This is a genomic window from Microbacterium sp. MDV22-iso44, from assembly GCF_058629135.1.
Genome location: NZ_JBZVWS010000002.1, coordinates 337567 through 390974, shown reverse-complemented (window position 1 = coordinate 390974; position 53408 = coordinate 337567). Strand labels below are relative to the sequence as shown.

At 70.4% G+C, this 53408-nt stretch carries 60 protein-coding genes and 3 tRNA genes (2 of these 63 only partly in view); 41 read left to right on the top strand and 22 right to left on the bottom strand.

Annotated elements, in window-relative coordinates; translation table 11 throughout:
* Together AC4NN1_RS08650 and AC4NN1_RS08645 are read right to left on the bottom strand one after the other, a co-directional pair.
* Positions 1-549, bottom strand: the 5' portion of a protein-coding gene (locus AC4NN1_RS08650) for a YhgE/Pip family protein (RefSeq protein WP_491955041.1). The gene continues 1755 nt to the left of window position 1, outside the view; the window shows 549 of its 2304 coding nt (coding positions 1-549); it begins with the start codon at positions 547-549; its stop codon lies off the left edge, out of view.
* A complete protein-coding gene (locus tag AC4NN1_RS08645; RefSeq protein WP_020098051.1) occupies positions 546-3431 on the bottom strand; it encodes an MMPL family transporter in 2886 nt (961 codons plus the stop codon). The genes AC4NN1_RS08650 and AC4NN1_RS08645 overlap by 4 nt, the downstream gene beginning before the upstream one ends.
* Positions 3432-3538: 107 nt before the next feature.
* On the opposite strand from AC4NN1_RS08645, the gene AC4NN1_RS08640 reads away from it, so the two are divergent.
* Entirely contained in the window at positions 3539-4129 is a 591-nt protein-coding gene (locus AC4NN1_RS08640; protein WP_018186861.1) for a TetR/AcrR family transcriptional regulator, read from the top strand.
* Positions 4130-4149: 20 nt separating this feature from the next.
* Here the strand turns inward: AC4NN1_RS08640 and AC4NN1_RS08635 are convergent, their stop codons facing one another.
* Entirely contained in the window at positions 4150-5136 is a 987-nt protein-coding gene (locus AC4NN1_RS08635) for an o-succinylbenzoate synthase (RefSeq protein WP_020098052.1), read from the bottom strand.
* Positions 5137-5191: 55 nt separating this feature from the next.
* Positions 5192-6004 carry a DUF1206 domain-containing protein gene (locus AC4NN1_RS08630; RefSeq protein ID WP_020098053.1) on the bottom strand — a complete coding sequence of 271 codons (813 nt, stop codon included), beginning with the start codon at positions 6002-6004 and terminating at the stop codon, positions 5192-5194.
* Positions 6005-6080: 76 nt separating this feature from the next.
* Here AC4NN1_RS08630 and AC4NN1_RS08625 point away from each other — a divergent pair, with 76 nt between their 5' ends.
* The 5 genes from AC4NN1_RS08625 to AC4NN1_RS08605 all read left to right on the top strand — a co-directional run bounded on the left by AC4NN1_RS08625 (position 6081) and on the right by AC4NN1_RS08605 (position 10172).
* Entirely contained in the window at positions 6081-7094 is a 1014-nt protein-coding gene (locus AC4NN1_RS08625) for a LacI family DNA-binding transcriptional regulator (RefSeq protein WP_020098054.1), read from the top strand.
* A gap of 213 nt (positions 7095-7307) precedes the next feature.
* Positions 7308-8819: an arabinosylfuranosidase ArfA gene (arfA, locus tag AC4NN1_RS08620; protein ID WP_020098055.1), complete on the top strand. Its 1512-nt coding sequence runs from the start codon at positions 7308-7310 to the stop codon at positions 8817-8819.
* A 69-nt stretch (positions 8820-8888) separates the two neighbouring features.
* Positions 8889-9326, top strand: coding sequence for a hypothetical protein (locus AC4NN1_RS08615; protein WP_491955040.1), 438 nt, complete (start codon positions 8889-8891; stop codon positions 9324-9326).
* Positions 9323-9892 (top strand): hypothetical protein, encoded by a 570-nt coding sequence (locus tag AC4NN1_RS08610; RefSeq protein WP_491955039.1) that lies wholly within the window; start codon positions 9323-9325, stop codon positions 9890-9892. Before AC4NN1_RS08615 ends, AC4NN1_RS08610 begins: the two co-directional genes overlap by 4 nt.
* Before the next feature lie 25 nt (positions 9893-9917).
* Entirely contained in the window at positions 9918-10172 is a 255-nt protein-coding gene (locus AC4NN1_RS08605; RefSeq protein ID WP_020098058.1) for a hypothetical protein, read from the top strand.
* Positions 10173-10174: 2 nt separating this feature from the next.
* Here the strand turns inward: AC4NN1_RS08605 and AC4NN1_RS08600 are convergent, their stop codons facing one another.
* Positions 10175-11068 carry a zinc-ribbon domain-containing protein gene (locus AC4NN1_RS08600; RefSeq protein WP_491955038.1) on the bottom strand — a complete coding sequence of 298 codons (894 nt, stop codon included), beginning with the start codon at positions 11066-11068 and terminating at the stop codon, positions 10175-10177.
* Positions 11069-11475: 407 nt separating this feature from the next.
* On the opposite strand from AC4NN1_RS08600, the gene AC4NN1_RS08595 reads away from it, so the two are divergent.
* On the top strand, positions 11476-11880 hold the full coding sequence (locus AC4NN1_RS08595) for a hypothetical protein (protein WP_491955037.1): 405 nt from the start codon (positions 11476-11478) through the stop codon (positions 11878-11880).
* A 6-nt stretch (positions 11881-11886) separates the two neighbouring features.
* On the opposite strand, the gene AC4NN1_RS08590 is transcribed toward AC4NN1_RS08595, so the two are convergent.
* Positions 11887-12300 carry a hypothetical protein gene (locus tag AC4NN1_RS08590; protein WP_018186871.1) on the bottom strand — a complete coding sequence of 138 codons (414 nt, stop codon included), beginning with the start codon at positions 12298-12300 and terminating at the stop codon, positions 11887-11889.
* Between the two features lie 95 nt (positions 12301-12395).
* Here AC4NN1_RS08590 and AC4NN1_RS08585 point away from each other — a divergent pair, with 95 nt between their 5' ends.
* From AC4NN1_RS08585 to AC4NN1_RS08575, 3 genes are read left to right on the top strand one after another with little or no spacing between them, the layout of a single operon-like run.
* Positions 12396-13298: a 1,4-dihydroxy-2-naphthoyl-CoA synthase gene (locus AC4NN1_RS08585; RefSeq protein ID WP_018186872.1), complete on the top strand. Its 903-nt coding sequence runs from the start codon at positions 12396-12398 to the stop codon at positions 13296-13298.
* Between the two features lie 9 nt (positions 13299-13307).
* Positions 13308-14483, top strand: coding sequence for an AMP-binding protein (locus AC4NN1_RS08580; protein WP_020098062.1), 1176 nt, complete (start codon positions 13308-13310; stop codon positions 14481-14483).
* Positions 14484-14494: 11 nt separating this feature from the next.
* A complete protein-coding gene (locus AC4NN1_RS08575; RefSeq protein WP_020098063.1) occupies positions 14495-15475 on the top strand; it encodes a 1,4-dihydroxy-2-naphthoate polyprenyltransferase in 981 nt (326 codons plus the stop codon).
* A gap of 3 nt (positions 15476-15478) precedes the next feature.
* On the opposite strand, the gene AC4NN1_RS08570 is transcribed toward AC4NN1_RS08575, so the two are convergent.
* Positions 15479-15796 (bottom strand): DUF4229 domain-containing protein, encoded by a 318-nt coding sequence (locus tag AC4NN1_RS08570; protein WP_311869202.1) that lies wholly within the window; start codon positions 15794-15796, stop codon positions 15479-15481.
* Positions 15797-15880: 84 nt separating this feature from the next.
* Here AC4NN1_RS08570 and AC4NN1_RS08565 point away from each other — a divergent pair, with 84 nt between their 5' ends.
* The 3 genes from AC4NN1_RS08565 to AC4NN1_RS08555 are packed head-to-tail and all read left to right on the top strand — an operon-like array spanning position 15881 to position 18982.
* Entirely contained in the window at positions 15881-16276 is a 396-nt protein-coding gene (locus tag AC4NN1_RS08565) for a PLD nuclease N-terminal domain-containing protein (protein WP_018186876.1), read from the top strand.
* Between the two features lies 1 nt (position 16277).
* A complete protein-coding gene (gene menD, locus AC4NN1_RS08560) occupies positions 16278-18071 on the top strand; it encodes a 2-succinyl-5-enolpyruvyl-6-hydroxy-3-cyclohexene-1-carboxylic-acid synthase (RefSeq protein WP_491955036.1) in 1794 nt (597 codons plus the stop codon).
* Between the two features lie 56 nt (positions 18072-18127).
* Complete coding sequence (locus AC4NN1_RS08555) at positions 18128-18982, top strand: PPK2 family polyphosphate kinase (RefSeq protein ID WP_491955035.1); 855 nt, start codon at positions 18128-18130, stop codon at positions 18980-18982.
* Positions 18983-18988: 6 nt separating this feature from the next.
* On the opposite strand, the gene AC4NN1_RS08550 is transcribed toward AC4NN1_RS08555, so the two are convergent.
* Entirely contained in the window at positions 18989-19753 is a 765-nt protein-coding gene (locus AC4NN1_RS08550; RefSeq protein WP_491955034.1) for an alpha/beta fold hydrolase, read from the bottom strand.
* Positions 19754-19879: 126 nt separating this feature from the next.
* Here AC4NN1_RS08550 and AC4NN1_RS08545 point away from each other — a divergent pair, with 126 nt between their 5' ends.
* The 4 genes from AC4NN1_RS08545 (at position 19880) to AC4NN1_RS08530 (ending at position 22045) form a co-directional block, all read left to right on the top strand.
* The gene (locus AC4NN1_RS08545) at positions 19880-20152 is read left to right on the top strand and encodes a hypothetical protein (protein WP_336126160.1); all 273 of its coding nucleotides are present in this window, start codon (positions 19880-19882) and stop codon (positions 20150-20152) included.
* 20 nt (positions 20153-20172) lie between these two features.
* Entirely contained in the window at positions 20173-20463 is a 291-nt protein-coding gene (locus AC4NN1_RS08540; RefSeq protein WP_336126162.1) for a DUF1905 domain-containing protein, read from the top strand.
* Between the two features lie 89 nt (positions 20464-20552).
* Positions 20553-21344: an alpha/beta fold hydrolase gene (locus AC4NN1_RS08535; protein WP_491955033.1), complete on the top strand. Its 792-nt coding sequence runs from the start codon at positions 20553-20555 to the stop codon at positions 21342-21344.
* Positions 21341-22045 carry an esterase/lipase family protein gene (locus AC4NN1_RS08530; protein ID WP_491955032.1) on the top strand — a complete coding sequence of 235 codons (705 nt, stop codon included), beginning with the start codon at positions 21341-21343 and terminating at the stop codon, positions 22043-22045. The genes AC4NN1_RS08535 and AC4NN1_RS08530 overlap by 4 nt, the downstream gene beginning before the upstream one ends.
* Here AC4NN1_RS08530 and AC4NN1_RS08525 read toward each other — a convergent pair.
* Both AC4NN1_RS08525 and AC4NN1_RS08520 read right to left on the bottom strand, forming a co-directional pair.
* Positions 22030-22308 carry a hypothetical protein gene (locus AC4NN1_RS08525; protein ID WP_491955031.1) on the bottom strand — a complete coding sequence of 93 codons (279 nt, stop codon included), beginning with the start codon at positions 22306-22308 and terminating at the stop codon, positions 22030-22032. The genes AC4NN1_RS08530 and AC4NN1_RS08525 overlap by 16 nt on opposite strands.
* A 2-nt stretch (positions 22309-22310) precedes the next feature.
* Entirely contained in the window at positions 22311-22760 is a 450-nt protein-coding gene (locus AC4NN1_RS08520) for an HIT family protein (protein ID WP_491955030.1), read from the bottom strand.
* Between the two features lie 72 nt (positions 22761-22832).
* Between AC4NN1_RS08520 and AC4NN1_RS08515 the strand changes: the two genes are divergently transcribed.
* On the top strand, positions 22833-23537 hold the full coding sequence (locus AC4NN1_RS08515; protein ID WP_311859068.1) for a CatA-like O-acetyltransferase: 705 nt from the start codon (positions 22833-22835) through the stop codon (positions 23535-23537).
* On the opposite strand, the gene AC4NN1_RS08510 is transcribed toward AC4NN1_RS08515, so the two are convergent.
* Positions 23484-24416, bottom strand: a complete 933-nt coding sequence (locus tag AC4NN1_RS08510) for an EamA family transporter (RefSeq protein WP_336126173.1) — start codon at positions 24414-24416, stop codon at positions 23484-23486. The two genes, AC4NN1_RS08515 and AC4NN1_RS08510, sit on opposite strands and share 54 nt — an antisense overlap.
* A 40-nt stretch (positions 24417-24456) precedes the next feature.
* Here AC4NN1_RS08510 and AC4NN1_RS08505 point away from each other — a divergent pair, with 40 nt between their 5' ends.
* Entirely contained in the window at positions 24457-24936 is a 480-nt protein-coding gene (locus AC4NN1_RS08505) for a MarR family winged helix-turn-helix transcriptional regulator (RefSeq protein WP_336126175.1), read from the top strand.
* Between the two features lie 12 nt (positions 24937-24948).
* On the opposite strand, the gene AC4NN1_RS08500 is transcribed toward AC4NN1_RS08505, so the two are convergent.
* Entirely contained in the window at positions 24949-26199 is a 1251-nt protein-coding gene (locus AC4NN1_RS08500; RefSeq protein WP_491955029.1) for an isochorismate synthase, read from the bottom strand.
* Positions 26200-26292: 93 nt separating this feature from the next.
* Between AC4NN1_RS08500 and AC4NN1_RS08495 the strand changes: the two genes are divergently transcribed.
* From AC4NN1_RS08495 to AC4NN1_RS08480, 4 genes are all read left to right on the top strand, one after another.
* On the top strand, positions 26293-27039 hold the full coding sequence (locus tag AC4NN1_RS08495; RefSeq protein ID WP_491955028.1) for a demethylmenaquinone methyltransferase: 747 nt from the start codon (positions 26293-26295) through the stop codon (positions 27037-27039).
* Between the two features lie 23 nt (positions 27040-27062).
* Positions 27063-28124 (top strand): polyprenyl synthetase family protein, encoded by a 1062-nt coding sequence (locus tag AC4NN1_RS08490; RefSeq protein WP_018186891.1) that lies wholly within the window; start codon positions 27063-27065, stop codon positions 28122-28124.
* A 61-nt stretch (positions 28125-28185) separates the two neighbouring features.
* Positions 28186-29559 (top strand): FAD-dependent oxidoreductase, encoded by a 1374-nt coding sequence (locus AC4NN1_RS08485; protein ID WP_311869234.1) that lies wholly within the window; start codon positions 28186-28188, stop codon positions 29557-29559.
* A 7-nt stretch (positions 29560-29566) separates the two neighbouring features.
* The gene (locus tag AC4NN1_RS08480) at positions 29567-30592 is read left to right on the top strand and encodes an alpha/beta hydrolase (RefSeq protein WP_491955027.1); all 1026 of its coding nucleotides are present in this window, start codon (positions 29567-29569) and stop codon (positions 30590-30592) included.
* Positions 30593-30604: 12 nt separating this feature from the next.
* Here the strand turns inward: AC4NN1_RS08480 and AC4NN1_RS08475 are convergent, their stop codons facing one another.
* On the bottom strand, positions 30605-31201 hold the full coding sequence (locus tag AC4NN1_RS08475) for a TetR/AcrR family transcriptional regulator (RefSeq protein ID WP_018186894.1): 597 nt from the start codon (positions 31199-31201) through the stop codon (positions 30605-30607).
* A 111-nt stretch (positions 31202-31312) separates the two neighbouring features.
* Between AC4NN1_RS08475 and AC4NN1_RS08470 the strand changes: the two genes are divergently transcribed.
* Together AC4NN1_RS08470 and AC4NN1_RS08465 are read left to right on the top strand one after the other, a co-directional pair.
* Complete coding sequence (locus AC4NN1_RS08470) at positions 31313-32137, top strand: sugar phosphate isomerase/epimerase family protein (protein WP_018186895.1); 825 nt, start codon at positions 31313-31315, stop codon at positions 32135-32137.
* Positions 32134-33261, top strand: a complete 1128-nt coding sequence (locus AC4NN1_RS08465) for a Gfo/Idh/MocA family protein (protein WP_336126183.1) — start codon at positions 32134-32136, stop codon at positions 33259-33261. The genes AC4NN1_RS08470 and AC4NN1_RS08465 overlap by 4 nt, the downstream gene beginning before the upstream one ends.
* Positions 33262-33318: 57 nt before the next feature.
* Here AC4NN1_RS08465 and AC4NN1_RS08460 read toward each other — a convergent pair whose 3' ends face one another.
* The 3 genes from AC4NN1_RS08460 to AC4NN1_RS08450 all read right to left on the bottom strand — a co-directional run bounded on the left by AC4NN1_RS08460 (position 33319) and on the right by AC4NN1_RS08450 (position 34604).
* On the bottom strand, positions 33319-33768 hold the full coding sequence (locus AC4NN1_RS08460; protein ID WP_491955026.1) for a BLUF domain-containing protein: 450 nt from the start codon (positions 33766-33768) through the stop codon (positions 33319-33321).
* A complete protein-coding gene (locus AC4NN1_RS08455) occupies positions 33765-34016 on the bottom strand; it encodes a hypothetical protein (RefSeq protein WP_020098084.1) in 252 nt (83 codons plus the stop codon). The genes AC4NN1_RS08460 and AC4NN1_RS08455 overlap by 4 nt, the downstream gene beginning before the upstream one ends.
* 96 nt (positions 34017-34112) lie before the next feature.
* The gene (locus AC4NN1_RS08450; RefSeq protein WP_491955025.1) at positions 34113-34604 is read right to left on the bottom strand and encodes a YajQ family cyclic di-GMP-binding protein; all 492 of its coding nucleotides are present in this window, start codon (positions 34602-34604) and stop codon (positions 34113-34115) included.
* A 93-nt stretch (positions 34605-34697) separates the two neighbouring features.
* Between AC4NN1_RS08450 and AC4NN1_RS08445 the strand changes: the two genes are divergently transcribed.
* The 5 genes from AC4NN1_RS08445 (at position 34698) to AC4NN1_RS08425 (ending at position 37736) form a co-directional block, all read left to right on the top strand.
* Positions 34698-35543 (top strand): LysM peptidoglycan-binding domain-containing protein, encoded by an 846-nt coding sequence (locus AC4NN1_RS08445; RefSeq protein WP_491955024.1) that lies wholly within the window; start codon positions 34698-34700, stop codon positions 35541-35543.
* Entirely contained in the window at positions 35540-35878 is a 339-nt protein-coding gene (locus AC4NN1_RS08440; protein ID WP_491955023.1) for a hypothetical protein, read from the top strand. The genes AC4NN1_RS08445 and AC4NN1_RS08440 overlap by 4 nt, the downstream gene beginning before the upstream one ends.
* 43 nt (positions 35879-35921) lie before the next feature.
* Positions 35922-36410: an FBP domain-containing protein gene (locus AC4NN1_RS08435; protein ID WP_018186904.1), complete on the top strand. Its 489-nt coding sequence runs from the start codon at positions 35922-35924 to the stop codon at positions 36408-36410.
* An 87-nt stretch (positions 36411-36497) separates the two neighbouring features.
* Positions 36498-36582 (top strand) — tRNA-Tyr (locus AC4NN1_RS08430).
* Between the two features lie 146 nt (positions 36583-36728).
* Positions 36729-37736 (top strand): hypothetical protein, encoded by a 1008-nt coding sequence (locus AC4NN1_RS08425; protein WP_336126192.1) that lies wholly within the window; start codon positions 36729-36731, stop codon positions 37734-37736.
* Positions 37737-37749: 13 nt separating this feature from the next.
* On the opposite strand, the gene AC4NN1_RS08420 is transcribed toward AC4NN1_RS08425, so the two are convergent.
* Positions 37750-39315: a phytoene desaturase family protein gene (locus AC4NN1_RS08420; protein WP_491955022.1), complete on the bottom strand. Its 1566-nt coding sequence runs from the start codon at positions 39313-39315 to the stop codon at positions 37750-37752.
* Between the two features lie 31 nt (positions 39316-39346).
* On the opposite strand from AC4NN1_RS08420, the gene AC4NN1_RS08415 reads away from it, so the two are divergent.
* The 4 genes from AC4NN1_RS08415 to AC4NN1_RS08400 all read left to right on the top strand — a co-directional run bounded on the left by AC4NN1_RS08415 (position 39347) and on the right by AC4NN1_RS08400 (position 41936).
* Positions 39347-40135: an inositol monophosphatase family protein gene (locus AC4NN1_RS08415; protein ID WP_020098089.1), complete on the top strand. Its 789-nt coding sequence runs from the start codon at positions 39347-39349 to the stop codon at positions 40133-40135.
* A 199-nt stretch (positions 40136-40334) separates the two neighbouring features.
* Positions 40335-41702 carry a M23 family metallopeptidase gene (locus tag AC4NN1_RS08410; protein ID WP_491955021.1) on the top strand — a complete coding sequence of 456 codons (1368 nt, stop codon included), beginning with the start codon at positions 40335-40337 and terminating at the stop codon, positions 41700-41702.
* A gap of 64 nt (positions 41703-41766) precedes the next feature.
* Positions 41767-41838 (top strand) — tRNA-Thr (locus AC4NN1_RS08405).
* Between the two features lie 24 nt (positions 41839-41862).
* Positions 41863-41936 (top strand) — tRNA-Met (locus AC4NN1_RS08400).
* Positions 41937-41987: 51 nt separating this feature from the next.
* On the opposite strand, the gene AC4NN1_RS08395 is transcribed toward AC4NN1_RS08400, so the two are convergent.
* Positions 41988-42497, bottom strand: a complete 510-nt coding sequence (locus AC4NN1_RS08395) for a hypothetical protein (protein ID WP_491955020.1) — start codon at positions 42495-42497, stop codon at positions 41988-41990.
* A gap of 174 nt (positions 42498-42671) precedes the next feature.
* The gene (locus AC4NN1_RS08390; protein WP_018186909.1) at positions 42672-42926 is read right to left on the bottom strand and encodes a hypothetical protein; all 255 of its coding nucleotides are present in this window, start codon (positions 42924-42926) and stop codon (positions 42672-42674) included.
* On the opposite strand from AC4NN1_RS08390, the gene AC4NN1_RS08385 reads away from it, so the two are divergent.
* Positions 42925-43515 carry a metallophosphoesterase family protein gene (locus tag AC4NN1_RS08385; protein ID WP_491955019.1) on the top strand — a complete coding sequence of 197 codons (591 nt, stop codon included), beginning with the start codon at positions 42925-42927 and terminating at the stop codon, positions 43513-43515. The genes AC4NN1_RS08390 and AC4NN1_RS08385 overlap by 2 nt on opposite strands.
* A 67-nt stretch (positions 43516-43582) precedes the next feature.
* Positions 43583-45199 (top strand): DHA2 family efflux MFS transporter permease subunit, encoded by a 1617-nt coding sequence (locus AC4NN1_RS08380; RefSeq protein WP_491955018.1) that lies wholly within the window; start codon positions 43583-43585, stop codon positions 45197-45199.
* A gap of 129 nt (positions 45200-45328) precedes the next feature.
* Here the strand turns inward: AC4NN1_RS08380 and AC4NN1_RS08375 are convergent, their stop codons facing one another.
* Positions 45329-46054: an endonuclease domain-containing protein gene (locus tag AC4NN1_RS08375; protein WP_491955017.1), complete on the bottom strand. Its 726-nt coding sequence runs from the start codon at positions 46052-46054 to the stop codon at positions 45329-45331.
* Between the two features lie 441 nt (positions 46055-46495).
* Here AC4NN1_RS08375 and AC4NN1_RS08370 point away from each other — a divergent pair, with 441 nt between their 5' ends.
* Positions 46496-47791: a M18 family aminopeptidase gene (locus AC4NN1_RS08370; RefSeq protein WP_491955016.1), complete on the top strand. Its 1296-nt coding sequence runs from the start codon at positions 46496-46498 to the stop codon at positions 47789-47791.
* 82 nt (positions 47792-47873) lie between these two features.
* Here the strand turns inward: AC4NN1_RS08370 and AC4NN1_RS08365 are convergent, their stop codons facing one another.
* Positions 47874-48905 carry an aggregation-promoting factor C-terminal-like domain-containing protein gene (locus AC4NN1_RS08365; RefSeq protein WP_363457148.1) on the bottom strand — a complete coding sequence of 344 codons (1032 nt, stop codon included), beginning with the start codon at positions 48903-48905 and terminating at the stop codon, positions 47874-47876.
* Positions 48906-49151: 246 nt separating this feature from the next.
* Between AC4NN1_RS08365 and AC4NN1_RS08360 the strand changes: the two genes are divergently transcribed.
* The 3 genes from AC4NN1_RS08360 (at position 49152) to AC4NN1_RS08350 (ending at position 52124) form a co-directional block, all read left to right on the top strand.
* Positions 49152-49763 carry a PadR family transcriptional regulator gene (locus AC4NN1_RS08360; protein ID WP_018186915.1) on the top strand — a complete coding sequence of 204 codons (612 nt, stop codon included), beginning with the start codon at positions 49152-49154 and terminating at the stop codon, positions 49761-49763.
* 5 nt (positions 49764-49768) lie between these two features.
* Positions 49769-51496, top strand: a complete 1728-nt coding sequence (locus AC4NN1_RS08355; RefSeq protein WP_018186916.1) for an ABC1 kinase family protein — start codon at positions 49769-49771, stop codon at positions 51494-51496.
* 70 nt (positions 51497-51566) lie between these two features.
* Complete coding sequence (locus AC4NN1_RS08350; RefSeq protein WP_491955015.1) at positions 51567-52124, top strand: NYN domain-containing protein; 558 nt, start codon at positions 51567-51569, stop codon at positions 52122-52124.
* Between the two features lie 6 nt (positions 52125-52130).
* Here the strand turns inward: AC4NN1_RS08350 and AC4NN1_RS08345 are convergent, their stop codons facing one another.
* On the bottom strand, positions 52131-53165 hold the full coding sequence (locus tag AC4NN1_RS08345; protein WP_491955014.1) for a lactonase family protein: 1035 nt from the start codon (positions 53163-53165) through the stop codon (positions 52131-52133).
* 87 nt (positions 53166-53252) lie between these two features.
* On the opposite strand from AC4NN1_RS08345, the gene AC4NN1_RS08340 reads away from it, so the two are divergent.
* Positions 53253-53408, top strand: the 5' end (the start) of a protein-coding gene (locus AC4NN1_RS08340; protein WP_018186919.1) for a sulfite exporter TauE/SafE family protein. It continues 642 nt past the right edge of the window; only the first 156 of its 798 coding nucleotides appear in the window; the start codon lies at positions 53253-53255; its stop codon lies beyond the right edge, outside the window.

The following is a 53408-nucleotide window of genomic DNA, read 5'->3' as shown; positions in this document are numbered from 1 at the left end:
CAGCTGCTCGCCGAGCGTCGTGAAGCCGAGGAACACGTTCTCGAGGTAGCCGCTCGTGAGCCGCTCTCCGAGGACGGATGCCGCGGTCGAGGTCACTTGCGACGTGATGGCTTCGTCGACGATGCGCGAGTCGGGCGATGACGTCAGTTCGATCGTCGCGCGCTCGGGCGTCTTGCCGGGAGCGGTCGAGGTCGCCGCGGCGGAGAAGTTCTTCGGGATGGTGACGATCGCGTCGTACGTGCCGTCCTCGAGCCCTTCCTTCGCGTCATCCGAGTTGGAGATCGTCCACGTGAGGTTGCTGTCCAGGTCGTCGGAGCCCTCGACGAGGCCCGCCGTCAGCAGGCGGCCGAGAGGTGTGGTCTGGCCGTTCACCTCCACCGGCTTGTCGTTGTTCACGATCGCGGTGTTCAGTGCGTCGAGCCGCTCGGTGGGGTTGTAGAGGGCAGCGACGAGGATGCCGCCGATGACGGCCGGCAGCAGGAGCACACCCAGGAGGGTGAGCCACGAGATGGGGCGCCGGGTCTGCGCGCGTTCGATGGGGAGAGTCATGAGGGGATCACCTGGGTGGGGGTGTCGGCGTCGAGGGCGGCGGAGGTGTCGAGACGCAGGGTGTCGGGTTTCGGGCGGTAGGCGTCGGCGAGCAGCTCGCGGGCGGCGCCGAGGTCGCGGGCCGAGGCCGCGACGGTGAGCTGCCCGGCCTTCGAGGCGACGGCGTTCGATGCGTCGCGGAGGAGGGCGGCGGCCTGATCGCGATCGGCTCCGGTGAGGGCGTCGAGACCGATGATCACGACGAAACGGGTGCGGCCGGCGAGGGCTCGCCGCAGGTCGGCGAGCGGCGACTCCGAGCCGGTCAGCTCGGCGACGGAAACATGGGCTCTCACCCATGCGGCGCGCCCAGGGAGCAGGTGACCGGAGACGCGCAGCAGGCCGGAGGTCGGGGCGATGCGCCCCGCCACGGTCAGCAGGAAGGCGCGAGACGCGTGCGGATCGGCTGCCGTCACGAGCAGCGTGCCGCCGTCCGCGACGCGGGCGTGCGCGCCCGAGAAGAGCACGACGTCGGTGTCGGCCGACTCGGCCCGCACCTCGAGGTCGTCGGCCGCGAGGGCACCGTTCCAGTCGGGCTCGGGCCAGTCGGCGTGTGCGCGCTCGTGCTCGACCGCTTCGCCCTCGATGTCGACCTTGGGGAGCAGTCGCTCGAGCCAGCGCGGCATCCACCAGGCCTTGTCGCCCAGCAGGGCCATGACCGCCGGGGTCAGGGTCATGCGGACGAGGAAGGCGTCGACGGCGATGCCGACGGCGAGGCCCAGGGCGATCGGCTTGATCGAACTGTCGCCTTCGGGGACGAAGGCGGCGAAGACGGCGAACATGATGACGGCCGCTGCGACGACGACGCGGGCCGAGGCGGTGAAACCGCTGCGGACGGCCGCGATCGCGGTCTCGCGGTTCGCGCGTCCGCCTCGGGCGCGCACCGCGTGGACGAAGTCCTCGCGCATGCGCGAGACGAGGAACACCTCGTAGTCCATGGCGAGGCCGAACAGCACGCCCATGAGGATGATCGGCATGAAGCTGATCACGGGGCCGGTGCGCGTCACGTGCAGGGCGTCGGCGAGCCAGCCCCATTCGAACACCGCGGCGACGGCGCCGAACGCGGCGAGGATCGACAGCAGGTAGCCGAGCGTCGCCTTCAGGGGCACCCAGATCGAGCGGAACACGATCATCAGGAGGATGAAGGACAGGCCGACGACGAAGATGCCGAAGGGCAGAAGTGCGGCCCCGAGCCGGTCGGAGACGTCGATGCCGACGGCGGTGTAGCCGGTGACCTTCAGATCGACGCCGTACTCGTCCTGCCACTCGTCGTGGTGCGAGCGGAGCTCGCGCACGAGGTCGGCGGTCGCCGGATCGTCGGGCGCCGTGGTCGGCACGATCTGGATGAGACCGGTGTCGGCGGTGGCGTTGGGGGTGGCGAGGGCGACGCGCTTCACGCCGGGGATCGCCTCGACCTCCTTCTTGAGGTCGTCCATCAGGCCGAGCGGATCGGTCGAGGTGACGATCGTGCCGGCCATGACGAGGGGACCGTTCGATCCCGCGCCGAAGTACTCGGCGTTCAGGTCGTACGCCTGGCGCGCTTGACTCGACGGCGGCTGGACACCGGCGTTCGGCAGTGCGAGGTGGAGGCTCGCCGACGGGATGGCCATGATGCCGAGTCCGACGACGACGGCGACGGTCGCGATGATCGGATGCCGCGTCACGAGCATCACCCAGCGGTTGGGTCGCGCGGGGGCCACCGGCCCGGCGGCGGGTGCCGGCTCGGGCTCGGGTGCGGCGTCGTCACCCTCGGTCGCCGCTGCGTCGACCTCGGCCGCGCGGCGACGGCGGGTCGGGACGCCGCGCTGCAGCATCCCCCCGCCCCAGCCGACGACGCGACCCTTCGCGAATCCGAGGAGTGCGGGGGTGAGGCTGATCGCGACGGCGACCGCGACCGCGACGGCGACGGCAGCCGCGATGCCCATCGTCGACAGGAACGGGATGCCGGCGATGCTGAGTCCCACGAGGGCGATCATGACCGTCACCCCGGCGAAGACGACGGCCGATCCGGCGGTGCCGACGGCACGGGCGGCGGACTCCTCGGGATCCATGCCGGCGCGGACCTGGTCCTGATGTCGCGACACGATGAACAGCGCGTAGTCGATCCCGACGGCGAGGCCGAGCATGACGGCGAGCATAGGGGTCGTGGCGGAGATCGTCGTCACCGCGGTCGCGAGGAAGATGAGGGCGATCGCGAGCCCGACGCCGATCAGAGCGCTGACGAGCGGGAACCAGGCGACGGCGAACGAGCGGAACGTCACGATCAGGACGAACAGTGCGACGAGCACACCGACGACCTCGACGATCGACAGTGCCGGGATGGATGCCGCGAAGAGGTCGCCGCCGAGCGCGGACTGTGCGCCGTCGGGCAGGTTCGCGTGGAAGTCGGCGGCGGCTTTCTCGACCGCGTCGACGGTCGCGTGGCTGACCTCGGTGGACGTACCGTCGAACTGCATCTGCACGAGCGCGGCGCGGTCGTCGTCCGACACGAGGCCGGTGACCATCTCGTCGAAGGGGGAGGTCGCCGAGGTGACGCCGTCGATGTCGCCGAGCCGGGTGACCAGGTCGTCGATCTCGCCGCGGAGCGGCTGATCCTTCACCGTCTCGCCGTCGGGGGCGACGACGATGAGCTGGGCGCTCGCCCCGCTGGCCTGCGGGAACGTGCGGTTCAGCAGCTCGAGTCCCTGCTGCGCCTCGGTCCCGGGGATCGTGAACGAGTTGTCGGTGCCCTTCATGAAGAGGGCGACACCGCCGCCGATGATGCCGAGCAGCAGGATCCAGGCGATCAGCACGCGCCACGAGTGCCGGTAGGCCCATCGGCCGAGGGTGAAGAGGATTGTGGACACAGGCGCTCCTGGATCAGAGTCGGACGGTTTCGATACAGCGCTGTATCCAATACACATGTGTATCGTAGACCCGGATACAGCTCCCAATCCTGAAGGGCGGGTGTGAGATGGCGCGAAGTCGCGAGAACACGCGTGCGCGCCTGCTCGAAGCCGCACACGAGGTGTTCGCCGAGGTCGGGCTCGATGCGGCATCCGTCGAGATGATCTGCGAGCGCGCGGGATTCACGCGGGGCGCGTTCTACTCCAACTTCGAGTCGAAGGACGAGCTCTTCCTCGCCCTCATCACGCAGCTGTCCGAGGACAAGCTCGACGAGGTGTCGGTGCGCGTCAAGACGCTCTCGGGCGGCGGCGACGTGGTCGATCTCGTCCGTCAGATCGCCGCGATGTCACTGTCCGAGCGGATGGAGCCGCAGCTGCTCAGCGAGGTCCGCACGCAGGCGCTCCGCGACCCGCGCCTGGCGGAGGCGTTCCTCTCCTGGCGCGCGCAGATGCTGCGACGCATCGAGACGATCGTCGGCGACGTGAGCGAACGGCATGGACTGCCCCTGCGGATGACGGTCGCCGACGCCGCCCAACTGCTGCTCGACGTCTCGGAGCAGTGCAGCGTGCAGGCCGCACTCGAGCGGCTGTCGGAGCGTCAGGCGAACCGGGCCATGCAGTCGCGGCTCGAGCAGCTCGTGCCGCTCCTCGTCGGCTGACCCGGGTCTCCTGGGGATCGTCAGCCGGCCTGCAGGACCGCGTGGCACCGCTCCAGGCGGGCGAGCCACCAGTCCCGGCGCTCCGGCGTCGCGGCGTGCGCGTCGAGCAGCGCGGCATCGGGCACGACGCGGCGGACGGGCAGCATCCCGCCCTCGGGCCGCAGCGGCTCGCCGGTGACGTCCGCCGCGAGGAGCGACGCCGTCCCCAATCCGCAGTCGACGTCCAGCTCGGGGAGGGATGCCGCCAGGGCGACCCCCATGGCGAGGCCGACCGAGGTGTCGAGGGCGCTCGACACGACGGCGGGGAGCCCCGCTTCGGCGACGACCGACAGGGCCCGCCGCACCCCGCCGAGCGGCTGCGCCTTGATCACGAGCAGGTCGGCCGCGCCGGCCCGCGCGACGGCGACCGGGTCGTCGGCCTTGCGCACGCTCTCATCGGCGGCGACCGGGACGTCCATGTACCGGATGCGTCCGCGCAGCTCGGCGAGCTCGGCCACCGTCGCGCAGGGCTGTTCCACGTACTCGAGGTCGAACGCCGCGAGCGAGTGGACGGCGTGCTCCGCCTCGTCCAGGTTCCACCCGCCGTTGGCGTCGATGCGGATGCGCCCCTCAGGACCCATCGCCTCGCGAACGGCGCGCACCCGCGCGACGTCGTCGGCCAGCACCTGACCGGGCTCGGCGACCTTGACCTTCGCGGTCCGGCATCCGTCGAATCGCGCCAGGACATCGGGGACGGATGCCGCGGCCACCGCCGGCACCGTCGCGTTCACCCCGATCTCGTCGCGCAGCGCTGCCGGGGTCGGCTGCCAGCCGAATTCGATCGCCGCGGCGAGCCACGACGCCGACTCGACATCGCCGTACTCGGTGAACGGCGAGAACTCGGTCCACCCTTCGGGGCCTTCGAAGAGCATCGCCTCGCGGATGTCGATGCCGCGGAACCGGGTGTGGAGCGGGAGAGACACGACGCGCGCGCTCGCGCGGAGGTCGGCGAGCGAGGGCAGATGCATGACCCCATCCTGGCCCGCGCGGGCGTCGTCGTGCGGAAGGTCCGACGACCGCACGTCAGAGGCGGGTGTAGCGGGCGCGGAAGAAGGCGTAGACGCCGTACGCGATCCAGCCCGCACCGATGAGGACGAGGAGGATCTTGCCCGCGGGGAGCTCGGCGAATGACCGCAGTGCTCCGTCGAGACCGGTCGACTTCTCGGGGTCGTTCGTCGCCGCGCCGACCAGGAACAGCACGCCGACGCCGGCGAATGCGACACCTCGGGCGATGTATCCGACCGTGCCCAGGATCCGGACGCCCCGGCCGGCCGTGCCCGACGGCAGAGTCAGATCCCGCTCGAAGCGGCGGGTCGCGCCCTTGAAGACGAGGTACCCGGCGATGCCGATGACGACGAGGCCGATCGCGACGACGAGGAACACGCCGCCCGGGGTCGACAGGAGATCCGCGGTGAGCGAGCGGGTCGACCCGGCCGAACTCGTGGATCCGCCGGCCGCGAAGGTGCCGGCGCTGAACGCGATGACGAGGTAGACGACGCCCTTCGACGCGTTCTTCACGATGTGGAGCGCGCGCTCCTTGCCGTCGGAGGCACTGCGGTCGAGGAAGGCGCTCAACAGGTGCCAGAGCCCCAGAGCGGCGAGGCCGATCGTGGCGGCCCACAGCAGGAACACGCCTCCGGGGGCGGCCGCGAGCTGGGCGAGGGCTCCCGACTGGTCGGCTTGCCCTCCGCCGGAGAGTCCCAGGGCGAGGGACACAGCGATGAGGCCGACGATGATGTGGACCACGCCGCTCGCTGCGAAGCCCGCTCGTGCGAGCACGTGCACCGCCCTGCTGTTCTTCGCGCCGTGTGCTGCGGTCTTGGCTGAGGAGCTCATCGCGCCAGCGTAGTGACGCCGCCGCCGGTCCGCGCGGGGGTTGCGCGCGCGGTACAGTGACGCCCAGGAGGGCCGGATGACACCGACACTGCACGACGTCGCGCGGCTGGCGGGTGTATCGATCAAGACGGTCTCGAACGTCATCAACGGTCACCCCCACGTCCGACCCGATACCCGCCGGAACGTCGAGCGAGCGGTCGCCGAGCTCGGATACACGCCGAACCTGACGGCGCGAAACCTCCGGAGCGGCCGAACGGGCGCCATCGCCCTCGCCGTCCCCGATCTCGCGCTCAGCTACTTCGCCGAGCTCGCCGGCATGGTCATCGCACGAGCCGAGGAGCGAGGCGTGGTCGTCCTGGTCGAGCAGACCGGCGGCGAGCGGGAGCGTGAGCGCGAGCTGCTGCGGAGCCCCCGCCTCGGTCTCACCGACGGCTTGATCATGAGTCCATTGGGTCTGGATGCGGCGGACCTCGCCGCGCGCCCGGGGGCGTACCCGACTGTCTTGCTCGGGGAGCGGGTGTTCGACGCGCCGCTGGACCACGTCACGATGCGGAACGCCGAGGCCGCACAGGCGGCGACGGCGCATCTGCTCGACGCGGGCAGGGGTCGCATCGCCGTCCTCGGCGCCCACGACGGCGATGCCGACGGCGCGGCGGGTCTTCGCCTGCAGGGGCATCGCGCCGCGCTGGCGGCGGCCGGGGTCGCGCTCGACCCCGAGCTGATCGTCGCCACGCGCTTCTGGGACCGCTCGGGAGGAGCCGACGCCGTGCGCGACCTTGTGGCCCGTGGCGTCGCCTTCGACGCCGTCTTCGGGCTCAACGACACCCTCGCGCTCGGTGCCATCCGCGCATTGCAGGAGGCGGGACTCCGCGTGCCCCGCGACGTCGCCGTGGTCGGGTTCGACGACCTCGACGAGGCGCAGTACTCGATCCCCTCCCTGACCACGATCGATCCCGGCCGACGGTGGATCGCCCAGACCGCGGTCGACACCCTGCTCGGTCGCGTCGCCGCGGCATCCGACATCCCTCACCGGGTGCAGTCGGGCGAATTCACGCTGCGCGTGCGGGAGTCGGCGCCGGGGCGTCGCTGATCGCGGTCGGCGGCGCTGCGCGTGGCGCGGGCCTGGCGTTCGCGGATGCAAGAGTTCGTGCGCGCCACGCCGTGCCTCGCGGGCGGGCACCGGCGTGTCGGGCCGGATCCATTGCATCCGTCGGCGCGGTGGGAGGTGCGGAGGCCTTGACGCCCGGCATCCGCGTCGCCATCATGATTTACAACGTTTACCTCCCGGACAAGGACGCCCCACATGACCTCCGCACGCCTCACCGTCGACGCCGCATCGCCCATCGGGGAGGTCCGCCGCAAGATCTTCGGCGGCTTCGTCGAACACCTCGGCCGTCACATCTACGACGGCATCTTCGAGCCGGGTCATGAGACAGCGGATGCCGAGGGTTTCCGCACGGACGTCATCGACCTCGTCAAGGAGCTCGGGGTCGACACGATCCGCTACCCCGGCGGCAACTTCGTGTCGGGCTTCCGGTGGGAGGACTCGGTCGGTCCCGTCGACGAGCGGCCCCGCCGGCTCGACCTCGCCTGGCACTCGACCGAGACGAACGAGGTCGGCCTGCACGAGTTCTCGTCGTGGCTCGACAAGGTCGGCAGCGACCTGATGATGGCCGTCAACCTCGGCACCCGCGGCACGCTCGAGGCGATCGATCTGCTCGAGTACTGCAACATCCGCTCGGGCACTGCGCTCAGCGACCAGCGCGTCGCCAACGGCGCGACCGACCCGTTCGGCATCCGCATGTGGTGCCTGGGCAACGAGATGGACGGTCCGTGGCAGCTCGGGCACCGGTCGGCCGAGGACTACGGCAAGCTCGCGTCGCGGACCGCGAAGGGGATGCGGCAGCTCGACCCGTCGATCCAGCTGGTCGTCTGCGGTTCGTCGGGCGCGACGATGCCCACGTTCGGCGAATGGGAGCGCGTCGTCCTGTCGCACACCTATGACGATGTCGATCTCATCTCGTGCCACGCGTACTACGAGGAGAAGGACGGCGACATCGGCAGCTTCCTCGCCTCGGCGGTCGACATGGACCGCTTCATCGAGACCGTCGTCGCGACGGCCGACCACGTCGCCGCCGTGAAGCGGTCGTCGAAGAAGATCGACATCTCGTTCGACGAGTGGAACGTCTGGTACCTGTCGCGGTGGGAGAACGTCGAGAAGATCGACGGCATCGACAACTGGCCGGTCGCGCCGCGCCTTCTCGAGGACGTGTACTCCGTGGTGGATGCCGTGGTGTTCGGCGGCCTCATGATCTCGCTGCTCAAGCACGCCGACCGGGTGGCCAGCGCTTCGCTCGCGCAGCTGGTCAACGTGATCGCGCCGATCATGACCGAGCCCGGCGGCCCGGCCTGGCGTCAGACGACGTTCTTCCCCTTCTCGATCACCTCGCGCCTCGCGCAGGGCGACGCGATGCGGGTCCTCGTCGATGCGCCGTCTTACGAGACCGCCGCGTTCGGCGAGGTGCCGCTCGTCGATGCCGTTGCGACGCACGACGACGCCACGGGTCGCAGCGCCGTCTTCCTCGTCAACCGCAGCACGACCGAGTCGATCGAGGTCACCGTCGACGTGACGGGGCTCGGTGCCGGCTCGATCGTCGAGACGCACACCCTCTCGGACGACGACGTCTACGCGAAGAACACCCTCGCCGACCGCGAGCGCGTCGCCCCGCGGCCGAACGAGTCGGCCCGCGTCGATGACGGGACCCTGACCATCACGCTCCCGCCGGTGTCGTGGACGGCGGTCGCGCTCGGCTGAGTTCTGCCGTTCCGCACCCCTGGCGAGACGATGTCCCCGGATGGGACACTCCTCGGCAGGGGGTGCGGGATGCGGCGACGAACGACGATCGCGGTCGGGCTGGTGGTGCTGGGGGTCGCGCTCGCCGGATGCGACGGTGTCCGGCTCCCTTTCGTGGAGGTCCAGATGTGTGCGTCGTGGGTGTCGTACGAGACCGACGAGGAGCGCGCCGCCGGATCGCAGGCGGTCGTGGTGACGAGCTCGGTCGAGTCGGACGGCACGACGCGGATCATGGAGTACGACACGAACGTGTATCTCGTCACCGTGGACGTGGCCGAGAAGGGTGACATCGCGGCCGGCGACAAAATTCGCGTCGCCTCGACCGCGGACGCGTGCGGCACCTATCCGTACGGGGATGCCGCCGGTGACCCGATGCTCGGCTCGACGCCCCTCCGCCTGTTCCTGTTCGACGAGGGCGGCACGTGGCGGACGATCACGCCCTTCGACGGCGTTCGGTCGGCGACGTGAGGTTCGTCTTCCACCAGCGCGCCGATCTCGTGGGCGAGGTGCTCGTCCCGGCATCCGATCTGGCGGACATCGACCCCGCGGCGTACAGGCGGGCGATGTCGAAGTACGACGACACCCCGGAGCGCCGACGTCTGCGTGACACGGTCATCCCGGGCATCGGCAGGGGGTGGACCGAGGTCGTGTTCTTGAGTCCCGTCCACCCTCACGCGATCTGGCGGGCGTGGCGCGAGATCCGAGGCAGAGAGCTGCCGCGGGCGGAGTTCTGGGCGATCCCGGCGGACGACCTGCCGCACGGGACGGTCGTCCTCGACCGGACGGTCTCGGCGGTCGGCGACCCGATCGAGCCGGCAGAGGTCGCACCGTTCGATCCGGCATCGTTCACGTCGGCCATGGAGGTGCCCGCGGCGAACCGTGCCTGGCTCGAGGAGATGGTGCGTCGCGGCGTCAGCGGGGCGTGGTTCCACGGCATCCCCCACGTCCTCGCGCCGGGAGCGGTGCCGCTCCACCGGGCCCACGTGATCAGCTGGGAGCAGGACATTGATTCGAATGTCGGACTCGACGAATGAGAACAGATGTTCTAATCTGGGTCTCATGGAAGCCCGGGCATTCGAACACGATCTGACGCTGTGGTTCGTCGACGACGTGCCCGCCCGCATGTTCTTCGGCGGCCGACGGTGGACCGTGTCCGACACCCCCACCCGCCTCGGTCGAGGGATGTGGCCTGCACTGCCCGCGTCGGCCGCTCGCGCATGGCGGTTCCAGGCGACCGACCACGGCGGGGAGGCCTTCGTCTTCGACATCTACGACGACGGCGACCACTGGCACGTGCATCGCGCATACGCCTGATCTCACCGCAGGTACGCGTCGACCATGAGGTCACCCCGGATGCGGCGGAGCGCGTCGACGATCGCGGTGACCGTCCGCGCCCCCGCGGTCCGGAGGACGACGTCATGCGGCCCCAGCGGTTCGAGCCCTCCCGTGCGCACGCGCACGACCTCCCACCCCGCGGTGCGCAGGAGCGCGTCCTTGCGCCGATCGGATGCCTCCCGCTTACCTACGTGCTCGAGCCCGTGGCGCCCGGGGGTGTCGTACTCGACCGCGACCCGCAGTTCGGGGAGCAGGATGTCGGGCCACACCTCCCGATGGCGGAAGAACGGTCGCGCCACCCGGACCGCCGTCATCCCCTCGGTGAACAGCATCGCCGCGGTCAGATCCGCGCGCAGCCGCGCTTCGGCAGCGGATGCCGGTGGGGGAGCGCACGCGCTGACGAACGGCTCGCCCGCGGGAAGGTCCGGGGTCTTTTCGCAGATGGCCGGCACCGCGCGCTTCCGCGCGGAAGCTTGAGCGGGGGCCACCGGCATCCGCACAGCCTTCGCCTGCTGCACGGCGGCGAGGACCGCGCCCGCGTCGATGCGTTCGACGACCCTCACGGGGCGGGGCGCCGCAAGCGCCGAGCACTCCGGGCACCAGGCCGACCGCCGTCGCACGCGCCCCGGACGCTCGCGCTGCTCGGTCGGCGTCGCGGCGAACCGATGGCCGGCGGAGCACTCCCAGCACAGCAGCACGTCTGCGGCGGGCGGGATCTGCGAAAGGACGATGCCACCGTTGAGGTCGGGGTGGTACTGCCGGACGAGCTCCGGGTACGCTGCCCACGCCGACCGGTAGGTGCCGACGGCGTAGGGAACATCGGTGCCGCGCGAGAACTGCCGCCGCTCCCACCACCACCGCACCGGTTCCGTCACGGGTCGACGGTAGGGGAGGGGGCGGACACGTCACGCGGCTCGGGCACCATACTGGCGAGATGCGATCACTCCCAGGCCTTCCCATCGTCCTTGTGCTCGCTGTCATCCTGACCGGGTGCGTGTCGACGAATGGCCTCGAGTCGGAACAACCACGCTCCGTTGCGCCGACTCCCACGATCGCCCAGCCGGCGGAGCAGGCTTCGTGCACTCGAGAGATCCCCTTCGACGCCCCCTTCGCCAACGCCCTCGACGGTACGTCGGTGGGTGAGGACATGATCCAGATGACGTCGACGTCCCACGGCTACACACGCGGGAAGGGCGCGTGTACTCCCGCAGGAACGCTGCCCGGGCCGTCCACGGAGGTGTGTACGGTCGCGATCGGCGACAACCCCGCCAACTCGGAACCGGTGGACTACATGTTCGCCGCCGGAGCGACTGAACAGCTCTCGGCCCGCGTCACCGGGAAGACGGAGAGGGGATCCATGGCCGCCTACGTTCTCTCCTCATGGCGCTTCGCGTCGGCTGCGGACGCTGCTGCGGCCCCGTTGGTGGACCTGGTCGAGTCGTGTGACGGCGTGATCGAATCGACGGAGGGCGACCGGCGGAGCGAAGACCTCTTCGAAGGCGATGAACCGCATCTTCGACTAGTCGTCGCCAATACCGATGTCCTGCTGTACCGCGCTGTCCGACTCGCCGACGGATCAGAAGGGCTGTCGTCGACGGCGTCTGGTCTGCTACCCGCCGCCGTGGTCGATCATCTCGAGACGTGGTGGCTGTCGAACGCCGCGGGCGCGACGGTCACTGAGCCCTGATCCGGCTCAGGCGACCTGCTGGCCGCACATCCCGCACTCGCCGGTCGCGGAGACCTCGACGAAGCAGTTCGGGCACATGGCGCGGACGACGTCGAGCGAGGCCGCAGGACGCTTCGGTGCGACGGTCCGCTCGAGACGCGGCTTCGGCGCGGTGCCGCGGGCCTTGCCCGGGCGGGCGACCGACGGCGGGGGCGGCGGCGCGGTCTTGGGGGCGTGCTCGGCGCAGTAGTAGCGCACGAATCCGGCGTGATTGTTGGGATGCCGGTGCTTGACGGCCCACAGTTCGGTCCGCTCCAGCGGCTCGCTGCCGGCGGGGCAGCTCACGCAGCGCGTCGGCTCGCCGGGCACGGCCTCGGCGGCGAGGACGGGGACCTCGAACGGAAGAGCGTCCCGCCAGTCGGATGATCTCGTGATCTTCATGCGGGGGTCCCTCCGCGGCCTCGTCGGGGGTGAGGACCGCCCTACAAGCTTCGCACGATCGGACCGCCCGTGGGGCCCGCGCGTAGGCTGGCCGGGTGACCGTCTCCGAGCTCTTCGACCCGTCGGAGTGGACCGAGGCGCCCGGCGCCGCGGACTACACCGACATCACCGCGCACGTCTCGATCGACGGGCGGATCGCCCGCATCGCGTTCGACCGTCCCGAGGTGCGCAACGCCTTCCGGCCGCACACCGTCGACGAGCTGTACCGCGCGCTCGACATCGCGCGGCAGGACCCGAAGATCGGCGTCGTGCTGCTCACGGGCAACGGCCCGAGCGCGAAGGACGGCGGCTGGGCGTTCTGCTCCGGCGGCGACCAGCGCATCCGCGGCCGAGACGGCTACACGTACGCCGCGGATGACGCGACGACACCCGATCCGGCACGCGCGGGGAGGCTCCACATCCTCGAGGTGCAGCGCCTCATCCGCTTCATGCCCAAGGTCGTCATCGCCGTCATCCCGGGCTGGGCGGCGGGTGGCGGGCACTCGCTGCACATCGTCTGCGACCTGTCGATCGCGAGCGCGGAGCACGGCAGGTTCAAGCAGACGGATGCCGACGTCGGATCGTTCGACGCCGGGTACGGCTCGGCGTACATGGCTCGCCAGGTCGGTCAGAAGGTCGCGCGCGAGGTGTTCTTCCTCGCTGAGGAGTACTCCGCCGAGCGCGCGTACGAGATGGGCGCGGTGAACCGCGTCGTCCCGCACGCCGACCTCGAGCGCGAGGCGATCTCGATGGCGCGGACGATCCTCGGCAAGTCCCCGACCGCGATCCGCATGCTGAAGTTCGCGTTCAACGCGATCGACGACGGCATGGTCGGCCAGCAGGTGTTCGCCGGCGAGGCGACGCGCCTCGCCTACGGCACCGACGAGGCCGTCGAAGGGCGCGACGCCTTCCTCGAGAAGCGCGATCCGGACTGGTCGCCGTACCCGTACCACTACTGAGTCCGCGCCATGCAGCTGAGCCGCCTCGATTCCGCGGATCCACGTGACGTGCTCCGCGCGCTCCGTGCCGCGGTGCTCGGCGCGGGACCGGCGGTCGCTCTCGGCGCGGCATCCGATCTTCCGACCGACGTCCCCGCGGGCACGGCCGTCGTGGTCACGACGAGCGGCTCGACCGGGTACCCGAAGTCCGTCGCGCTCAGCCGGTCGGCGCTGACCTCGTCGGCGCTCGCGACGGCGGACCGGATCGGCAGCGGCTCGTGGCTGCTCGCCCTCCCCGCGACCTACGTCGCGGGCGTCCAGGTCATGGTGCGAGCGCTCGTCGCGGGTCGCGACCCGGCGATCCTGGCCGGCTCCTTCACGGCGCAGACCTTCACGGCGGCCGCCTCGGCGATGGCCGCCAGCGAGGGCGGACACCGCGTCCCGACCTACACGTCCCTCGTCCCCGCCCAGGTGCTGACCCTGGTCGAGGCGGGGGAGACGGATGCCGCGGTCGCCCGCGCGTTCGCCTCGTTCGACGCCGTGCTCGTCGGCGGGCAGGCGCTGCCGCCCGCGCTCGCCGACCGCGCCGCAGCTCTCGGCGCCCGCATCGTCCGCACCTACGGGTCGACCGAGACGAGCGGCGGATGCGTCTACGACGGGCGTCCGCTCGAGGGTGTGCGGTTGCGTGTCGAGGACGGCGAGGTCCAGCTCGGCGGTCCGACACTAGCCGACGGCTACCTCGGCGATCCCGAGCGGACGGCCGACACGTTCGTCCGCGACGGCCACGGTGCGCGCTGGTACCGCACGGGCGATTCCGGGTGGGTCGACGACGGGGTCCTCCGCATCACGGGCCGTCGCGACAACGTCATCGTCTCGGGCGGCGTGAACGTCTCGCTCGACCGCGTCGAACAGGCCGTCCGGGCGCTCGAGGGTCTCGAGGGCGCGGTCGTCGTGCCGACGCGCGACGAGCGGTGGGGTGAGGCATCCGTCGTCGTCCTGGCGCGCCGCGCGCTCAGGGGCCGGGCCGAGCCCGACGTGCTCCACGACGTGCGCCGGGTCGTCGCTGAGGCGATCGGGGCACCCGCGCGACCGCGTGAGCTGCTCGTGCTCGATGAGGTGCCGATGACTTCGACCGGCAAGCCCGATCGCGCGCTTCTGCGCCGACTGCTCGCGGACGACGAGGAGCCCACGCCGCGCGGGGAATAGGATCCTTGCTCGTGGCCGCATCCCGAAAGACCCCCCGCAAGCCCGCCGCGAAGCGCTCGGCGCCGCGAGGCAACCCGGCGAAGGCGCGCGTGTCGTCGGCGCCGCCGAAGCCCGCCCCGGTGACCGCTCGCGACTGGATCGGGGCGGCCCGTCTCCGGACGCTCCCCCTCGCGATCAGCCCGATCCTGGTGGGCACGGGCGCGGCGATCGCCGTCGGTGGCGGCTTCCACTGGGTGCTCGCCCTCTGCTGCCTCGCCGTCGCCGTCTCGCTGCAGATCGCGGTGAACTTCGCCAACGACTACAGCGACGGCATCCGCGGGACCGACGACCACCGCGTCGGCCCCGCCCGGCTCACGGCGTCGGGCCGCGTCACCCCCCGCGCCGTGCTGATCGCCGCCCTGCTGTTCTTCGCGATCGCCGCGCTCGTCGGCATCGCCGTGGTCATCCGCACGCAGCACTGGTGGCTGCTCGCGGTGGGCGCGGTGTGCATCGTCGCGGCGTGGTTCTACACGGGCGGCAAACGCCCTTACGGCTACTCGGGCCTCGGCGAGGTGTTCGTCTTCGTCTTCTTCGGGCCTGTCGCCACGATCGGGACGACCTTCGTGCAGGTCGGCTCGGTGCCGCAGGAGTCGTGGATCCCCTCGATCGGGGTCGGAGCGCTCGCGTGCGGTGTGCTCGTCACCAACAACCTCCGCGACATCGCGCAGGATCGCGTGGCGGGCAAGCGCACGCTGACGGTGCTCATCGGCAAGCGCGCATCGCAGGTCCTCTACACCGTGCTCATGCTGGTGCCGTTCGCGACCGTGCCCGTCGTCGCACCGTTCTACCCGGTCGCGTGGCTGTCGCTGCTGGTCCTCCTGGCGACGCTGTCGGCGACGCTCATCGTCTGGACCTACCGCACGGCGCGCGAACTGATCGTCGCGCTGCAGCTCAGTTCGCTGGCGTCGCTCGCCTGGAGCGGCTTCATCCTCTGGGCGTACGTCGCCGCCTGAGGCTCAGCGGGCGGAGTCGTCGGATGCCGGCTGCGGCGTCGCCGCGGCATCCGGATCGTGCTCGTCACGGAAGGCGTCTTCGACGGCCTCGTCGCTGTCGGTCCGGCGCCGCGCCTCTCGGCGCTCGGCCATGCCGACGGAGACCTCGTCGAGGGGACGGCGCAGGAACAGCACCGACAGGCTCAGGCCGATGAGGGCCGCGAAGATGGCCGCGAGCCAGTACTGCTCGCGCAGCACCGGGAACAGCATCATGACCCCGAAGGGGACGAAGAAGGCGAGCAGCCGCAGCAGCGCGTAGACGAAGGCGGACCGGGCACGCATGCGGACATTCTACGGCCGCCGGCTGTGCGGTCGGCGTCGGTGCGCGGCGGCCTCGGTGCGGGGGAGCGCGCCTAGGATGGGGGGATGGCGCGCGTGTACCTCGTTCTGGCGCTGCTGCTGGCCGCCTTCTGGGTCTACAGCATCGTCGACTGCGCGGTTCAGCCGCCGACACGGCATCGCGGTGTCAGCAAGCCGATCTGGCTGCTCATCGTGATCCTGCTGCCGGTCGTGGGCGGTGTGCTGTGGTTCGTCATCGGCCGGTCGCGGGCCTCGTCGAGCCGGGTCGTGTTCAGGGCGCCCGACGACGACCCCGACTTCCTCGGACGCATCGGCACGTCGAGCGACCAGGACGACCGCATCCGCCGCCTCGAAGAGGAGCTCGCCGCGCTCGACTCCGAAGCGCCGGACCCGCGGGACCGTCCGGCGGATCCACCCGCCGAGGACGACAGCGACGAGCAGTCGCGCGGCTCGCGGTCCTGAGATGGCGACGGACGGACCTGGCCGTGCGCCGGCGACCGATGCGGCAGCGGCGCTTCTGACGCGACTCGTCGAGCGGGGTCTGCGTCACATCGTCCTCTCACCCGGGTCGCGCTCTCAGGGGCTCGCCCTCGTCGCCGCCGAGCTCGAGGCGCGCGGGCTGATCCGTCTGCACGTCCGCATCGACGAGCGCGTCGCGGGTTTCACCGCGCTCGGGATCGGCCGCGAGGACCGGATGCCGGCGGTCGTCGTCTGCACCTCGGGTACCGCCGTCGCGAACTTCCTCCCCGCCGTCCTCGAAGCCCACCATTCCGGTGTGCCCCTTCTCCTCCTCACCGCCGATCGGCCGCCGGAGCTCCGCGGCATCGGCGCCAACCAGGCCACGCGTCAGCCGGGCATGTTCTCCGGCTTCGTGCGCCTCGAGTCCGACCTTCCCGTCGCCGAGGCGCTCGCCGAGTCCGCCGAGGCCGACGAGGTCGCCGCCTTCCGGGCGGCCGCCGACGAGGGGTGGGATGCCGCCGTCGGCAGCGGTTCGCGGGTCGCGGGGCCCGTGCACCTCAACATCCCGTTCCGGGAGCCGCTCGCGGGCGAGCTTCCCGCGTGGGTGCCGTCGTCGAGTGCGGAGGATGCAGCATCCGATCCGACTGAGGCCGACGTCGAGGCGGAGACCGTCGAGGCCGAATGGGGCGCGCATTACCAGGGCGGCGGCGGTGTCGGTGCGGCACTCGAGGTCGTCGAGACGGAGCCGGTCGTGCTCGAGGCGGGACCGCGCACGGTGGTCGTCGCCGGGGCGGATGCCGGGTCGGATGCCGAGGAACTCGCGCACGCCGGCGGCTTCCCGCTGATCGCGGAGATCGTGAGCGGCGCACGGTACGGACGGCACCTGGTCCACGGCTACCGCACGCTGCTGTCGGATGCGGAGCTCGGCGGTCGCATCGAACGAGTCGTCGTGTTCGGGCATCCGACTCTGAGTCGCGAGGTCGCGAGACTGCTCAGCCGCAGCGACGTCGAGGTGATGGCGGTCCGCGGGCCGGGGGAGCAGCTGAATCTCAACGGCGTGACGGTCGCGGTCGACGATGTGACCGCGGCGCGAGGCACGGTCGACCGCGACTGGCTGGGGGCGTGGATGCGCGCGTCGCGAGACCAGGTGGTCGACCTCAGCCCGGCGGCACCGGACGCGGATGCGCTGTCCTCGACCGTTCCCGCCGAACGGCTCGGCGCGATCTCGGCCGAGCTGGGGGCGATCCGTGCCCCGGTCGATCGGGCCGCTCTCGTCGACGCGGTGTGGCGGGCGACATGGCCGCACGACAGGCTGCTCTTCGGATCGTCGCGGCTGGTGCGCGTGGCCGACGAACTGCTCGGCGGAAAGAAGGTCCCCGTTCACGCGAACCGCGGGCTCGCCGGCATCGACGGCACCATCGCCACGGGTCTCGGCATCGCCGCGGCGTCTCAGGGCGGCGCGGTACCGGGCGTCACCCGGGTGCTGCTCGGCGACCTCGCCTTCCTTCACGACGTCGGAGCGCTCCTGCATCCGGCCGCAGAAGACGAACCGCGCATCCAGGTCATCGTCGGCAACGACGGCGGCGGGACGATCTTCGACGGCCTCGAGGTCGCCGGTGTCGCGAGCCCGCGGGCGTTCGATCGGGTGCAGTACACCCCGCAGACCGCGCGTCTCGAGGAACTCGCCCGCGCCTACGGCTGGGAGTACCAGCGCATCACGACGCGCGGTGCATTGGATCAGGCGCTCACGTCGCCCGCGGGAGGACGCCAGATCATCGAAGTGCCCCTGAGTCGGTAGTCGCGGCATCCGCAAGGCGGTCGCGCCGGTCACGGCGGCACGGCAGGATGTGGCGCATGACTGACGCTCACTGGACCGCTTCCCCGTCGACGCTGCTGCGGGTGGGGCCGGGATTCGGGCTCGCGGACGTGGACCCGGCATCCACCCCCGGTTACGACGGCGGCAAGAAGGCGGGGCAGGCGGATCTCGCCGCCGCGGCGGAGCGGTTCGACCAGCTGCAGGAGCGGCTCTACGCGCAGAGCCGCACGCAGCCGGATTCGCCGTCGGTCCTGCTCGTGCTGCAGGCGATGGACTCTGCGGGCAAGGGCGGCATCGTCCGTCACGTGATCGGGGCGACCGACCCGCAGGGCGTGCATCTGAAGGCGTTCAAGAAGCCCACGGCAGAGGAGTCGGCGCACGACTTCCTGTGGCGCATCGAGAAGGAGGTGCCGGAGCCGGGGTACATCGGCGTCTTCGACCGTTCGCACTACGAGGACGTCCTGATCGGCCGGGTCCGCCAGCTCGCACCCGCGGAGGAGATCGAACGACGTTACGGAGCGATCGTCGATTTCGAGGAGCGGATGGCGAGGCGTGGGGTGCACATCGTGAAGGTGATGCTCCACATCTCGGGCGACGAGCAGAAGTCCAGGCTCGCCGAGCGGCTCGACCGCCCCGACAAGCACTGGAAGTACAACCCCGGCGACGTCGACGAGCGCGAACTGTGGCCGGCGTACATGGAGGCCTACCAAACGGTGTTCGAACGCACCTCCACCGACCGGGCGCCGTGGTTCGTCGTCCCCGCGAACGCCAAGTGGTACGCCAGGCTGGCCGTGCAGGCGCTGCTGATCGACGTCCTGGAACGCATCGATCCGCAGTGGCCCGTGGCGGACTTCGACGTCGAGGCCGAGAAGGCGCGTCTCGCGGCGACGTGACGTCCGTCAGGGCAGATGGGAGCGGATGGCGCGCACGACGGCATCCGCTCGCTCGACCGGGACGAAGTGCCCGCAGTCGGTGACGACCTCGAGGCGGGCGTCGGAGAAATGCTCGGAGAGGTTGTCGGCCCATTCGACGGGGAACAGCGGGTCGCTGTCGGGCCACAGCATCGTCGTCGGCACAGTGATCGGCTCGTCGTCCGCGGCGTATCCCCGGTTGGCGACGTACCACTGCAGGCTCGCGGCGAAGGCCCCCGGCCGCGCGTAGGCCGCGACGATCTCGTCGAGGTGCGGCGGCGGCGCGGCATCCGCTCGCCACGTGTCCCAGAGGTAGGTGAGGTACGTGCGGACGGCGCGTTCGTCGCCGTCGATGAGGGCGGCGGCGACGGGTTCGCGGTGGAAGTGCTGGTACCAGAAGGTCGAGGCGAGGGCGGGGGATGCCGCGCGGTCGCCGATGCCCGGATAGGCGGGCGTGAGCACCGCGCCGCGGAACCGGTGCGGAGCCGTGCGGAGGGCGGCCTGCGCGATGCGGCTGCCGATGTCGTACCCGACGATGACGATTCCGTCGGCGGCGCCGTGATCGTCGAGCGTCTCGAGCACACGGTCCGCGTGCGCCTGCGCCGCGGCATCCTCGACGTCCGGGATGCCGGCGTATCCGGCGCCCATCCCGCGGAGGTCGGGGATGATCACCCCCTCGGCGGCAAGGGATGCGGCGACCTCGTCGTAATCGGAGGGGAGCCCCGGCCACCCGTGCAGCAGGACGACAGTCATGCTGCGAGGCTAGCGGCGACGAAGCGGATGTCGCAGGTCCGATCTGATCGGCATGGAGCCGCGCTCGGCCACCCGGTAGTGTGCGGCGGGGGACGCGCCGCATCCGCGGCTGCGAGAGGGGGGACCATGCCACGACGGAAAGCGCTCGTCGTCTGGATCGTCGGCTCAGGGCTCATCGCCCTGGTTCTAGCAGGCGTGCTCGTCTCGGCCGCGATCACGGCGACGATCCTCGTGGATCAGGTGCCCGGTGGGGACGCCGGGCTCGCCTCGACACCCGCCCTCGACGGCGCCTACAGCACGATGACGTGGTCGCTCGTGGCACTCGTCGTCGTCGCCGCCCTCGGCGTGAGCGTCCCGCTCGTCGCCCGGAGGATCCGACGCCGTTCCTCCTTCCGCTGACCGTCCCTCAGGGAGATCCGTTGCCTTTCGAACCCGTTGCCCTCGACCACACCTTCACGGCCCCGATCGGCGTGGAGGTCAAGGGTGAGACCTGGTCCTGCGTCGAGATGCCCGGTTCGGCGGACTTCTTCGGCACCGGCCGTTCCGTCCGGGTGGACCTCACCGTCGACGATGTCGAGATGTCGAACGTCGGGTTGATGGTGACGGGCACGGGAGGGCACATGGTCTCGCTGAACGCTGGGGTCCGCCGGAAGCTGGGCAAGGGCATCGGCGACACGGTGACCGTCCGCCTGACGCGTCGGCTGAGGTAGGTCAACCCCGCATTCGTCGGCGCCGGTGACGGCTAGCGTGGTGCTCCTCGATCTCGGACGCGCTTCTAGAGACGAGCGGGAGGGAACGTGTGAGTCTTCGTCGAAGCGAGCCGGTCGTCCATGTGCTGACGGTGGACGGGCTGAACTTCCGCATCGTGCGTTCGTCCCATGCCGCCCCTCAGCGCACTTTCCTCCTCGTCCACGGAATCGGGATGTCGCATCGCTACCTGCGTCGGCTCCACGCCGAGCTCGCGCTCACGCACTCCGTGATCTCGATCGATCTGCCCGGCTTCGGCGGCCTGCCCCGCCCCTCTCGAGACCTCGACGTCCGCGCGATGGCGGGTGCCCTCGCGACGCTGCTCGACCGCGTGGCGTTGACGGATGCCGTCGCCGTCGGCCACTCGATGGGGAGCCAGTGGGTCGTCGAGTTCGCGGTGCGGCGCCCCGACCTGGTGACGCACGTCGTCGCGATGGGACCCGTTGCCGACGATCACCATCGGACGGCGTTCGCACAGGCGCGCGCTCTCGCGCTCGATGTGGTGGGCGAGACGCCGCGCGCGAACTGGCAGGTGCTGAGCGACTACGTGCGATGCGGCATCCCCTGGTACCTGCGTCAGCTGCGGCACATGGTCGCGTATCCGATCGAGGAGCGCGTGGGACTGCTGACGAGGCCGCTGCTCGTGCTCCGCGGCGCGCGGGACCCGATCGCAGGGCTGTCGTGGTGCCGCCGGTTGCGGGATGCCGCTCCGGATGCCGCGGTGATCGAGGTTCCTCGGGGGTGGCACGTCGTGCAGGACCGCGCTCCGCGGGCGGTCGCCCGTGCCATCGAAGCGTTCCTTTCCGTGCATACGCCGCCGAGCACGGGAAGGTCGTCACGATGACGGCGTTCGTGCGCAACGCGGTGTGGTGGGCGAGGGACTACCTCTACGCGGCGGTGTGGCAGGTCCGGGCGACTCTGAACCGCACCGACCCCCAGACGTTCTCGGAGGGGGATCGCACGCCCATCGTCATCCTCCCGGGCGTCTACGAGACCTGGCAGTTCATGTATCCCCTCATCACCGCGATGCACGACCGGGGGCATCCGGTCCACGTCGTCCAGGTGCTGCACCACAACCGTCGCCCGGTCGACGAGGCGGCCGCCCGGGTCATCGAGTATCTGCGCGCGAACGGTCTGCGCGGCTGCGTTCTCCTCGCACACAGCAAGGGCGGGCTCGTCGGTAAACGCGCGATGGTGATCGACGCGGGGGACGGGCGGATCGCCCGCATGCTCGCCGTCGCGACGCCCTTCGGCGGATCGCGGTACGGCCGGCTCATGGTGTTGCCGTCCCTCCGGATCTTCTCACCGAGGAGCGCGACGATCCGTGCCCTCGCGAAGGAGCGGGAGGCGAATGGCCGGATCGTCTCGGTCTACGGGGAGTTCGACCCGCACATCCCGGAAGGGAGCGAGCTCGCCGGTGCGGCGAAGAACGTCCGGCTCGACACCGGCGGCCACTTCAGGGTGCTCGCGGACCCTCGTGTCATCGCGGAACTGATCGCCCTGTCGGAGGGCGACGGGAGTCCGAACGGTCAGGCCACGCCCTGAGCGACGAGCGCGTCGTCGACGAAGGCGTAGACCTGCTGCGGACGGAACCCTGCGAAGAACGTCGCGCGATGCTTCTCGATGCGCACAGCGTGCCGTTCCTGCTGACCGACCTCGAATGCCCACGTCCTCACCGTGCTCACGGAGAATCCGCGGACGGTGTCGACGACGCTCTGCCCGTCGACGGTGATGGTCAGCCGACCCCAGAACTTGTCGAACGAGAAGACGACGGTGTGCTTCTCGGTGTCGCCCACGGGGAAGGTCATGATCACAGCGTCAGCCTAGGGGTGCGCGGGTCCATGCCCGACTGGAGTGCGGCACGCTCCCCGTCACTGAGGGGAGCGAGCGGGTAGCGGGTGGCGTCCTCGCGGAACTCGTAGCCGTCGCCCGGCTGGCGGGGGATGACGTGGAGGTGCGCGTGCGGGGTGCCCTGGTCGGCATCCTCTCCGTTCGACATCACGAGGTTCGTCCCGGTCGTCGTCGCCGCGAGCACGTCCCGGATGGCGCGATCGGCGGCCTGTGCGACCAGGGCGAGCTCGATCACCTCATCCGGCGTCAGCGACGCGAGATCTGGGGCGTGGCGGAGCGGGATGACCAGCACGTGCCCGCGGTTGATCGGATGCCGGTCGAGGACCGCGAGGACGCGTTCGCCGCGGACCACGACGTCGAAGCCGTCCTCGGCGATGTTCCGACAGAAGCTGCAGGCGTCGTCGTTCATACCGGTGAGACTACGGCGGGCGGTCATCGTCGATGAGTTCCTCGGGGCACTGCCGTGGCGGAGGATGGAGTGATGGACACCGCCGTGCCGATCGACCTCGACACCTGGCCGCGCCGCTCGCACTTCGAGCACTATCGCCGCCGTGTGCCCTGCACGTACGCGATCACCGTCGAGATCGATGTGACCGACTTCGTCCGCCGCGTCCGTTCCGCCCGGCGCCGGACGTACGTCGCGCAGGTGTGGGCGATCGCGACCATGGTGAACCGGTACGAGGAGTTCCGGCTGACGCTCGACGACGCCGGTGCGCCGGCCGTGTGGTCGCGTGTGCATCCGTCCTTCACGGTCTTCGACTCGGACCGCGAGACCTTCGCGAGCATCTGGGTGGAGTACGACGACGACTTCGGGGCGTTCCACGATGCCGCCGTTCGGGTCATCGCCGACCATGCGCGCGCGACCGAGCTCTTCCCCCAGGGCGCGCCGCCGGCGAACACCTTCGACGTCTCCAGCATCCCGTGGACCAGCTTCACCGGCTTCACCCTCAACGTCGACGGCGCGTGGGACCATCTCGCCCCTATCTTCACGCTCGGCCGGTACGTCGAGCGCGACGGGAGGACCTTCCTTCCGCTCGCTGTGCAGGTACACCACGCGGCGGCGGACGGCTTCCACACCGCCCGGCTCATCGATGCGCTCCGGGACTTCTTCGCCGATGCGACGTGGCTCGGCTCAGACGTCTCGGTTCCCGACTCGTCCGCGATCGATTCCCGCCGGCACGGCTGAAACCACCGAGCGCCGGGGCCTACGGCGCACCTCTCCTGCGACGACGGCCGCAACGGAGGCGAACACCAGCGCGACGCCGCAGACCTGCGTCAGGGTGAGGGTCTCTCCCGCGACGAGGCCGCCGATCGCGAGCGCCACGACCGGGCTCAGGAGTCCGAGAAAGGCAGGGACCCTTGCCGGCAGTGCGGCGACGCCGCGGAACCACACGGCGTAGGCGAGCGCGGTGCCGATGAGCGTGAGATAGGCGTAACCGGCGATATTGGTGAGCGTGGGGGGCTGCTCGGGGAGCGGCTCGAAGACGGCGACGAGCGCGGCGAGGATGAGGCCGCCGGCGACGAGCTGCCAGGCGGTGACCACGAGGGGCGGGTGATCGTGCGACCACGCCTTCGTCAACACGACGCCCGTCGCCATCGACACGGCACCCAGAAGGGCGGCGGCGACGCCGATCGCATCGAGCCCGCCCGAGGCCCGCAGGACGATGAGGGCGACGCCGATCACCCCGGCGACCCCTGCGGCGACGACCCGCCCCGTCAGTTTTTCGGCGAGCACGCGCGAGGCGAGCACCGCGACCAGAAGCGGTTGGATGCCCCCGACCACCGCCGCGACGCCGCCGGGCAGTCGGTCGGCGGCGATGAAGAGGAACGCGAAGAAGCCGCCGATGTTGAGCGCGCCGAGCACTGCGGACTTCCACCACCACGAGCCGCGGGGGAGTCGCCGTCCGATGAGGAGGAGCAGGATGCCGGCGGGCAGTGCGCGCACGGCCGCGGTCAGGAGCGGATGGCCTCCGATGAGGATGGTTGTCGCGGTGAGGTACGTGGTGCCCCAGAGGATCGGAGCGACCGCGGTCATCGCGACGACCGACATCGTTTTGCTAAGCACTTAGTTAATATAGCTCACTGCTTAGCGATACGGTCGAGGCATGGACCACGTCGATCGCATCCTCAGCCAGTGGCGCACCGCTCGGCCCGGTCTCGATGTGAGTCCGATGGCGGTGATCGGTCGCCTCAGTCGCGCCGCGGCCGTCGTCGACGCGGGACTCGCGGCGACCTTCGCGTCTCACGGCATCGATGCCGGGACGTTCGACGTGCTCGCGACGCTCGCGCGTCAGGGCGAGCCCTTCCGGATCACTCCCGCCGAACTCGCCGCCGACGCCATGATCACGTCGAGCGCCGTCGCCCAGCGCCTCAACCGCCTGGATCGGCTGGGTCTCGTGGTCCGCGAGCCGAATCCCGACGACGGACGCGGCAAGTTCGTGCGACTCACCGATGCCGGACGTGAGCTGCTCGACGCGGTCCTGCCCGATCATCTGGCGACCGAGCGCGAGATCCTCGCACCGCTCACGGCCGCTGAGCGGGACACGCTCGCCGGGCTGCTGTCGAAGCTGACCTCCGAAAGGTGAGCGACGCGCCCGTCAGGCGAGCGCGTCGACGATCGGGCGGAACTTCACCCGGGTCTCGAGCATCTCCGTCTCGGGGTCGCTGCCGGCGACGATTCCCGCACCGGCGTGCGCGATGAGCGGGATGTCCGCCCCGGCATCCGTGTGCACGTCGAACTGCGCGCAGCGCAGGGCGATCGCCCACTCTCCGTCACCCGCGGCGTCGATCCAGCCGACCGGGCCGGCGTAGCGGCCTCGGTCGAACGGCTCGACCCGGCGGATGACCTCGAGCGCAGCCTGTGTCGGCGTGCCGGCGACGGCCGCCGTCGGGTGCAGGACCTCGACGAGGTCGAGGGAAGACGCGTGGCCTGACAGGGTGCCCTCGACGTCCGTCGCCAGGTGCCAGACGTTCGGCAGTTTCAGCATGAACGGCTCGGGCTCGGCGACCAGGGCCGACGTGTGCGCACGCAGCGAGGTGAGAACGCTCTGCACGGCGTACCGGTGCTCGTCGAGGTCCTTCGGGCTCGTCGCCAGGGCGAGGGATGCCGCGGTGTCTGCATCCGCGTCGGCTCCGCGCGCGGCCGTCCCGGCCAGCACCCGGGCGGTGACCGTGCCGCCCGAGACGGTCACGAGGGTCTCGGGGCTCGCCCCGATCGCGCCGTCGACGGCGAACGTCCAGGTGTCGGGGTACGCCGACGCAAGGGCGCGGACGAGGCGCCGCAGATCGGAGCCCGCGGGCACCGTGCCCACCAGGTCGCGAGCGAGGACCACCTTGGCGACCTCGCTCGAGGCGATCGCCTCGAGCCCGGCGCGCACCTCGCCCTGGTAGCCGTCGGGCGTGCAGGCGCCGGGGCCTACGGTCGCCGACCAGTGCGGTCCGAAACCGATCGCCTGCGGCTCGTCGCGTTCCGGCTCGCCCTCGACGAAGACATGGGTGACCCAGCTCGTGTCGCCGCGGCGACCGATGATCATGCGCGGCACGGCCAGCGCGGCGCTCGCCGAGCTGTTCGCGGGGTCGAACGGCAGCGTGCCGAAGGCGACGAGGCCGGACCCCGGCATCCCCACCTTGTCGTCGATCTCCGCGACGGCAGCGACGTCGCGCCACCACTGCGCAGCAGGCGTGCCCGCGGGGAGCTCGGCCGCACGACCGACACCGACGAGCAGATCACCGCGACGCGACCACACGGTCGGGTCGTCGGGAGAGGCGTAGACGAGCGGCTCGTCGACCGGTTCGATCCGGCGGGTGACGGCACGCAGCCGCGGGATGCCGAGTGCAGACGTGGTCACCCCGCCAGCCTAATCCGGCGGTGATGCGGCGGGCCGCGCCTCTCAGCCCCGCCGCACAGCCTCACCGCACCCTGCCCGGATTAGGCTCGACACGTGACCGACCAGCCCTCCCGCACCCCGTCCACCCGCGCGGACCTCGGCAAGGACCCCGCGCGCGTCAGCGGCATGTTCGACGAGGTCGCGGCGGCCTACGACCGCACCAACACGGTGCTGAGCCTCGGCAACGACAAGCTGTGGCGCATTGCGACCACGCGCGCCGTGGCGCCGCGTCGCGGTCAGCGCATCCTCGACCTGGCTGCCGGCACGGGGGCGAGCTCGGTCTCGCTCGCCCGCTCAGGTGCCGAGGTCGTCGCCGGCGACTTCTCGGCGGGGATGATCGCCGAAGGGAAGCGGCGGCACGGCGGCATCCCGAACCTGTCGTTCGTCGAGGCCGACGCGACGGCCCTGCCCTTAGCCGACGAGGAGTTCGACACCGTCACGATCTCGTTCGGCCTCCGCAACGTCAACGATCCCGAGAAGGCGCTCCGCGAGATGCTCCGCGTCACGAAGCCCGGGGGGACGCTCGTGATCTGCGAGTTCTCGCACCCGCCGGCAGCGCTCATGCGCGGGCTGTACCGGTTCTACAACGACCGCGTCCTGCCCATCGTCGCCCGCGCCTTCAGCTCGAACGCCGCCGCCTACGACTACCTCAACGAGTCGATCCGCGACTGGCCCGACCAGCGCACCCTTGCCGGTCGCATGCGCGAGGCCGGCTGGGATCAGGTGGCCTGGCGCGACCTCAGCTTCGGGATCGTGGCCCTGCACCGGGCACGCAAGCCCGCCACCCCGGACCAGGCGTAGGGCGCGACGGGTACGCTGGAGCCATGACCCCCCGCCCCGGTACTCCGGGCTCGCAGATCGCGAGCCGACTCGGCGTCACCGAACGCATTTTCGTGGGACCGCGGATGCGGAAGCTCCTCACCACGGTCGAAGAAGGGCTCGACCTCGTCGAAGCCCGCCTCGCCGGTGAGTTGAAGGTCGGCGACTCGCTCGCCGACGTCACGTCCCGCTACCTCTACGAGGCCGGTGGGAAGCGGATGCGGCCCATGCTGGCGATCCTCACGGCGCAGCTCGGCTCGGGAGTGACCGATGACGTCCTTGCGGGCGCGACGGCGCTGGAGATGACCCACCTCGGCTCGCTGTACCACGACGACGTCATGGACGAAGCCGACCGTCGACGCGGCGTTCCCAGCGCCCACGCCGTGTGGGGCAACAACGTCGCGATCCTCACCGGCGACCTGCTCTTCTCCCGTGCGAGCCAGCTCATGGCGCAGGTGGGGGAGCGGGCGATCCGCCTGCAGGCCGACACCTTCGAACGTCTCGTCCTCGGGCAGATGCACGAGACGGTGGGCGCCCAGCCAGGCGACGACCCGGTCGAATTCTATCTGCAGGTCCTGAGCGACAAGACCGGTTCGCTCATCGCCGCCGCCGCCGAGACGGGCGTCGTCTTCTCCGACGCGTCCGACGAGTACGCGGCTCCCGTGCGCGAGTTCGGTGAGCGCGTGGGCGTCGCCTTCCAGCTGCTCGACGACGTCATCGACCTGTCGGCCGACCCCGCCGAGACCGGCAAGGTGCCCGGCACCGACCTGCGTGCCGGCGTCCCGACCATGCCCTACCTGCTTCTCGGCCGTGCGACCGACCCGGCCTCGCAGGCCCTCAAGGTCACGATCGACGAGGGCGTCGCCCGCATCTCCGACGGCGCCGACCCCGCGATCCTTGACGAACCGCTCGCGCAGCTGCGCGTCCACCCCGCGACAGAGGCGACCCGCCTGCTCGCGCACGAGTGGTCCGACCGCGCTGTCGCGGCTCTCGCGCCGCTTCCCGACGGGCAGGTGCGGGATGCGTTGACCCGCTTCGCCCAGGTCGTCGTCGACCGCTCCAGCTGAAACCCGGCGGAATCGCCGCTTCTTCGTCACGCCCGTTCGCGGGCTCTCGGAAAGGACACCCATGACCAAGCTCCGGCTGGCCATCGTCGGCGCAGGACCCGCCGGCATCTACGCGGCGGACATCCTCCTCAAGGCAGAGCGCAAGTTCGACGTCTCGATCGACCTGTTCGACCACCTGCCCGCCCCGTACGGGCTCGTCCGCTACGGCGTCGCCCCCGACCACCCGCGCATCAAGGGCATCATCAACGCCCTCCGCGACGTGCTGGACCGCGGTGACATCCGCATCTTCGGCAACGTCCGCTTCGGCACCGACATCACCCTCGCCGACCTCAAGAAGCATTACAACGCGGTCATCTTCGCGACCGGTGCCATCAAGGACGCCGACCTCGACATCCCCGGCATCGACGCCGACGGGTCGTACGGCGCCGCGGACTTCGTCAGCTGGTACGACGGGCACCCGGACTTCCCGCGGGAGTGGCCGCTCGACGCGGCATCCGTCGCGGTCCTGGGCAACGGAAACGTCGCCCTCGATGTGGCACGGGTACTCGCGAAGCACGCCGACGACCTGCTGCCCACCGAGATCCCTGCGAACGTCTACGAGGGCCTGAAGGCGTCGCCCGTCACCGACGTCCACGTCTTCGGTCGCCGCGGTCCCGCGCAGGTGAAGTTCACGCCGCTCGAGCTCCGCGAGCTCGGCGAGCTGAACGACGTCGACATGGTCGTCTACGACGAGGACTTCGACTATGACGAGGCCTCCAAGGCGGCGATCGCGTCGAACAAGCAGGTCATGGTCATCGACCGCGTGCTGCAGTCGTGGCGCAAGCGGCCCAGTGTCAACAACGCCGGCGGCGAGGCCAGTCGTCGTCTTCACCTCCACTTCTGGGCGCGTCCCGTCGAGATCAAGAAGGATGCCGACGGTCGCGTCAGCGCGATCGTCACCGAGCGCACGCGGCCCAACAACTCCGGCGGCGTCGAGGGCACGGGCGAGATGCGCGAGATCGCCATCGGCCAGGTCTACCGCGCGGTCGGTTACTTCGGTTCGCCGCTGCCCGACGTCCCGTTCGACAAGCGCCACGGCGTCATCCCGAACCACGAGGGTCAGGTCGTCGAGAAGGGCTCGAACGAGCGCGTCCCCGGCGTCTACGCGACGGGCTGGATCAAGCGGGGCCCGGTCGGACTCATCGGCCACACCAAGTCCGACGCCATGGAGACCATCCGTCACCTCATCAACGACCAGGCGTCCTGGTGGACTCCCGAGGACCCGTCCGACGAGGCGATCATCTCGCTGCTCGCCGAGCGCCAGGTCGCCTGGACCGACCTGGACGGCTGGCACCGACTCGACGAGCACGAGGTCGCCCTCGGCGCCCCGCACGAGCGCGAGCGCATCAAGGTCGTCGACCGCGACGAGATGGTGCGGGTCTCGCGCGGGGAGTGATCACGCGATGACCGGCGGCTGGGAGCAGGACGTCCTGGGGCGTCCGTTCGAGCGGCTCACGCTGCCCCTGGGCAGCGACCAGGAAGGCGAGGTCGTCGCGACGCTCGTCCGGCTCGATCCGCCGAGACTCGCGGGCCTGACCGGTCCGCTGCGCGACGTCGACGTTCTGTACCTGCACGGCTGGTCGGACTACTTCTTCCAGGTGGAGCTCGCCCGGTTCTGGGCGTCGCTCGGCGCGCGGTTCCACGCCCTCGACCTCCGCAAGTACGGTCGAAGCCTCCGGCCGGGGCAGACGCCCGGCTTCGTCACCTCGCTCGACGTGTACGACGCCGACATCGCCGCGGCTCTCGAGGCCATGGGGCATCCGCTCGAGGGGCCGCCCTCACGTCGCCGACTCGTGATGATGGGTCACTCCACGGGTGGTCTCACCGCGACGCTGTGGGCGTCGCGGCATCCCGGCCGGCTCTCGGCGCTCGTCCTGAACAGCCCATGGCTCGAGCTGCAATTGGGGACCCTCGGTCGGCAGGCGCTGTCGCCGCTGGTGCAGATGCGTGCCCGAGTCGATCCGATGGGGGCGCACCCGGTCGTCGACCTCGGGTTCTACACGCGCGCGCAGACCGAGGTCGGTGCTCTCCCGGTGCGCGGCTACCGCCGGGAGTGGCGACCCGAGCGCGGGTTCCCTACGCATCCCGCCTGGTTGGCGGCGGTGGTCGAGGCGCACCGGCGGGTCGCCTCGGGCATCGACGTGGCCTGCCCGACGATCGTGCTGCTGTCGACGAAGTCCACGAATCCCTTCGCCTGGAACGCGGAGATGACCGGGAGTGATTCGGTCCTGGTCGTCGACGACATCGCGCGCGCCGCGACCCGCATCGGCCGCGACGTCACGCTCGCGCGGATCGACGGCGGCATTCACGACCTCTTCCTGTCCCGTCCCACCCCGCGCGAACAGGCCTACCGGACGCTTGAGCGATGGCTCGCCCAGGGTGCCCTCGGGCGACCACGCGGATCGCGGCGAGGGCGGTCCGCGCACTGACGGCGGACGCGGTCAGGCCGGCCGCAACAGGGCGCCGAGGGTTCGGAGCGTAGGCTCCAGCCCGACGCCGGGGTCGAGCAGCCACTGGATCTGCAGACCATCGGATGCCGCGATGAGAAGGGCTGCGAGGTGCTCGGCGGGGACGTCGTCCCGCACGAGACCTTCGCGCTGCTGGACCCGGAGGCTCTCGGTGATGGATCCGCGGAGTCCCTCGAAACGGGTCGTGAAGAAGTCCCGCCCGACGCCCTCCTCGTCCTCGAGGGACGCGGCGAGCAACGTGGAGTAGAGAGTCACGAGGCCCGGGATGTCGACGTTGCGCCGCGCGGCGTGGATCATCGTGTCGATGCCGGGTCGGAGCTCGGGCGGATTCTCGTGGTTCTGCTCGGCGTGCGCGTAGACGGCGACGAGCAGCTGCTCGCGCGAGTCGAAGTAGTGCAGGAGAGCGGCGTGGGACACTCCGATGGCCTCGGCGATCCTGCGGAGCGACGTGCCGCTGGCACCCCGCTCGCGGAACACCTCGATGGCGCGGTCGAGGATCTCCTGGCGCCTCGCGACGCCCTTGGGCATCGATCCGCGGCGACCGATGACGTCGTCCTGACCCTGCTGCATGGGGCCAGCGTAGGCCCGCAGAATCAAAACCTCCACATGGAGGTTAATTCTGTTATCGTCGGGGTCACGCCGCCTCGCGGCATCCGACAACGACGTTACGAAGGAAGGCCCATGGCTCTGCCACTCGCCTCAGTCCAGCTCTACACGCTCGCGAAAGAGTTCAGCGAGGACATGTCCGGATCGCTCGACAAGCTGGCTGCTCTCGGCCTGCGCAACGTCGAAGCGTTCGACTTCGTCCGCCGTCCCGATGAGATCCGCGCGGCGCTCGACGCCAGCGGCCTCGCCTCGCCGACCGGCCACGCGCCCCTGCTGTCGGACGAGCTGTGGACGCCGGACGGCTCGATCCCCACCCCCGCGCCCGAGGTCGTCTTCGAGGCCGCCGCGAAGATCGGGATGACCACGGTCATCGACCCCTTCGTCCCCGCCGAGCGCTGGTTCACCGAGGAGGGCGTCGCCGACATCGCCGAGCGCCTCAACCGGCTCGCCGAGACGGCCGCCGGTTTCGGCATGACCGTCGGCTACCACAACCACGCGCAGGAGTTCGTGAAGTCCTTCGACGGACAGACCGCCTACGAGCGCTTCCTCGAGCTCACCGACGACCGCGTCGAGATCGAGCTCGACCTGTTCTGGGCGCTCACCGGCGGCCAGGACGTGCCGGCTCTCGTCGAGAAGCTCGGCGACCGGCTCATCGCCGTGCACGTGAAGGACGGCATCGCCCCGGCATCCAACCCGTGGGCTCCCGGCTCCGACGAGTTCGGCTCCGACTCGCTCGAGCAGTTGCGCGCCGGCACCGGAGACGTCCCGCTCGCGGCATCGCTGCGCGCCGGCACGAACATCCGGTACGCCGTCATCGAGTACGACAAGGCCCCCGGCGACGTGTTCGAGGACATCGCGGCGTCCTACGCCTTCCTGAAGGACGGCGGGTTCATCGCATGACCGGTCCCGTCGGAGTCGGCATCGTCGGTGCCGGTGTCATCAGCCAGACCTACCTCGAGAACCTGACGTCGTTCCCCGACGTGAAGGTCGTCGCCATCGGCGACATCATCCCTGAGCGCGCCCAGGCCAAGGCCGAGGAGCACGGCGTCCCCTCGTGGGGCACACTCGAGGACGTCCTCGGCAACCCCGAGGTCGAGCTCGTCGTCAACCTCACGATCCCCGAGTCGCACATCGCGGTCTCGTCGCAGGCGGTCGCCGCCGGCAAGCACGTGTGGACCGAGAAGCCGCTGGGCCTGGACCGCGAGGGTGCTCGTCAGTTGTTGAAGGATGCCGATGCTGCCGGCGTCCGCGTCGGCTCGGCGCCCGACACGATCCTCGGCCCCGGGTTCCAGTCCGCGAAGCGTGCGATCGCCGAGGGCGTCATCGGCACGCCCCTGTTCGTGCAGACGGCTTTCCAGACGCAGGGCCCCGACCTGTGGCATCCCGAACCGGCGTTCCTGTTCGCGAAGGGTGCGGGACCGCTCCTCGACATGGGACCGTATTACTTCTCGGCGCTCGTCAGCCTGCTCGGCCCGATCGCCGGTGTCGCGGCGCGCGGCTCGCGCTTCCGCACGGAGCGTCACATCCACACCGGCCCCCGCGCGGGTGAGACGTTCCCCGTCGAAGTGCCGTCCTCGGTGCAGGTCCTGTCGACGTTCGAGGGCGGCCAGCACGGCACGCACCTGCTGAGCTTCGACTCGGCGCTCGAGCGTCACGGCGTCGTGGAGATCCACGGCACCGAGGGCTCGATCGTGCTGCCCGACCCCAACCGCTTCGACGGTCCGACCCGTTACGTGAAGCCGCTCGGCGTCTTCCGCGACGGGATGAAGACCGAGCAGGAGTGGATCGACGTCGAGCAGCAGGGGACGGTCGTCGGACGCGGCCTCGGCGTCCTCGACATGGTCCGCGCGATCGCGGAGGACCGCACGCATGTCGCTACCGGGGAGCTCGGCTTCCACGTGCTCGACGTGCTGCTGTCGGCGCAGGACTCGGCCGAGACCGGCCAGTACCTCGAGATCGACAGCACGGTCGCGCCGGTGCCTGCGGTCCCGGTCGATTTCGACCCCTTCGCCCGCACGCTCTGATCAGCTGACAGCACGACGGCCCGGATCCCTGGCGGGGTCCGGGCCGTCGTCCCTTCGTCAGCGCGGTTGGTGTGCGCGTACCCGGAACCAGAGGCTCAGCTCGCGTGCGGCGCGGAGCGTGGCCGACGGGTCGCCGTGCGCTTCGAGGTCGTCGAAGGTGTCGCGGAAGCCTTCGGGCGCGTTCTCGTCGGGCATCGCTATGGGCTCGAAGCCCATCGTCCACTCGGCGAAGTTGCGTTCCTCGATGAATTCGTCGATGAGGACGCGCAGGTGGTCGTGGCGCGGATCGCGTTCGATCTTGCCCATCGTCTCTCGGACCGCCTGCTCGGGGCCCTCGAGGATCTGGATGAAGCGGCCGTTGCGGTACAGCAGCATCCCGGTGATGTCCCGCTGCGCGTTCGAGGCCCGGCTCTGCTGGAGCAGCTCGCCGAGCGCGTCGTCGCTGAACGGGGCGGTCGCGTTGCTGGAGTACACGACGGAGAAGACGGTGTCGTCGATGGCGGTCATCGGTTCTCCCGGATCGTGAGGATGCCGTTCGTCCCCGGCGCGGGTGTCGGAACCGACGAGAGCGTCCGCATCGCGGAGACCAGGTCGGCGAACGTGCCGATCACCGCCGAACGCATGTCGAATGCGTCGTAACGCCCGTCCCGACGTCGCTCGATGTAGCCGAGGAAGTTGCCGTCACGGCTGCCGACGTGGAAGCCGTCTTCGACGCGCGCCCAGACCGTGCCGGGGGATGGGTGGTGCTCAGACACGGGGACCTCACTTACTCGTGGTGCAGAGTAGCCACGGTAGGTGAGGGCCCCGACAGCCGCGCGGGCTTGACAACCCGTTGGCCGCTCACCCGCGAGTCAGCGGTAGTTGATGAACTGCAGGTCGACGTCGAGGTCGGCGGCCTTCAGCATCCGCTGCACTTCCTGCAGGTCGTCGCGGGACTTCGACTGCACGCGCAGCTCGTCGCCCTGGATCTGCGCCTTGACCGACTTGGGTCCCTCGTCGCGGATCAGCTTCGTGATCTTCTTCGCGTCCTCGGAGGAGATGCCCTCCTTGAGCGTGGACACGAGACGGAACTCCTTGCCCGACGGCTGCGGATCCTCGGACTCGAGGCTCTTCAGCGAGATGCCGCGCTTGATGAGCTTGGACTGGAAGACGTCGAGCACGGCCTTGGCCCGCTCGTCGCTGTTCGCCTTGATGAGGATCGACTCACCGCTCCACTCGATCGAGGCGCCGGTGCCCTTGAAGTCGTAGCGCTGCGCGACCTCTTTGCGCGCCTGGTTGAGGGCGTTGTCCGCCTCCTGACGATCTACCTTGCTGACCACGTCGAACGAAGAGTCTGATGCCATGCGTTCGAGGGTACCGCTGTGCCGAGCGGATGCCGCGGGTCCCGGCATCCACATCGTTGCGCGCCCGTGATCCGAGGCCGCTAGCGTCGAGGCATGGATCGTCGGGGGAAGATCATGCTCGGTATCGCCGTGGGGGCGGTCGTGGGGTTGCTGGCGCTTGCGGCGCCGGCGGTCATCGGCATGATCCCGACGGATGAGGTGGTGGCGGAGGCGCCGTCGCCGTCGGCCAGTCCCGCGCGCATCGCGCCGCCGACCCCGACTCCGACCCCGACGCCGGAACCCACGGAGCCCGCACCCGTCGAGACGACGCCCGCACCGCCCGAGAGCAAGTGCCTGGGCGTCGCACCCGGCAAGGATCGCGGGTCGATCTCTCCCGGGGCCACCGGCGTCGTCGAGCGATCCAACGGGAAGGATCTCGCGACGGTCTACCGCGTGGTGTCGAACGATTCGTACTGGGCGATCGTCGAGCGCTTCTGCCTCGACAGCGGCGACTTCGACGCCGCCAACGCCTTCGACGGTGCGGGTGACATCTACGAGGGTGACTACCTCGCGATCCTCCCCGAGGGGACGACGACGGCAGCGGCGCTCAACGAGGCGAAGAAGGGCGGCTATCGCACCCACCAGGACTGCGACGGCATCGCCCGAATCGAGCTGTCCGAGCCCGATCCGTCGGGTCGGATCGCCGTGAGCATGACGGGGAAGCTCTTCGACTCGGGAGTGGGGGAGTACGCGGAGGGGCCGGTCGAGAAGGTCGACGGGGCACCGACCTTCTACACAGTTCAGCCGGGTGACACGTATCGCGGCATCGGCGACCGGTTCTGCGTCGACGCGATCACCGTGCAGCAGTTCAATCAGGCCGGCGGGCCGGAGCGCGTCCTGCAACCTGGAGACCGCGTGCAGCTGCGTCCGACGAGCCGGTCGATCGAGGCGAAGGGATGACGGCTCCCGGACCCGCGATGGTCGCCCAGCGAGCATGGGGGATCGCCGCCGTCACCGTCGCCGTCTTGTCCATCATTCCGACGGTTTACGTCGCGACCCTGGCCGGAACGGCCGATCCGGGATACGGCTGGTTCCTCTTCCTGTCCATCCCGATCCTCGTCGTGGGCGAGGTCATCGCGCTGCTCGTCGGCCTCGTGGGGGTGGTCTTCGCGGCCGTCCGCCGCCGTGGTTTTGGCTGGCCGGTCGCCGGCGCCGCACTCGGGCTCGCGGCGCTCGTCGTCCTCGGCGTGGCTCTGGCTCTCGCCGAAGCCGGTGCGGCTGCTCTTGTCGAATGAGGACGACGGAGCCGCGGCATCCGTCGCTTCGTAGACTGGAGTGATGCGGCCGCTGACAGAGGACCAGTTGCGCGACGTGCTCGTCAATGCGACAAGGGACGAGCGGGAACGTCTCGAACTGCCCCACGACTTCCCGATCCTCGAGTGGGATCACCTCGACTTCCTCGCCTGGCGCGATCCGACCACGCGCAGCCGCGGATACGTCGTCGCCGAGATCGGCGGCGAGCCCACCGGCATCGTCCTGCGCGCCGCGAACGGCGCCGCCCGCGCCCGATCGGCGATGTGCAACATCTGCCACACGATGCAGCCGGGCAACCAGGTGACGATGTTCACCGCGCGACGGGCGGGGGATGCCGGTGACCGCGGCGACAGCGTCGGTACCTACGTGTGCGCCGATCTGACCTGCCACGACAACGTGCGGATCGCCGGTCCGCTCGCGCCGAGCGAGATCCGCGCGAGCGTCGATCGGCGCATAGACGGCACCCGGCACCGGCTCGAATCCTTCGTGGAGCGCGTCGCCTCCGCCGCCTGAGGCCTCGGTTTTCGACATGCCCTCGGGGAGGGTAGTATCGGTGATCGCGCCTCCGGTCGACTGAGAAAGCCGGGCGGGTGCGCACCTGGCGAGTTACCCAAGCGGCCAAAGGGATCTGACTGTAAATCAGACTGCATTGCATTCGGGGGTTCGAATCCCTCACTCGCCACCAGACGAAAGAGCTGCGGACATCTCCGCGGCTCTTTCTTGTTTCTCCCCGCGTGCGCAACCCCTGTGGACATCTCCGTCGCCCACGGGGCGGTCTGACAGGATGGGGGATCGAGGGCGGGGGAGGCCTCCGCCGAAGGGATGCCGAGGATGAGCGAACCGAGCACTGCGCCGAATTCGAGCAAGATCTTCCGAGCCGCGATCTGGGTCGCGATCGGCGCCTTGATCGCCGCGGCGATCGTCTGCGTCGTCTGGGTCCTGGTGGGCGACTCCAACGGGATGGTGGCCCGGGCGTTCCTGACGATCCTCCTGCTCGCCGCCTTCGCGGGAGTGTCGATCCTCGAGGCATCCCTTGCTGAGCGCCGCCCGGCCTGGTTCGCACTGGCGAGCATCGTGTCGTGGGTCGTCGCGCTGATCGCGGGGGCGTTCATGATCTGGATGCCGGAAGCTCCCGGCGACTACGGCGTCGGCGCCGAGCGGTTCTTCAAGTTCATCCTGATCGTGCTGATCCTGCAGGCGGCCCTGCTCCACATCCGGCTCTACAGCAAGTCGTTCGCGCGACACCAGACGACCTTCACGAGCATCGTCGCCTACGTCACCATGGGCCTCGTCGTCATCCTGGCCGTCATGCTGATCATCCCGCTGCTCTTCGCCGAGTTCACCGACTTCCGCGACATCTACTGGAAGGTCGTCGTCTCGGTGACGATCCTCGCCGCCGTCGGCACTGCCCTCGTCCCGCTCGTCAACGCGCTGTTCGCCCCGAAGCGCGATCGTTCCCCGGTCTCCGGCTACGGTTCCCAGGGCTACACCGCCCAGCCGTACGGCTCCGTCGCGCAGCTCGACCCCGCGCTGACCGCTCCGGCCGCTCCCGTCCAGGCCTGGCCGACGTACGCGGACGGCCGCACCCCGCTCCCGGTCATGCCCGACGGGTCGCCCGACTGGAACGCCTACTACACCGGCCAGCCGAGCTACCCGCAGCAGCCGTACGGAGCGACGGCTCCCCAGGCACCCCCGGCTCCCGAGTCCGTTCCCGCGAATGCGCCGGCGGTTCCCCCGGCACCGCCGGTTCCGGCCGACGCGTCCCAGCCCGATCAGCCCGCACCGCCGGTCCCGCCTGCGCCGGGCGCACCGGACGTGCCGCCGCCGCCGCGCTACTGAGGCCGCGGGCCGGCTAGACCGGCAGCATCTCCAGAGCGGCCATCGCCGCGTTGTGTCCGCCGATCCCGCTGACCGCTCCACCACGGCGGGCACTCGATCCGCAGAGCAACACACCCTCGACACCGCTCGAGACTCCCCACCGTTCGGCGGGGGTCTCGAGCGGTTCGTCGTCTCGAGCCCACGGCCACGACAGCTCACCGTGGAAGATGTCGCCTCCGACCATGCCGAGGTCCCGCTCGAGGTCCGCCGTCGTGCGGGCCTCGACGCAGGGGCTCCCGTCCGGTGCCCGGTACAAGAGGTCGGCGATCGGCTCGGCCAGCACCGAGTCCAGCGACCGCTCGGCCGCCGCCCACAGGGCGTGGCGGTCCGCGGCACCTCTGGCGACCAGTCGATGGGGGACCTGCAGCCCGAACAGGGTGAGTGTTTGCGCCCCCGACGCGCGCAGCTCGGGTCCCAGGATCGACGGGTCGGTGAGGGAGTGGCAGTAGATCTCCGCCGGCAGCGGATCTGGGATTGCTCCCCCCGCCGCACGGTCGTGGGCGGCATCCACCTGCGACAGGGTCTCATTGATGTGGAACGTGCCGGCGAACGCGGCGCGAGCGTCGACCGAGGTGTCCCGCAGTCGGGGCAGGCGGGACAACAGCATGTTGACCTTGATCTGCGCCCCCTCGGGACGGGCGGCGCCGGTGCCGATGCCGCCGCCGGCGCGCAGGAGGCCGGCGAGCACCGCCGCGCCCACGCCGCTCAGAATGAGCCGCGCCCCGAGCCGTTCGCCGTCGGCGAGTTCCACGTCACCGTCGGGGGAGACCGCGACGACCTCGGCGCCGGTTCGGATCTCGGCGCCCGCCGACCGGGCCGCGCGCTCGAGCTCGGCGCTGACGGCACCCATGCCGCCGACCGGGACGTCCCAGTCCCCGGTTCCGCCACCGATGACGTGATAGAGGAAGCAGCGGTTCTGACGGAGCGACTCGTCGTCTGAGTGGGCGAAGGTTCCGATCAGGCCGTCCGTGAACGCGATGCCGCGGGCGACGTCGGTCGCCAGTGCCCCTCGGATGAACTCGCCGAGCGGACGGCCCGACACCGCCTCCCAGAGGGCGTCGTCGCCGACGGCGGCGCGGACGGTGGACTCTCTCCGCAGAGGCGCCGTGACGGTCGGGAAGAGCGCCCTGCCCAGCGGGGCCACCCTCTCGTACAGTGCCGAGAACCGTGCCGCCTCGCCGTCGTCGCCCGTCGCGTGCGCGAAGCTCGCCGCGGTGGCGGCGGCATCCGCGTTGTCGATGAGGATGCCGCGGTCCGGGGAATCCGGCATGGGCGTGTACGACGAGTAGCGTCGCCGCTCGAGTCGGATGTCGAGTCCGAGATCGTCGATCACGGTGCGGGGGAGCAGGCTGACGAGGTACGAGTAACGAGACAGGCGCGCGTCCACTCCCGGCCAGGGGCGCTCCGAGACGGCTGCGCCGCCGACGTGACGCTGACGTTCGAGCACCGTCACGGTGCGTCCCGCGCGGGCGAGATAGGCAGCGGCGACGAGGGCGTTGTGCCCTCCGCCCACGATGACGACGTCGCGGATGGCGCTCATGATGCTCAACCTAGCGGCGTACCGTGGAGGGATGGATGCCGCTGCGCTCGCCGACCTCGCCCTCGACATCGCCCGTGACGCCGGCGCCCTGGCGCTGCGCCGTCGCCAGGAGGGTGTCGCGATCGCCGCGACTAAGTCCGTCATCGCCGACATCGTCACCGAGGCGGACCGTGAGGTCGAAGCCCTCATCCGCGCGCGGCTCGCCGCCGAGCGCCCCGACGACGGCTTCCTCGGAGAGGAGTCCGGTGCCGAGCGGGGCACGTCCGACATCACGTGGGTCGTCGACCCGATCGACGGGACCGTCAACTACGCCTACGGGATGCCGCACTACGCCGTGAGCATCGCGGCGGTGTCCGGAGAACCGACGCCCCCGACCTGGACGGCCCTCGCTGGAGTCGTCCACAACCCGGCTGTCGGCGAGACGTTCCACGCGGTGCGCGGTGGCGGAGCCTGGCGGGGCGAGGAGCGCCTCGCCGTGTCGAGCGTCGGCGAGGCGGGTGGGCTCGTGGCCACCGGCTTTGGGTACGACCCGAAGTACCACGAGGAGGACCTCGCCCGCGTCGCCGCGGTCATGCCGCTCTTGCGCGACCTGCGTCGCGCTGGAGCGGCGTCGCTCGACCTCGCGTACGTGGCCGCCGGGCGGCTGGACGGCTACTTCGAGCGCGGCCTCCACCCCTGGGATCACGCCGCCGGCGCACTGCTGGTCACCGAGGCGGGCGGGCGGATCACGGGCGCTCCCGGTGGATTCCCCGGGCGCGACATGACCGTCGCGGCGGGCCCCGAGCTGTTCGCGCGCCTGACGGCCACGATCGGGTTGTGAACGGACATCCCATTCCCAGGCCCGTTCGTGTAGCGTGTTTATCTGATCGTTACCTTCGCTGCCCGAGCGAGGGTGTCTGTCCTTGAAGCCCCGCGGCCCAGGCCGCTCTACCCGAGAGCCCGCACGTTTGACTTTCGAGACCTCCCCGACTGACGCGCCCGCTGCGCGTCGCGATCGGCGACCCGCCGCGTCCGGCTCCATGCCGTTGACCCGTGCGGAGTATCGCAAGCAGGCTGCGGCCCCGGTCAGCGACGCCGAGACGGCAGCTGTCCAGGCCGTCGCCGCCATGGGTGACGTCATCGCCATGATCCAGGCCGCCGACGCCCCGGCGCTGCGCCGTCGCCGCACGCGTGCCGTTGCGGCGGACTCCTCGGCAGCAGACCTCGCGCCCGTGTCGCTGGCGGAATCCGTCGTGTCCGAGACCATCGCCGACGCCGTCATCGCCGACTCGGTCCCCGTGCCGTCTGCCGATGTCGCATCCGTCATTGCGGCGAGCCCGGTCGCGCAGACGCCGGTCGCCTCCGTCCCGCTGCGTCGTCGCGTTCGCTCTGCGCGCTCCACGACTGCCGAGGCCACCGCGACCCCCGAGGCGACGCCGGTTCGCGAGTTCCTCGACGAGACGATCGTCCTCCCGTCCGCGGACTCGACGCACGCCTCCGGCCACGACGCGGCTCCCGGCATCGACGAATTCGAACTCGCGGCGAAGGTGTTCTCCTTCACCGGCGAGACGCCGATCCAGGTCGCCCGCGCAGCCGCTGACGCCGACGAGCAGACTCAGCGCAAGACCCGTGTCCGCATGGCCGACCAGCCCCCGCGCCCTCGGCGCGGCCGCGTCGTGTTCAAGCGGCTGGCCGCGGCATCCTTCTCGGTCAGCGTCGTCGGCGTCGTCGGCCTTCTCGCCATTGGAACGACCACCCCGGTTGCGGCCGTGGGTGCGTTCGGCCAGGAGGTCCGCGGCGACATGACGCTCGCCAGCGAGAAGACCACGACCGAGGCTCCCGAGATCCAGGCGTACGTCTCGGGTTCGACGGCCGCCGCCGGTGATCTCGCGCGTTCGGACGAGTACGACATCGAGTCCATGGCCGACGTGGCCGCCGAATCCGGCGTCACCAAGTTCGCGGGAACGTGGGTGAACGATGCGACCGCCGAGGTGCAGTGGCCGTTCCCGGTCGGTGTGCCGATCTCGGCGCAGTTCGGATCCACCTCGTACCTGTCGAAGTTCTCGCGGGTGCATCACGGCACCGACTTCACCCCCGGGCGCGGCGCCGAGATCCACGCGGTCGCAGCGGGTACCGTGCGCATCGCCACCGAAGCGGGCGGGGACTACGGCGTGACGGTCGTCCTCGACCACATCATCGACGGCCAGCTCGTGTCGACCCGCTACGGCCACATGGAGTACGGCTCCCTCCGCGTTTCGCCCGGCGAGACCGTCAAGGCCGGCCAGGTCCTCGGCAAGGTCGGCAGCACGGGCAAGTCCACCGGTCCTCACCTCCACCTCGAGGTGCTGCTCGGCGGAACCACCCGCATCGATCCGCTTCCGTGGCTGAAGGAGCACACGCGAGGCTGACCCGGTTACAGAGGGATGCCGCGACTCTGGTATCCTCTTCTAGTTGCCCGCTTGCGGGCAGCACGCCCCGATAGCTCAGTGGCAGAGCACTTCCATGGTAAGGAAGGGGTCGTCAGTTCAATCCTGACTCGGGGCTCGCAGCATCCTTCAGATGCGCCACGGCGGGGTAGCTCAGCTGGTCAGAGCGCACGACTCATAATCGTGAGGTCGCGGGTTCAAGCCCCGCTCCCGCTACGCAAAACCCCTGGGCTCCACCCCAGGGGTTTTGTCATGTCCGGGCGGGGGTCAGCTCGCCGTTCCCATCGCGTCCAGCAGCGCATCCTCCGGATCGACCGGTCGCGGTGGCCGCCGCTCACGGCGTGCACGTGACAGGAGCGCCACTGCTCGCGCCGCTGCTGCGCAGATGCCGCAGAGTACGGCGACACCCAGCATCCGCAGACTCAGGACGGGTTCGCCCTCCAGCGACGTCCACGGGAGCATGACCCAGACGACGGGGACGGAGGCCACAGCGCCCAACGCCCCGAACGCGACGATGTGCACCCACGTCGAGGTGACGGTCCGCAACGCTCGCGCCGTCAGCCACGCCAGCGGCGAGCCGAGGCAGCAGAGGATGAATACGGCGACGGTGCTGAAAGCGAGGAACCAGCCGAGATAGTCGAACCCGCCGCCCGGCGAGGAGGCCTCGGCCCCCCAGTACGCGCCGACCATGACCGATCCGAGCGCCCACGTCGTGAGCGTGTGCACCGTGATGTCGGCCGACGTGAACGGCACCTGCGCATCGGGAGCGGTATTCATGACCTGAATCTGACACAGATCGTGGGGGAGGTGAAGACGCAGGTCGAACCGCGGCATCCTCACCTATCGGCGGATGCAAGGGATTCGACGCGACACGCCGCCTCACCGGGTCGGTGGGCGGCGTGTCGAGCACGATCTGTTGCGTCGGTGAACGTGATGCGTCGATCCGGCGAGTCAGACGTCGATGGGGGAGAGGTCGCCCTCGCCCTCCTCGCCGAGCTCGACGACGACCGGATCCTCGCCCTGCGATTCGGGCTGGATGTCGGTTGCGGCATATGTCTCCTCGGGCTCGTCCGCGGGGATGTCGAGGGGACGTCCCTCGAACTCGGCGTCGGCGGCCTCGGTGTCTCCGACCGTGGTGTCCTCGGTGGGTGCGTCATTCGGGTCGAGGCGGATGCCGTCGTCGCCGGTCTGCTCGGGAGTGCTCATGGTTGTTCCTTCCTTCGAGAACCCCACCTTCACCCACTCCACCTTGCTCACGCAGAGGCTGTCGCGTCGCGCCGGGCTGGGCTACCCTGCCGCGGTGACCACGCGACTGCTGCTGATCTCCGACACCCACATCCCCGGCCGTGCGCGCACTCTGCCCGACGCGGTCAGGCGCGAAGCGGATGTCGCCGACCTCATCGTCCACGCGGGGGACTGGGTCGCGGCATCCGTCCTCAGTGACCTTCGTGAGCACGGTGACGTGCTCGGCGTGTACGGCAACAACGACGGCGAGGACCTGCGCGCCGTCCTCCCCGAGATCGCGCGTCGCGAGATCGAGGGGGTTCGCGTCGCCGTGGTGCACGAGACCGGGCAGAAGCACCGCCGCGAGGAGCGGATGGATGCTGCCTTCCCCGATGCCGACCTGCTGGTCTTCGGCCACAGCCACATCCCGTGGGACACGACGTCGCCGAGCGGGATGCGGCTCCTGAACCCCGGTTCGCCGACCGATCGACGGCGTCAGCCCCATCACACGCTGATGGTGGTGGAGCTCGCGGACGGCGGCATCCGTTCCGTGGATCTTCGTCGCATCTGACGGGTTGCACCCCGCCGTCGGAGGAGTACTATCGCTGTCGGATTGCTAGAAAAGCGAGGTAAATCTCATGGCGAAGGACTCCCGCCGGTGGCTCGGACTGGTCTTCATCAGTGTCGCGGTATCGCTGATCATCGTCGACTCGACGATCGTCAACGTCGCGGTGCCGTCGATCGTCGAGGAGCTGAAGATCAGCTCGACCGAGGTGCAGTGGGTCCAGGAGGTCTACACCCTCGTCTTCGCCTCGCTGCTGCTGCTGTTCGGTGCCTTCGCCGACCGCTTCGGCCGGCGCCGCGTCATGCTCATCGGCGTCTCGGTCTTCGCGGCGTCGTCGGTGCTGGCGAGCTTCGCGCCGACGGGTGAGCTGCTGATCCTCGCCCGCTTCGTGCAGGGCGTCGGCGGAGCGATGATCCTGCCGACCACCCTGTCGCTCATCAACTCGACGTTCCGCGGCCGTGAGCGCGGTATCGCGTTCGCCGTCTGGGGATCGACGATCGGCGGCATGGCCGCGGTCGGCCCGCTCCTCGGCGGCTGGCTGACCACGGCGTTCTCGTGGCGGTGGGCGTTCGGCATCAACATCCCGCTCGGCATCATCATCGTCATCGGTGTGCTGCTGACCGTCGCCGAGTCGCGGGAGAGCCGCAAGCGCTCGATCGACGGGGTGGGCGCTCTGCTGTCCGTCATCCTCTTCGGCTCGCTCGTGTTCGGCCTGATCGAGGGCAGGACGTTCGGCTGGTGGCTCGCCGAGGACGGTCTCACGATCGGCGGCTGGACCTGGCCGCTCTCCGTCTCGCCGATCCCCTTCGCCTTCGCCATCACTCTCGTCGCGCTGGTCCTGTTCGTCTGGTGGGGGCTCCGCCGCGGTCGCCGCGGCCAGGACCCCCTCATCGACTTCTCGCTGCTGCGCATCTCGTCGTTCCGGAACGGCAATATCGCGGCCCTCGTCGTCTCGCTCGGCGAGTTCGGGCTCATCCTCGCGCTGCCGCTGTGGCTCCAGTTCGTCCTCGGCTTCGACGCGCTCCAGGTCGGGCTCCTCCTCCTGGCCCTCGCCGGGGGATCGTTCGTTGCGAGCGGCGCCGCGGGCGCGTTCAGCGGCAAGGTCCCGGCGGTCGTCGTGGTGCGCGTCGGCATCCTCGCCGAAATCATCGGCATCGCCTGGGCGGGGTTCATCATCGGACCGGAGGCCGCCTGGGGCTGGCTCATCCCCGCTCTCGCCGTCTACGGGTTCGGCGTCGGACTCGCGACGGCCCAGCTGACCGGTGTCATCCTGCAGGACGTCCCCGTCGAGAAGTCGGGCCAGGGCTCCGGGATGCAGTCCACCGCCCGCCAGGTCGGGTCGGCACTCGGCGTCGCGATCCTCGGGACGGTCCTGTTCACGACGACCGGCGGCGTGCTCGCGGCATCCCTCGACGATGCCGGCGTCCCGTCGACCGCCGCCGACAAAGTCGTGACGGCCGTCGTCGACTCGGCGGGAGCGGCGATCGCCGGTCTCGAGGCGGACCCGTCGCAGGCGCAGATCGCGGATGCCGCGCGCACCGCCTTCTCGGACGGCACGCGCGCCTCGGCTCTGACAGCCGCCGGCTTCCTCGTCATCGGGCTGGGCGCGACGTTCGCTCTCGGTTCCGGCCGCCGCCGCGACGACGAGGCTCCGGGACCTCAGCCAGCGGAGCACTTCCAGGGAGCGTGACCGTCATTCCCCTGTCGCAACACGCCGCGCGCGGCCGCAGTTCGCGACAGGGGAACGCAGCCCACGCCGGCGGCCGGCACTCGCCTGTCACAACACGCCGCCGGGTCTCGCCGTTCGTGACAGCGGAGGTCAGTGCGCCGTGAGAGCGGCATTGACCTTCGCGGCCGCCTGAGCGTGCGCACCGAACACGTCCGCTTTCGTGATGCGGACCACGGTCCATCCGGTGGCGCGCAGCGCGTCGTAGCGCTCGATGTCGTATGCCCACTGCCCGGGATCGAGCAGGTGATGCTCGCCCTCGTACTCGACCGCGACACGCGCACCCGGATAGACGAGGTCCCCCGTCGCCACGACGCGGCCGCCGGCGACGATCGGGTGGTTGAGACGTGGTTCGGGCAGTCCCGCGTCGAACAGCGCGAGCCGCAGATGGCTCTCCGGCCGCGAAGCCGCCCGGGTCCGGAGCAGGGGAAGCGCTTCGCGAAGTGAGCGGATGCCGACCCGTCGCCCGCGGTCGATCGCAACCGCCAGTTCATCGACAATCGCGAGGGGATGCGGCACCCGCCACGTTCGCACGATCGCGTCGCCCGCGGCGACGAGGTCCCGTTGCGAGCGCAGGATCGCGCCGAGCGTCGCCCATGTCGACGCGGGGTCCGTCACGCGGAGTCCGGTCGTGGGGTGGGTCGCGAACCGTGCGATGCCAGGGAGCAGTTCGTGGCCTCGCACCCCGGCGGAACGGGGGAGCCGTCGCGGGCCTTCGACTCCCACGTGCACTCGACGATCATGCAGCACACCCGGTGGAAGGGGGATGTCCCAGATGACGGCCGCGGTGACATGGCTGAAGGCTTCATGCGGAGCCATCCTCGCGGCGTACTGCCGTGCGCGAAGGAGGTGCGCCGCCTCGGCGTCTCCTCGTGGCATCCCGACGCGATCAGATCCTGAGTCGTCGTGCGCGTCTCGACGCTCCCGAACACCGTGGAATGGCCGCACGAGGTCGCCTCTTCGCAGTCGACTCGTCGGGATACCGGCTGCCCGAGCAGAGGCGACCGAGAACCGCTCGCCGAGCGACGCGGGAAGGGGGTGCATCCGTCCAGCGTCCCGCCGACGTCGACCCCGCCGCCGCTGGGCTGTGGAGTCGTAGAGGGGACGCCGCCGATCCCCGCCTGTGCAGAAGGCCTCCCCTGTCTTGAACTCCGAGCCGCCGCGGCGTGTCGTGACAGGGGAAGTGGCTGGGGTGGCGCGAAGCGCGGCCGAACTACGATCGGAGGGTCCCGCCCGGCATCCTTCTCTGGAGGTACACCCATGTCCACGCCCCTCACCGGCTCGGCAGCGCTCGACCACGCCGCCGATCTCGCCGACTTCGTCGCCGCCTCGCCCTCGAGCTACCACGCTGCCGCCGAGGTCGCCCGCAGAGTGCGCGACGCGGGCTTCACGGAGCTCGACGAGCGCGACGCATGGCCCTCCCAGCCCGGCGGGCGGTTCTTCGTCGTGCGCGACGGAGCTGTCCTCGCGTGGGTCGTCCCGAACGGGGCGGATGCCGCGACCGGCGTCCATGTCTTCGGCGCGCACAGCGACTCCCCGGCCCTGAAGCTCAAGCCGCGTCCCACGACGGGGAGCCTCGGCTGGCTGCAGGCCGGCGTCGAGGTCTACGGCGGGCCGCTGCTGAACTCGTGGCTCGACCGGGAACTGCGCCTCGCCGGTCGCCTCGTGCTCGACGACGGGACGAGCGTCCTCGCCGCGACGGGCGCTCTCCTGCGCCTGCCGCAGCTCGCCATCCACCTCGATCGCGAGGTCAACGACGGCCTCGCCCTCGAGAAGCAGCGTCAGACCCAGCCGGTCTGGGGCCTCGGCGACGCGGACTCCGCCGACCTGCTCGGCGAGCTCGCCGCCGAAGCCGGCGTCGACGCCTCGCGCATTCGCGGGTACGACGTCGTCACGGCCGACGCCGCCCGAGGGGCTGTGTTCGGCAAGGGCGATGTGTTCTTCGCCTCGGGCCGTCTCGACGACCTCGCCTCGGTCCACGCCGGCGTCGTCGCCCTCGAGCGTGCGGCCGACGGGTTCGACGCGGAGCGCATCGCGATGCTCGCCGTGTTCGATCACGAGGAGGTCGGGTCCGCGACCCGCTCGGGTGCCGCCGGTCCCTTCCTGGCCGACGTCCTCGAGCGCATCCAGCTCTCCCTCGGCGCCGACCGCGAGCAGCAGCTGCGCTCGCTCGCCTCGTCGTGGTGCGTCTCCAGCGACGTCGGGCACGCGGTGCACCCGAACTACGCCGAGAAGCACGACCCGGTGGTGCAGCCTCGCCTCGGTTCCGGCCCGATCCTCAAGATCAACGCGAACCAGCGCTACGCCACCGACGGCGCCGGCGCGGCCGCCTGGCACGGCTGGTGCGACGCCGCCGGTGTCGGCTCGCAGGAGTTCGTCTCGAACAACGCCGTGCCGTGCGGCTCGACCATCGGTCCCATCACGGCGACCCGGCTCGGGATCGCGACGGTGGACGTCGGCATCCCGATCCTGTCGATGCACTCCGCGCGCGAGCTCGCCGGCGTGAGTGACCTGCACGACCTGTCGCGGGTAGCGGAGGCCTTCTTCACCGCCTGAGGCTCAACACCGAAACGACGGATGCCGCGGGCCCGCCGACGTCATGTCGGGGACCCGCGGCATCCGCGGTGTCAGCTGGTGATCAGTACCAGCCGTTGTTCTTCGAGTGGTTCCAGGCGCCGCACGGGCTGCCGTAGCGCCCGTCGATGTAGCCGAGGCCCCAGGCGATCTGCGTGGCGGGGTTGGTCTCCCAGTCGGATCCGGCGCTGCTCATCTTGCTGCCGGGGAGCGCCTGCGGGATGCCGTACGCGCCGCTCGAGGAGTTGTGCGCGCGGTAGTTCCAGCTCGACTCCTTGTCCCAGAGCGAGACGAGGCAGGAGAACTGGTCGTCGCCCCAGCCGTAGTTTCCGAGCATGCCCCGCGCGGTCGACTGCGCGGCGGCGGCCGACGTGCCGCTGCGGGCCTTGCCGCTGGTGGGGATGGAGCTCGACGAGCTGGACGAAGAAGAAGACGACGAGCGGGACTCGCTGGCCTCGGCCTCTGCGGCCGCTGCCTCTTCGGCAGCCTTCTTCTCGGCTGCGGCCTTGGCGGCAGCCTCGGCCTTGCGCTTCTCCTCGGCGAGGCGTTCCTTCTCCTTGGCGATCGCGGCGTCGAGACGTCCCCGGAGGGCGCTGGTCTTCTCGGTGACGGCGGTGATCTCGGTCTCGAGCTCGGCCGTCGCGTCGCGGGTGTCGAGCAGGAGCGGCAGCGACGACACGGTCTCGAGGTCGTCGACGGCCTTCGAGAGGCCGTCGGTCGGGACCGTGATGTCTGTCGTGCCGACGTTGAGCTTGGATGCCGTGATGTCGGCGGTCACGTCGGTGGAGGCGGCCGCGGCGTCCTGCGCACGCTGGAGCGTGGACTGGATCTTCGACTCCGGAGCGGACGTCGCGACACCGTCGGTCAGTGACTCGGGGAGCTTCTGAGTGAAGGAGGCCAGGGCGATCGCCGGAGTGGAGGTCTCCGATGATGCGGCCTGCGGCGCGGGGGCCATGGCGGTCGCGCTCGCGGCGATGACGAAGGCCGTGGTCAGCGTCGAGAGGACGAGGACCGGGCGCCGCCGGAGGCGACGGGCTTCGATCTGGGTGGAGCGGATGGAGCGGCGGGTGGAGGGCACAGTTGAGTCAGTAGGCATGCAGCAGTAATGGTTCCGTGTAGCGAGGGCACGCCTGTGAAAGGCGAGCGTGACCGTTCGGGCGGGCACGAGTCGCCCACTCTGGCCGACGTACCTGAGCGTTACCCGAACGTTACCTGGATGTCCTCGATCGGTCACCCGCTCACAAAAGTCCTGATCACGGAGCCTGGCAACTTCCTGAGGTCCGCCGCGGACCCTTCCAAGCGATATATCGTTGTGTATCGGTCACCACGTTAAGGAGACATCATGAACAGTCCATTCGGTTCGCAGGGCTTCGGGTCCAGCGGCTTCGGCGGCAGCGGCCGCGGGTTCGGATCCGGCCCCCAGGGCATGGATCTCGGCAACCTCGGTGCCGGGCTCATGGAGGCGTTCGAACAGTTCCGCACGTCGTTCGATCAGCGTCCCGGCCCCTCCCGTATGAGCCGCGGGGACGTCCGGACCGCGGTGCTCGCGCTCCTCTCCGAGAAGCCCATGCACGGGTACCAGATCATTCAGGAGATCGATTCGCGAAGCGGCGGATCGTGGAAGCCCAGTGCGGGGTCGGTCTACCCGACGCTGCAGCTCCTCGCGGACGAGGGGCTCATCGTCGCCGAAGAGGCGGGCGGGCGGAAGACGTACTCGCTCACCGACGCGGGTCGGATGGTCGCTGACGAGGCGGCCGGCTCGGCGCCCTGGGAGACCGCTGGCCCGACGAAGGAGCACCACCCGCGCGCGACGGCGCTGCCGAAGGCGGGCGTCGAATTGGCGCAGGCCGCCGCGCAGGTGGCGCGATCCGGGTCCCCCGAGCAGGTGGCGGAGGCCGTGGAGATCCTCGAAGAGGCTCGCCGTCGGCTCTACGCTCTGCTCGCGCAGGGCTGATCCGCGTGGCAGCACGGCGTCGGGAAGGCGAGAACCTTCCCGACGACCGCGACGCGCGGGCGCGCTATCGACGGATCCTCCGTTTCGCGGCGAGGGCACTTGCCGTCACATGGTGGTTCGAGCTCTTCCTGCCGCGCATCGGCCTCGGCTGGATCGGTGTGCGGGGGCGATCGGCGCGTATGCAGCGCATCGCCCGCCGATTCCACGGGCTCGCGATCGACCTCGGTGGCCTGATGATCAAGGTGGGCCAGTTCATGTCGTCGCGCCTGGACGTCCTCCCTCCCGAGATCACGAAGGAACTGGAAGGACTGCAGGACGAAGTCCCTGCCGTCCCGTTCCCCGAGATCCGTGCCGAGGCCGAAGGGCAGCTCGGCGTGCCGCTCGACCGCGCGTTCGTCGCCGTGGAGAGCGTGCCGGTGGCCGCGGCATCCCTCGGTCAGGCCCATCGGGCCCGGCTGTCGGAGGAGGATGCCGCCCTCACCGGGCTCGACGCCGTCATCCTGAAAGTGCAGCGCCCCGGGATCCAGCGGATCGTCGACACCGATCTCGCGGCGCTGCGTCGCGTGGGCCGGTGGCTCAGCCACGTCCGCATCGTGTCGGACCGCGTCGACGCCCCCCAGCTCGTCGAGGAGTTCGCCGAGACGAGTCTCGAGGAGATCGACTACCTGCAGGAGGCGGCCAACGGCGAGCGGTTCGCGGCGGACTTCGCCGGTGATCCCCGCGTGGGCGTCCCCGCGGTCGTCTGGGAGCGCACGTCCCGTCGCGCGCTCACGCTCGAGGACGTCACGGCGATCAAAATCACCGACCACGACGCGTTGCGTGCCGCCGGGATCGATCCCGCCGAGGTCGCGAAGGTGTTCGCGTCGGTCATGTTCGACCAGGTGTTCACCCACGGGTTCTTCCACGCCGACCCGCATCCGGGGAACATCTTCGTCACACCCCTCACGGGGACGGATGCCGCCGGTGCCGACGCCCCGTCGTGGCGGCTCACCTTCATCGACTTCGGCATGATGGGCGAGGTCCCGCCGGGTCTGCGGAACGGATTGCGGCGCCTCATGATCGCCGTCGCCGCCCGCGACGGCGTCGCGCTCGTGCAGAGCATCCGCGACGTGGGCGTTCTGCTGCCGAGCGCGGACACGACCGAGCTCGAACGAGCGATGACGCAGCTCTTCGCTCGCTTCGGCGGCATGGGGTTCGCCGAACTCCGCGAGGTGGACCCGCGGGAGTTCCGCGCGTTCGCGATCGAGTTCCAGGACGTCGTGCGGGCACTCCCGTTCCAGCTGCCGGAGAACTTCCTCCTCATCGTTCGCGCGATGTCGCTGACCTCGGGTGTCTGCAGCGCGCTGGATCCGACCTTCAACCTCTGGGATGCGGTCGAACCTTACGCCTCACGTCTCGTCCGCGAGGAAGGACGTAACGCCGTCGGCGACGTCCTGCGGCGTGCCGTCTCGAGCATCACGACCGCGTCGCGGCTGCCGGGGCGCGTGGATGAGCTCATCACGCGTGTGGAGGACCGGCGGATCTCGTTCCCCGACCCGGCACTGGAACGCCGCGTCGCGCGGCTGGAGCAGCTGGGCCGTCGCACGCTGTCGGGACTGCTGTTCGCCGCCCTCCTGGTCGGTGGGGCGACACTGCGTCCCGACGACCCGGTTCTCGGCGGCGTCCTGATGACCGGTTCGCTCCTGCCTCTCGCCCACGCGCTCCTGGCGGGCGTCTTCGGCCGCCGCGGGTGACGGGCGGCCGCCGCCTAGGATGAGTCGGGCGCACCGGCACAGCTCTGACGGTGCGCGTGGAGGAGGCGGCATGGCCGACAACCGGAGGACCTGGATTCTCGTCGACGGCGAGAACATCGACGCGACCCTCGGCGGATCGATCCTGGGGCGGCGCCCCCAGCCCGACGAGCGGCCCCGGTGGGACCGCATCCTCACCTTCGTCGCCGACCAATGGAATCAGGACGCGCGCGGCCTCTTCTTCCTGAACGCCTCGATCAACCTGCCGATGTCGTTCGTGCAGGCCCTCCTCGCGCTCGGCTACCAGCCCGTGCCGCTGTCGGGCGACCCCGACGAGAAGGTCGTCGACCTCGCCATCCAGCGGACGCTCCAGGCGCTGCAGCAGCACGGTGACGACGTGGTGCTCGTCAGTCACGACGGCGACTTCGTCGACGACCTCGGCGTCCTCGCCGACGGATCGCGACGCATCGGCGTGCTGGCATTCGAGGAGTTCCGCAACGCCGGCTTCGCTCAGATCCCCGGCATCCGCTTCTTCGATCTCGAATACGACGCCGGCGCGTTCGACGCGCAGCTGCCGCGCGTGCGGATCATCCCGATCGACGAGTTCGACCCGGAGCAGTTCCTGCGCTGAGCGGGGTCAGGCGAACCGCACCCAGTTCGCGCCGCGGCCGGTCTCGTACCGCCCCTGCAGGTGCAGGTCGGCGCCGTCGACGCGGTACAGCGAGACTGTCGTCGACCGCTCGCCCGCCGCGACGAGCAGCGCGCGGTCGTCGCTCACGGCGAACCCGCGCGGCTGCTCCTCGGTCGCCGCGAAGCCGGTCGGCGCGCTGAGCGAGCCGTCGGCGTCGATGCGCAGCGCCGCGAGGGTGCTCGCCGTGCGCTCCGACGCCCACACGACGCCGTCGGTGAGGTGGATGTCGGCGCCCCAGACGTAGTGGTTCTCGCGCGGGTCCTCGTCGATGACGCTGTGGCGGAGCTTCTCGGACGGGTCGTGGGCCGGGGTCGCGTCGACGAAGTCGAGGATGCCGCTCACCGGGTCGCGGCGGAAACGCAGCACCTCGCCGGTGAACTCGGTGAGGACGTAGACGTTCCTCTCGTCGTCGCTGAACGCGAGGTGCCGCGGTCCACTCCCTGCGGGGGCGTCCGCGGTCGCCGGGTCGAGCGGGGAGAGGGAGAGGTCGTCGCCCAGTGCGTACTGGGCGATGAGGTCGGTCTCGAGCGAGACGAAGTAGGCGTGGCGCCCGTCGCCGCTCGCGAGCACCGAATGCAGCCGCGGGAACCGCACCTCGGCGGTCGGTGCGGAGACGACGCCGTCGTCGCCGACCGCGCACACGATGCCGTACCCGCCCGAGTAGGCCGCGCCGAGCAGCACGGAACCCTGCCGCGTCAGCGAGAGGTAGTTCATCGCGCCACCGGGCAGCGCGACCCGCGAGAGCGGGGTGAGCGCGCCGGTCTCGCGATCCAGGGCGAGGGTCAGGATGCCGGCGTCCGGGTTGTCGTCGTCGGCCTTCACCGATGCGTACACGAGGCCACGGTCGACGTCGACGGCGAAGTTCGAGCAGCCGGTGGTGCCCGCAGTGACGGCGAGGCGTTCGAGCCCGGCATCCGTCACGTGGAACGTGCTGATCGAGGAGTCACCGGCATTGGCCACGAGGACGAGCGAAGAGGACATGATCCGATCGTATGCCGCTGACCGGAGCGGCCGCTGCGGTCCCCGGGAGTAGGGTCGAGGCATGCGTTTCGTGTCGGATCTGCCCTCGTGACCGCGCTCCCGACCATCGACCGCACCCCGCGCTACTACCTGAGCGCCCTCGGCATCGGTCTGCTCGCCGGGCTCATGTCGGGCATGTTCGGAGTCGGCGGCGGCACGGTCATCGTCCCGCTCCTGCTGACGCTCCTCGTCTTCGACCAGCGC

Bases quoted from the DNA above. Each gene is read 5' to 3' on its own strand.
- AC4NN1_RS08445 (WP_491955024.1), top strand. From the start codon at position 34,698: ATGGATCGTCGGGGGAAGATCATGCTCGGTATCGCCGTGGGGGCGGTC.
- arfA (WP_020098055.1), top strand. From the start codon at position 7,308: ATGACCTCCGCACGCCTCACCGTCGACGCCGCATCGCCCATCGGGGAG.
- AC4NN1_RS08365 (WP_363457148.1), bottom strand. From the start codon at position 48,905: ATGCCTACTGACTCAACTGTGCCCTCCACCCGCCGCTCCATCCGCTCC.
- AC4NN1_RS08605 (WP_020098058.1), top strand. From the start codon at position 9,918: ATGGAAGCCCGGGCATTCGAACACGATCTGACGCTGTGGTTCGTCGAC.
- AC4NN1_RS08580 (WP_020098062.1), top strand. From the start codon at position 13,308: ATGCAGCTGAGCCGCCTCGATTCCGCGGATCCACGTGACGTGCTCCGC.
- AC4NN1_RS08545 (WP_336126160.1), top strand. From the start codon at position 19,880: ATGCCACGACGGAAAGCGCTCGTCGTCTGGATCGTCGGCTCAGGGCTC.
- AC4NN1_RS08380 (WP_491955018.1), top strand. From the start codon at position 43,583: ATGGCGAAGGACTCCCGCCGGTGGCTCGGACTGGTCTTCATCAGTGTC.
- AC4NN1_RS08525 (WP_491955031.1), bottom strand. From the start codon at position 22,308: ATGACCTTCCCCGTGGGCGACACCGAGAAGCACACCGTCGTCTTCTCG.
- AC4NN1_RS08505 (WP_336126175.1), top strand. From the start codon at position 24,457: ATGGACCACGTCGATCGCATCCTCAGCCAGTGGCGCACCGCTCGGCCC.
- AC4NN1_RS08465 (WP_336126183.1), top strand. From the start codon at position 32,134: ATGACCGGTCCCGTCGGAGTCGGCATCGTCGGTGCCGGTGTCATCAGC.
- AC4NN1_RS08435 (WP_018186904.1), top strand. From the start codon at position 35,922: ATGCGGCCGCTGACAGAGGACCAGTTGCGCGACGTGCTCGTCAATGCG.
- AC4NN1_RS08590 (WP_018186871.1), bottom strand. From the start codon at position 12,300: ATGAAGATCACGAGATCATCCGACTGGCGGGACGCTCTTCCGTTCGAG.
- AC4NN1_RS08475 (WP_018186894.1), bottom strand. From the start codon at position 31,201: ATGCAGCAGGGTCAGGACGACGTCATCGGTCGCCGCGGATCGATGCCC.
- AC4NN1_RS08530 (WP_491955032.1), top strand. From the start codon at position 21,341: ATGACGGCGTTCGTGCGCAACGCGGTGTGGTGGGCGAGGGACTACCTC.
- AC4NN1_RS08640 (WP_018186861.1), top strand. From the start codon at position 3,539: ATGGCGCGAAGTCGCGAGAACACGCGTGCGCGCCTGCTCGAAGCCGCA.
- AC4NN1_RS08520 (WP_491955030.1), bottom strand. From the start codon at position 22,760: ATGAACGACGACGCCTGCAGCTTCTGTCGGAACATCGCCGAGGACGGC.
- AC4NN1_RS08485 (WP_311869234.1), top strand. From the start codon at position 28,186: ATGACCAAGCTCCGGCTGGCCATCGTCGGCGCAGGACCCGCCGGCATC.
- AC4NN1_RS08410 (WP_491955021.1), top strand. From the start codon at position 40,335: ATGCCGTTGACCCGTGCGGAGTATCGCAAGCAGGCTGCGGCCCCGGTC.
- AC4NN1_RS08415 (WP_020098089.1), top strand. From the start codon at position 39,347: ATGGATGCCGCTGCGCTCGCCGACCTCGCCCTCGACATCGCCCGTGAC.
- AC4NN1_RS08350 (WP_491955015.1), top strand. From the start codon at position 51,567: ATGGCCGACAACCGGAGGACCTGGATTCTCGTCGACGGCGAGAACATC.
- AC4NN1_RS08395 (WP_491955020.1), bottom strand. From the start codon at position 42,497: ATGAATACCGCTCCCGATGCGCAGGTGCCGTTCACGTCGGCCGACATC.
- AC4NN1_RS08385 (WP_491955019.1), top strand. From the start codon at position 42,925: ATGGTTGTTCCTTCCTTCGAGAACCCCACCTTCACCCACTCCACCTTG.
- AC4NN1_RS08480 (WP_491955027.1), top strand. From the start codon at position 29,567: ATGACCGGCGGCTGGGAGCAGGACGTCCTGGGGCGTCCGTTCGAGCGG.
- AC4NN1_RS08555 (WP_491955035.1), top strand. From the start codon at position 18,128: ATGACTGACGCTCACTGGACCGCTTCCCCGTCGACGCTGCTGCGGGTG.
- AC4NN1_RS08635 (WP_020098052.1), bottom strand. From the start codon at position 5,136: ATGCATCTGCCCTCGCTCGCCGACCTCCGCGCGAGCGCGCGCGTCGTG.
- AC4NN1_RS08420 (WP_491955022.1), bottom strand. From the start codon at position 39,315: ATGAGCGCCATCCGCGACGTCGTCATCGTGGGCGGAGGGCACAACGCC.
- AC4NN1_RS08450 (WP_491955025.1), bottom strand. From the start codon at position 34,604: ATGGCATCAGACTCTTCGTTCGACGTGGTCAGCAAGGTAGATCGTCAG.
- AC4NN1_RS08550 (WP_491955034.1), bottom strand. From the start codon at position 19,753: ATGACTGTCGTCCTGCTGCACGGGTGGCCGGGGCTCCCCTCCGATTAC.
- AC4NN1_RS08565 (WP_018186876.1), top strand. From the start codon at position 15,881: ATGGCGCGCGTGTACCTCGTTCTGGCGCTGCTGCTGGCCGCCTTCTGG.
- AC4NN1_RS08370 (WP_491955016.1), top strand. From the start codon at position 46,496: ATGTCCACGCCCCTCACCGGCTCGGCAGCGCTCGACCACGCCGCCGAT.
- AC4NN1_RS08440 (WP_491955023.1), top strand. From the start codon at position 35,540: ATGACGGCTCCCGGACCCGCGATGGTCGCCCAGCGAGCATGGGGGATC.
- AC4NN1_RS08625 (WP_020098054.1), top strand. From the start codon at position 6,081: ATGACACCGACACTGCACGACGTCGCGCGGCTGGCGGGTGTATCGATC.
- AC4NN1_RS08425 (WP_336126192.1), top strand. From the start codon at position 36,729: ATGAGCGAACCGAGCACTGCGCCGAATTCGAGCAAGATCTTCCGAGCC.
- AC4NN1_RS08615 (WP_491955040.1), top strand. From the start codon at position 8,889: ATGCGGCGACGAACGACGATCGCGGTCGGGCTGGTGGTGCTGGGGGTC.
- AC4NN1_RS08630 (WP_020098053.1), bottom strand. From the start codon at position 6,004: ATGAGCTCCTCAGCCAAGACCGCAGCACACGGCGCGAAGAACAGCAGG.
- AC4NN1_RS08490 (WP_018186891.1), top strand. From the start codon at position 27,063: ATGACCCCCCGCCCCGGTACTCCGGGCTCGCAGATCGCGAGCCGACTC.
- AC4NN1_RS08390 (WP_018186909.1), bottom strand. From the start codon at position 42,926: ATGAGCACTCCCGAGCAGACCGGCGACGACGGCATCCGCCTCGACCCG.
- AC4NN1_RS08515 (WP_311859068.1), top strand. From the start codon at position 22,833: ATGGACACCGCCGTGCCGATCGACCTCGACACCTGGCCGCGCCGCTCG.
- AC4NN1_RS08570 (WP_311869202.1), bottom strand. From the start codon at position 15,796: ATGCGTGCCCGGTCCGCCTTCGTCTACGCGCTGCTGCGGCTGCTCGCC.
- AC4NN1_RS08460 (WP_491955026.1), bottom strand. From the start codon at position 33,768: ATGACCGCCATCGACGACACCGTCTTCTCCGTCGTGTACTCCAGCAAC.
- AC4NN1_RS08360 (WP_018186915.1), top strand. From the start codon at position 49,152: ATGAACAGTCCATTCGGTTCGCAGGGCTTCGGGTCCAGCGGCTTCGGC.
- AC4NN1_RS08470 (WP_018186895.1), top strand. From the start codon at position 31,313: ATGGCTCTGCCACTCGCCTCAGTCCAGCTCTACACGCTCGCGAAAGAG.
- AC4NN1_RS08345 (WP_491955014.1), bottom strand. From the start codon at position 53,165: ATGTCCTCTTCGCTCGTCCTCGTGGCCAATGCCGGTGACTCCTCGATC.
- menD (WP_491955036.1), top strand. From the start codon at position 16,278: ATGGCGACGGACGGACCTGGCCGTGCGCCGGCGACCGATGCGGCAGCG.
- AC4NN1_RS08375 (WP_491955017.1), bottom strand. From the start codon at position 46,054: ATGGCTCCGCATGAAGCCTTCAGCCATGTCACCGCGGCCGTCATCTGG.